39 protein-coding genes and 3 tRNA genes (1 of these 42 cut by a window edge) are annotated in these 46,161 nt (G+C 41.5%); 19 read left to right on the top strand and 23 right to left on the bottom strand.

Annotated elements, in window-relative coordinates; genetic code table 11:
* The 3 genes from BJN41_RS14785 to BJN41_RS08110 all read right to left on the bottom strand — a co-directional run.
* On the bottom strand, nt 1-213 hold a 213-nt coding region (locus BJN41_RS14785), incomplete at its 3' end, for a transposase (protein WP_141730387.1).
* A gap of 458 nt (nt 214-671) precedes the next feature.
* A complete protein-coding gene (locus tag BJN41_RS08115) occupies nt 672-1,340 on the bottom strand; it encodes an HAD-IA family hydrolase (protein WP_019836016.1) in 669 nt (222 codons plus the stop codon).
* A 367-nt stretch (nt 1,341-1,707) separates the two neighbouring features.
* A complete protein-coding gene (locus tag BJN41_RS08110; RefSeq protein ID WP_070154454.1) occupies nt 1,708-2,670 on the bottom strand; it encodes an RluA family pseudouridine synthase in 963 nt (320 codons plus the stop codon).
* A gap of 760 nt (nt 2,671-3,430) precedes the next feature.
* Between BJN41_RS08110 and BJN41_RS08105 the strand changes: the two genes are divergently transcribed.
* The 5 genes from BJN41_RS08105 (at nt 3,431) to BJN41_RS08085 (ending at nt 9,483) form a co-directional block, all read left to right on the top strand.
* On the top strand, nt 3,431-6,865 hold the full coding sequence (locus BJN41_RS08105; RefSeq protein WP_070154452.1) for an Rne/Rng family ribonuclease: 3,435 nt from the start codon (nt 3,431-3,433) through the stop codon (nt 6,863-6,865).
* Nucleotides 6,866-7,123: 258 nt separating this feature from the next.
* A complete protein-coding gene (locus tag BJN41_RS08100) occupies nt 7,124-8,965 on the top strand; it encodes a long-chain-acyl-CoA synthetase (RefSeq protein ID WP_070154451.1) in 1,842 nt (613 codons plus the stop codon).
* 195 nt (nt 8,966-9,160) lie between these two features.
* A tRNA-Lys gene (locus tag BJN41_RS08095) sits at nt 9,161-9,236 on the top strand.
* Between the two features lie 20 nt (nt 9,237-9,256).
* Nucleotides 9,257-9,332 (top strand) — tRNA-Lys (locus tag BJN41_RS08090).
* Between the two features lie 75 nt (nt 9,333-9,407).
* Nucleotides 9,408-9,483, top strand: a tRNA-Lys gene (locus BJN41_RS08085).
* Between the two features lie 258 nt (nt 9,484-9,741).
* On the opposite strand, the gene BJN41_RS08080 is transcribed toward BJN41_RS08085, so the two are convergent.
* Complete coding sequence (locus BJN41_RS08080; protein WP_227515226.1) at nt 9,742-10,269, bottom strand: hypothetical protein; 528 nt, start codon at nt 10,267-10,269, stop codon at nt 9,742-9,744.
* A 363-nt stretch (nt 10,270-10,632) separates the two neighbouring features.
* On the opposite strand from BJN41_RS08080, the gene BJN41_RS08075 reads away from it, so the two are divergent.
* Nucleotides 10,633-10,896 carry a PspC domain-containing protein gene (locus tag BJN41_RS08075; RefSeq protein ID WP_070154447.1) on the top strand — a complete coding sequence of 88 codons (264 nt, stop codon included), beginning with the start codon at nt 10,633-10,635 and terminating at the stop codon, nt 10,894-10,896.
* A gap of 238 nt (nt 10,897-11,134) precedes the next feature.
* Here the strand turns inward: BJN41_RS08075 and BJN41_RS08070 are convergent, their stop codons facing one another.
* The 4 genes from BJN41_RS08070 to BJN41_RS08055 all read right to left on the bottom strand — a co-directional run bounded on the left by BJN41_RS08070 (nt 11,135) and on the right by BJN41_RS08055 (nt 14,880).
* Entirely contained in the window at nt 11,135-12,238 is a 1,104-nt protein-coding gene (locus BJN41_RS08070) for an HPP family protein (RefSeq protein WP_070154445.1), read from the bottom strand.
* Nucleotides 12,239-12,349: 111 nt separating this feature from the next.
* Nucleotides 12,350-12,730: a hypothetical protein gene (locus BJN41_RS08065; protein WP_070154443.1), complete on the bottom strand. Its 381-nt coding sequence runs from the start codon at nt 12,728-12,730 to the stop codon at nt 12,350-12,352.
* 90 nt (nt 12,731-12,820) lie between these two features.
* Complete coding sequence (locus tag BJN41_RS08060; RefSeq protein WP_070154441.1) at nt 12,821-13,615, bottom strand: TIGR03915 family putative DNA repair protein; 795 nt, start codon at nt 13,613-13,615, stop codon at nt 12,821-12,823.
* Nucleotides 13,616-13,617: 2 nt separating this feature from the next.
* Entirely contained in the window at nt 13,618-14,880 is a 1,263-nt protein-coding gene (locus BJN41_RS08055; RefSeq protein ID WP_070154440.1) for a putative DNA modification/repair radical SAM protein, read from the bottom strand.
* A 301-nt stretch (nt 14,881-15,181) separates the two neighbouring features.
* Between BJN41_RS08055 and glyQ the strand changes: the two genes are divergently transcribed.
* Nucleotides 15,182-16,168: a glycine--tRNA ligase subunit alpha gene (glyQ, locus tag BJN41_RS08050; RefSeq protein WP_070154438.1), complete on the top strand. Its 987-nt coding sequence runs from the start codon at nt 15,182-15,184 to the stop codon at nt 16,166-16,168.
* Entirely contained in the window at nt 16,168-18,237 is a 2,070-nt protein-coding gene (gene glyS / locus BJN41_RS08045) for a glycine--tRNA ligase subunit beta (RefSeq protein WP_070154437.1), read from the top strand. Before glyQ ends, glyS begins: the two co-directional genes overlap by 1 nt.
* 45 nt (nt 18,238-18,282) lie before the next feature.
* Here glyS and BJN41_RS08040 read toward each other — a convergent pair whose 3' ends face one another.
* The 3 genes from BJN41_RS08040 to BJN41_RS08030 are packed head-to-tail and all read right to left on the bottom strand — an operon-like array spanning nt 18,283 to nt 21,516.
* On the bottom strand, nt 18,283-19,002 hold the full coding sequence (locus BJN41_RS08040) for a retron system putative HNH endonuclease (protein WP_070154435.1): 720 nt from the start codon (nt 19,000-19,002) through the stop codon (nt 18,283-18,285).
* The gene (locus tag BJN41_RS08035) at nt 18,999-20,567 is read right to left on the bottom strand and encodes an AAA family ATPase (RefSeq protein WP_070154433.1); all 1,569 of its coding nucleotides are present in this window, start codon (nt 20,565-20,567) and stop codon (nt 18,999-19,001) included. The genes BJN41_RS08040 and BJN41_RS08035 overlap by 4 nt, the downstream gene beginning before the upstream one ends.
* A gap of 1 nt (nt 20,568) precedes the next feature.
* Nucleotides 20,569-21,516: a retron St85 family RNA-directed DNA polymerase gene (locus BJN41_RS08030; RefSeq protein ID WP_070154431.1), complete on the bottom strand. Its 948-nt coding sequence runs from the start codon at nt 21,514-21,516 to the stop codon at nt 20,569-20,571.
* Nucleotides 21,517-21,847: 331 nt separating this feature from the next.
* On the opposite strand from BJN41_RS08030, the gene BJN41_RS08025 reads away from it, so the two are divergent.
* Together BJN41_RS08025 and BJN41_RS08020 are read left to right on the top strand one after the other, a co-directional pair.
* Nucleotides 21,848-22,237, top strand: a complete 390-nt coding sequence (locus tag BJN41_RS08025; RefSeq protein WP_004976007.1) for a hypothetical protein — start codon at nt 21,848-21,850, stop codon at nt 22,235-22,237.
* A gap of 359 nt (nt 22,238-22,596) precedes the next feature.
* The gene (locus BJN41_RS08020; RefSeq protein WP_070154429.1) at nt 22,597-23,112 is read left to right on the top strand and encodes a hypothetical protein; all 516 of its coding nucleotides are present in this window, start codon (nt 22,597-22,599) and stop codon (nt 23,110-23,112) included.
* A gap of 66 nt (nt 23,113-23,178) precedes the next feature.
* Here the strand turns inward: BJN41_RS08020 and BJN41_RS08015 are convergent, their stop codons facing one another.
* Together BJN41_RS08015 and BJN41_RS08010 are read right to left on the bottom strand one after the other, a co-directional pair.
* On the bottom strand, nt 23,179-23,379 hold the full coding sequence (locus BJN41_RS08015) for a hypothetical protein (protein ID WP_070154427.1): 201 nt from the start codon (nt 23,377-23,379) through the stop codon (nt 23,179-23,181).
* Nucleotides 23,380-23,497: 118 nt separating this feature from the next.
* On the bottom strand, nt 23,498-24,766 hold the full coding sequence (locus BJN41_RS08010) for a hypothetical protein (protein ID WP_070154424.1): 1,269 nt from the start codon (nt 24,764-24,766) through the stop codon (nt 23,498-23,500).
* 120 nt (nt 24,767-24,886) lie between these two features.
* On the opposite strand from BJN41_RS08010, the gene BJN41_RS08005 reads away from it, so the two are divergent.
* Nucleotides 24,887-25,663 carry a class I SAM-dependent methyltransferase gene (locus BJN41_RS08005; RefSeq protein ID WP_019836034.1) on the top strand — a complete coding sequence of 259 codons (777 nt, stop codon included), beginning with the start codon at nt 24,887-24,889 and terminating at the stop codon, nt 25,661-25,663.
* A gap of 14 nt (nt 25,664-25,677) precedes the next feature.
* Nucleotides 25,678-26,232, top strand: coding sequence for a hypothetical protein (locus BJN41_RS08000; protein WP_019836035.1), 555 nt, complete (start codon nt 25,678-25,680; stop codon nt 26,230-26,232).
* A gap of 7 nt (nt 26,233-26,239) precedes the next feature.
* Here the strand turns inward: BJN41_RS08000 and BJN41_RS07995 are convergent, their stop codons facing one another.
* Nucleotides 26,240-27,442, bottom strand: coding sequence for a TIGR03862 family flavoprotein (locus BJN41_RS07995; RefSeq protein WP_070154422.1), 1,203 nt, complete (start codon nt 27,440-27,442; stop codon nt 26,240-26,242).
* Between the two features lie 6 nt (nt 27,443-27,448).
* Entirely contained in the window at nt 27,449-28,135 is a 687-nt protein-coding gene (locus BJN41_RS07990; RefSeq protein WP_070154420.1) for an rRNA adenine N-6-methyltransferase family protein, read from the bottom strand.
* Nucleotides 28,136-28,226: 91 nt separating this feature from the next.
* Between BJN41_RS07990 and BJN41_RS07985 the strand changes: the two genes are divergently transcribed.
* Nucleotides 28,227-28,400, top strand: a complete 174-nt coding sequence (locus BJN41_RS07985) for a DNA gyrase inhibitor YacG (protein WP_070154419.1) — start codon at nt 28,227-28,229, stop codon at nt 28,398-28,400.
* Between the two features lie 406 nt (nt 28,401-28,806).
* On the opposite strand, the gene BJN41_RS07980 is transcribed toward BJN41_RS07985, so the two are convergent.
* The 5 genes from BJN41_RS07980 to BJN41_RS07960 form a co-directional block, all read right to left on the bottom strand.
* Nucleotides 28,807-29,451, bottom strand: coding sequence for an MBL fold metallo-hydrolase (locus BJN41_RS07980; protein ID WP_070154418.1), 645 nt, complete (start codon nt 29,449-29,451; stop codon nt 28,807-28,809).
* 18 nt (nt 29,452-29,469) lie between these two features.
* Nucleotides 29,470-30,483, bottom strand: coding sequence for a ferrochelatase (gene hemH / locus BJN41_RS07975; protein ID WP_070154416.1), 1,014 nt, complete (start codon nt 30,481-30,483; stop codon nt 29,470-29,472).
* Nucleotides 30,484-30,547: 64 nt separating this feature from the next.
* Nucleotides 30,548-31,576, bottom strand: coding sequence for a DUF4062 domain-containing protein (locus BJN41_RS07970; protein WP_070154414.1), 1,029 nt, complete (start codon nt 31,574-31,576; stop codon nt 30,548-30,550).
* Between the two features lie 85 nt (nt 31,577-31,661).
* Nucleotides 31,662-32,537: a glutamate racemase gene (gene murI / locus BJN41_RS07965; RefSeq protein ID WP_019836042.1), complete on the bottom strand. Its 876-nt coding sequence runs from the start codon at nt 32,535-32,537 to the stop codon at nt 31,662-31,664.
* A gap of 46 nt (nt 32,538-32,583) precedes the next feature.
* Nucleotides 32,584-33,195: a DUF1285 domain-containing protein gene (locus BJN41_RS07960; RefSeq protein ID WP_070154412.1), complete on the bottom strand. Its 612-nt coding sequence runs from the start codon at nt 33,193-33,195 to the stop codon at nt 32,584-32,586.
* 195 nt (nt 33,196-33,390) lie between these two features.
* Between BJN41_RS07960 and BJN41_RS07955 the strand changes: the two genes are divergently transcribed.
* Nucleotides 33,391-35,103 (top strand): electron transfer flavoprotein-ubiquinone oxidoreductase, encoded by a 1,713-nt coding sequence (locus tag BJN41_RS07955; protein ID WP_070154410.1) that lies wholly within the window; start codon nt 33,391-33,393, stop codon nt 35,101-35,103.
* 408 nt (nt 35,104-35,511) lie between these two features.
* A complete protein-coding gene (locus BJN41_RS07950) occupies nt 35,512-36,645 on the top strand; it encodes a hypothetical protein (protein ID WP_070154408.1) in 1,134 nt (377 codons plus the stop codon).
* Between the two features lie 572 nt (nt 36,646-37,217).
* Here the strand turns inward: BJN41_RS07950 and tusA are convergent.
* On the bottom strand, nt 37,218-37,478 hold the full coding sequence (tusA, locus tag BJN41_RS07945) for a sulfurtransferase TusA (protein WP_070154406.1): 261 nt from the start codon (nt 37,476-37,478) through the stop codon (nt 37,218-37,220).
* 198 nt (nt 37,479-37,676) lie between these two features.
* Here tusA and BJN41_RS07940 point away from each other — a divergent pair, with 198 nt between their 5' ends.
* Complete coding sequence (locus BJN41_RS07940; protein WP_019836047.1) at nt 37,677-38,516, top strand: CBS domain-containing protein; 840 nt, start codon at nt 37,677-37,679, stop codon at nt 38,514-38,516.
* A complete protein-coding gene (gene lnt, locus BJN41_RS07935) occupies nt 38,513-40,069 on the top strand; it encodes an apolipoprotein N-acyltransferase (RefSeq protein WP_070154404.1) in 1,557 nt (518 codons plus the stop codon). The genes BJN41_RS07940 and lnt overlap by 4 nt, the downstream gene beginning before the upstream one ends.
* Nucleotides 40,070-40,191: 122 nt before the next feature.
* On the opposite strand, the gene gspG is transcribed toward lnt, so the two are convergent.
* Complete coding sequence (gspG, locus tag BJN41_RS07930) at nt 40,192-40,626, bottom strand: type II secretion system major pseudopilin GspG (RefSeq protein ID WP_019836048.1); 435 nt, start codon at nt 40,624-40,626, stop codon at nt 40,192-40,194.
* Nucleotides 40,627-40,702: 76 nt separating this feature from the next.
* Nucleotides 40,703-41,908, bottom strand: coding sequence for a type II secretion system inner membrane protein GspF (gspF, locus tag BJN41_RS07925; protein WP_019836049.1), 1,206 nt, complete (start codon nt 41,906-41,908; stop codon nt 40,703-40,705).
* 151 nt (nt 41,909-42,059) lie between these two features.
* Here gspF and BJN41_RS07920 point away from each other — a divergent pair, with 151 nt between their 5' ends.
* Nucleotides 42,060-44,282, top strand: a complete 2,223-nt coding sequence (locus tag BJN41_RS07920) for a primosomal protein N' (protein WP_070154402.1) — start codon at nt 42,060-42,062, stop codon at nt 44,280-44,282.
* 72 nt (nt 44,283-44,354) lie between these two features.
* Nucleotides 44,355-46,161 carry the 5' portion of a monovalent cation:proton antiporter-2 (CPA2) family protein gene (locus BJN41_RS07915; RefSeq protein WP_070154401.1) on the top strand. The gene runs 35 nt beyond the window's last position, so 1,807 of the gene's 1,842 nt are visible here — the first part of the coding sequence; the start codon lies at nt 44,355-44,357; its stop codon lies off the right edge, out of view.

The following is a 46,161-nucleotide window of genomic DNA, read 5'->3' as shown; positions in this document are numbered from 1 at the left end:
ATGAGTAGGATCCTGCACGGCACCCTCATGATGGCTGAAGATCCTGATCCAACGACTGACAAGGTTGGCATTAATACTATGTTGCAGTGCGACCGAAGCGATCGAGGTATTAGGATTTTTACAGGCATTGACAATACTGAGTTTGAATTCTTTGCTGTATGTTCTGCGTTTTTTAGCAACAGGAGGTGTTGCTGAATATATATCCATGTTCATGGATTAAGTCCCCACTTGTTTTTAGGTGGGAACTAAATTAAGGCTTATAGGATCGCTTGGTAAGGCTGTGTTAGCCGGATGCTTACCTTTCAAAAGTGTTTACTGCTTGATGTAGCAAGCACTTTGTGTACATTCTAGATGCGATCAGCTATCCGGCTCAGAGGCATGTAAACTGATTAAGAAGCGAAAAAATAACGAGTTTGTGCCAATACTTATTTTCTTTTTCAATCGCTATTCATCTATTTTTGTATTAAACACGCAAAGTTGTTTGTAGGCCAGGTTCATTATTTTCCGAGTCATAGACTCGGTAATTTGCAGCAATCCTAAAATGTCTTAATCCTATCTTTAGACTAAAAGTATTACCTTTTTATGATGTTTCAAAAGCACATAAAAAAGAGTAATCCGGAATTTTTCAAATTACTCTAATTTAAAATTTTTCTTAATTGTTTTTAGTTGATTTAACCCGCCAAATGTAAATGATATTTCTGCACTAAAAATTCATGCAAACTCGGCACATCATGCGCAATGGTTAAAGGCTGATAACGTTGCAATACTTCTACACTGTGCACACCATAACTCACGCCCACACGCGGCATGGCAATGTTTTGTGCCATTTCTAAGTCGTAAGAAGTGTCGCCGACCATAATCGCTTGCCCGACTGGCACATCGGTACTGTTCAAAATTTCCTGCAACATTAAAGGATCAGGTTTAGATTTGGTTTCACTCGCAGCACGTGTCGCTACAAACAAATCCTGACTTTGGGTTTGTGCCAACACTCGATCTAAACCTTTACGGCTTTTGCCTGTTGCTACCGCCAGTTTCAGCCCCAAACCCGACAACTCATCTAGCATATCTGCCACACCCTCAAACCAAGCATCGCTTTTTGAATGTTCGACATAGTGTTCTGAATAGCACTGCAAAATCGCTTGATGCAGCTCTGGCACTTCAGGAAATAAACGCTGTGCCACTTCAGGCAGTCCTAGACCAATAATATCTTTGGCCGCAGCATCGGTCAGTGGTTGCTGAAATTGTTGTGCTGCGAACTGCAAACTCGCCACAATTTGACCGACGGAATTAAATAAGGTGCCATCCCAATCAAAAATGATGAGTTCTACAGGTTTATTCATATTAAGTTCCTAGATTTGATTCAGCTTTTAAATTCCCTCGTTTTACCTACACCCAAAAGAAAAACGACCAAGAATCAGCACATATATCACAACAAATATTCGATACGCGAAGGGCGATAGGGATGTTGCCTTTTCTGTGTGGCACAAGGATGTTCGATCAGCAAAACAAAAGATTTTTGTCTTACGAAGCAGCGCCTCTCATCATCTTTGAAAAGTAAGGCATAGCCTATACAACCAAAATTTTAATTAAAAATTTTTAACTATGGCTGTCAATTACCCCTGAAAACCTAATCTCCTTTTTGCGAAACAATGTTCCTCATCTTTAAAAAGAAGGGAACTGCTATCACACAATAGAGAATTACAGAAATTAAAGCTCAGGTGCTGCTGTCGGCTTATCCGCTTTTTGCGCTCGAAGCTGCGCCACCAAACTCTGCATATCTTCAGGTAAAGGCGCTTCAATCACAGGATAGCCTGGAATTTCCAAACGCATGGCATGTAAGCACAAACGACGTGGTGCTGGACCCCGATATTCAGTTTGATGGCCGTATTTATCATCGCCTACCAACGGATGCCCAATGCTTAAACCATGCACACGAATTTGATGGGTACGTCCAGACAACGGCGAAGCATACACCAAGCTCGCATGCATAAAACGCTCGACCACATTCCACTGGGTTTTAGACGCTTTGCCTTCTTTTGATACACGTACACGACGTTCACCATTCGCCAATTCATAACGATGTAACGGCGCATCAATCAATTGTTGATCCAAACTCACCTGCCCTTTGACAATCGCAGCATAAGTTTTTTGGATTTTATGTTCGCGCAATAAATCTTGCAGGGTTTTTAAGGTACTGCGTTTTTTAGAAATCATCACCAAGCCTGAAGTATCTCGGTCAATACGGTGAATTAATTCCAAATATTTTTTACCTGTCGCAGCACGCAAACCTTCAATCAACCCGTACGCAACGCCACTACCACCATGCACCGCAAYACCCGAAGGTTTATTCACCACCATCAAGCCTTCATCTTCATAAATCACACGTGCCAGCAGACCTTGCGCGACCTTGTCAGATACTGGTGCAGCAGATTCATCTTTTTGCTCATAACGAATAGGCGCCACACGAATTTGATCACCAATATTCAGTTTAGTTTCTGCTTTAATGCGCTTTTTATTGACCCGCACCTGCCCTTCACGAATCAAACGATAGATGCGACTTTTAGGCACCCCTTTTAAACGACTAAATAAAAAATTATCGATGCGTTGACCCGCTTGATGCTCATCCACTTCAAACCAAGTGACACTTTGCCATTGTTGGGTAGAATTCATACAGTTAAGAGACCTAATAAAATACTAAAATTGATTAAAAACTGATCATTTAGGCTATGCTTTACACAAGAAACATAAGCTTAGCCCATAGGCAGATGATGCAAGGTTTGATATAGTCAGCGCACGGAAACCATCGTCAGTGGGTTCACGTTGAATCTTTTCAGGCTTTTCTGAAATAAAGTAATCAACGAACATCCCACGACATACGAGCAGGTCCCAAAAGAATTATGCCGACGCCGAAGGCTTATTATATCGGCAAAAAAGCAAACTGTTGCGTTTAATTGTACCTCAGGTACATAAATCTGTTTGCCTGAAAAAATATGTCGCCAACTCTAGTTGGTTTTTAAACGTAAACTGATACACATCAGATTAGTCGCACCCTGAAAACCACTTCAGGCTAAAGCGTTTGATGTATTGGATCTGCACAATTTGTAAAGATACGATGATAATTCCGTATCAAGACACTCTATCTATAAAAGAAGGGATGATCTTCGAGCAATGTGACAGTGAAAGTTACACACATCCAATACACCGCTCGTCCGCCAGTGAAGCGATCAGGTGACTTTATCCGTTTAAAGGTTAAAGCCGTATTGCCATCATCAATACGTGAATCATACACCGCAGCCCCACACAAAAAGGCCGGTAAAAAAAGCTCAGACCACAATTGTTTTTTGAGATCTGAGCAGTTGATCCGTGATGCTTGATGTTCGCTACGTGTCTAGCGATTTTTTGCTGTGTATCACTATTAGGTGTTACACCCATGAAACGTATGTTGATTAATGCAACACATGCAGAAGAAATTCGCGTTGCACTTGTCACTGGTCAGCGTCTTTACGATTTTGATTTAGAAAATCGTACCCGTGAACAAAAAAAATCGAATATCTACAAAGGTCATGTGACTCGTGTAGAACCATCTTTAGAAGCTGTATTTGTTGAATACGGCGCAGGTCGCCAAGGCTTCCTGTCTATGCGTGAAATCGCAAACTCTTATTTCAAAGCCGACCCTCGCCAAACTTCCAATATTCGTGAACTGATTACTGAAGGCACTGAGCTTTTAGTACAGGTAGAAAAAGAAGAACGTGGCAACAAAGGTGCTGCACTCTCTACCTTCATTTCATTGGCAGGTCGTTATTTGGTGCTTATGCCAAATAACCCGAAAGGTGGTGGTATCAGCCGTCAAATTTCAGGTTCTGTACGTGAAGAACTCAAAGAAATGCTGGCTTCTTTAAACGTGCCACGCGGCATGAGCGTGATTGTACGTACTGCGGGCATTGGTCGTTCACAAGAAGAATTACAGCTTGATTTACAACACTTGCTTGACCTTTGGGCGCAAATTCAAAATACCGCAAACTCAGGTCCATCTCCAATGTTGGTACACCAAGAAGCAGGTGTAGTCACCCGTGCGATTCGTGATTACTTACGTGATGATGTTGCCGAAATTTTAATTGACTCAGAACAAGCTTATAACGAAGCCTATAACTTTGTTAAAGCCGTGATGCCACGTCAAATCGACAAGTTAAAAACTTACACTTTAAATGAGCCGTTATTTGCGCATTTTGGTATTGAAAGCCAAATTCAAACCGCTTATGAGCGTGAAGTGAAATTGCCTTCTGGCGGTTCAATTGTGATTGACCAAACAGAAGCTTTAGTATCTATTGATATTAACTCTGCGAAATCTACACGTGGACATGATGTTGAAGATACTGCGCTCAATACCAACCTTGAAGCTGCCGAAGAAATTGCACGTCAATTGCGTTTACGCGACATCGGTGGCTTAGTTGTCATCGACTTTATCGACATGTCCAAAGATCGCAACCAACGTATGGTTGAAGCCAAACTTCGTGAAGCGACACAAAGTGACCGCGCACGTATTCAATTTGGTCAATTATCCCGTTTTGGTTTAATGGAAATGAGCCGTCAGCGCTTACGTCCATCACTTGAAGAAGCGACTGGCTACGTTTGCCCACGCTGTCATGGCACAGGCATGGTGCGTGACCTACGCTCTCTTTCACTTTCTATTATGCGAAAAGTAGAAGAGATTGCCTTACGTGAACGTCATGGTGAAGTTCAAGTCGAAGTACCAGTAGAAATTGCAGCATTCATGCTGAATGAAAAACGTCACAGTCTGGTATATCTGGAACAAACTTCAAATACACGCGTAACTGTACTTCCACATCCACACTTGGAAACACCTCACTACGAAATTTCGTATAACCCTGAAGGTTTTGCACCAACCAGCTATGAACGTACTGAAGCAACCCGTTCAAGCGAAAAAGAACTGGGCTATGAGTCTTCTGAGTGGCATTTAGAAGAAACCGATCAATCGCACAGCCACGCTACTGCACCTGCAGCAGAAAAAACCGCTGCAAGAAAACCACAAGCAGCACAGCAAAATAAAGCATCTGCACAGCAGCAATCTGCACCTGCGGCAGCAACAACTGCTGCAAGCCCATGTGCATGGTTAGAAAATCTGTTTGTTCAAAAGCAAGCTAGCACTATTGATCAAGCACGTAGTGCCAACAATGCGGCAGCAGCCATTGAGCAAATGGTGAATAGCGGTGCCGTGAGTCGCGGTCAGTTTGGTCAAATTACAACTGCATCTGCTGCCCCTGCTGCAAGCAGTCAAAATGTGTACCTTTCACCATCGACAGTGGCACAAAAAACTGAACGTGATTCTGCAGACAAATCTGCTGAACGTGAAGACAAACCAGCTCCGCGTCACAATAACAAAAAGCCGCGTCACAGCAACAACAATAACAAGCACAAAGAGCAACGTGAGCCRCAAACTCAGCATGACAATCAACAACATCAAGTGCATGAAGAAGTGGTTCAAATGTCGCGTCAGGAGCAACGTCAGGAAGCGCGTGAAAACAAACGCAACTCTCGTCGTCAGCACAACAATGACCAAGCACCGCAGCAGCAAGAAGCTCAAAATAACAATGAGCAGCAGCAAAATGCCGTGCCACGTCGTGACCGTCGTAACCAACCTCGTCCAGAACGCCCAAATCGTCACCGCGACCCAAGCGTATTGAATGAGCAAGCAACGACTACGGCAGTGGCTTCTAATCAGCCGAAAGTGGAGTTAATTGAGGCACCGCGTCCAGAGTTCAATACAACGGCTTTGGTGGTGAATGTCGATCAAGCTCAAACTGAAATTGTGGCATTGAATGCTGCGCCAGTAGCGGCTGAACCAGTGACAGCAGTAGAAACAACTGTGCTTGAAACGGTTGCTGAACCAACTCAAGCTGTTGCTGTGGTAGAAGCTGCTCCTGTTGTTGTAGAAAAAACAGCTGCACCTGCGGAAGTACAAGCACAGCCGACTGAACCTGCAAGACGTGCCAGCAATGACCCGCGTCAGCGTCGTCGTCAGCAACGTGAAGCTCAAGCACAGCAAGCAGCTGCACCAAAGTTAACACCTTCACAGGTGCCAACTTTAGCGCAATACAGCATTGGTAGCCTGATTCGCCACGTCTATGGGGAAGATTGTTCAGTCCTGATTGAACAGTTTGGTTTAATTCCAACGTTCAATCGTGCTTTGCAAAAGTTCACCGATGAATATGCGGCAACGCTTGCAACAGCTACGCCTGTAGCAGAGAAAAAACCTGTCACACGTGATGTGGAAGTTTCGAAAGCCGCACCAGAAGCAGAACCTGCGCCTGTGTTAGATCTGACACCACCAAAACCTGTGTCAGATAAGCGTGTTGCCAACGATCCGCGTGAGCGTCGTCGTTTAGCCAAACAAGCTGCTGAGCAAGCCTTGGAACAAGCCAAGCAAGCACAGACAGTAGAAAAGGCTGAAGCGGAAAGCACAGCTGCAGCAGAGCCAACGACTGAAGTTGTGGCAACTACCGACGCATCTGTAGAAGCAAACTCTACTGTAGAAACGTCTGTAGCGCTAAGCACAGAAGTCGAAGCAACTACAGAAGTAAACCCTGAAGCAGAGGCTACAACTGAAGCTACTCAGCCAGAGTTGAATGCGCAAGACGACCTTGCACAAACTGTCACTGAAACTGCAGCAGCGCAAGAAGAAACTACCGCTGAAGTGGTCGTACCTGTACAAGCGGAATTAGCAGTAGATGACCCAGTCGAAACTGCCGAATCTGAACAGGACAAAGCAGAAAAAGAAAAAACTGCGCGTCCGCGTCGTCCACGTGGCCGTCCACCTAAAAAAGTAACTCCGCCAACTGAGTCGTAATTCGCACTTTTACAGCGGAATAAAAAAATCCAGTCATTTTAATGGCTGGATTTTTTTTGCTACTTTAGAACCAATGCGGTGCTGACTTAAATTTAAGCGAGCTAATTTTGAGTTATGTGTTTTTGATTTTTAACATCTTTTCTAAAAACATCTGACAAAGCTAAAAATTAGGTTGATTGCACTAGGACTAAGGGATTACAAAACAATAAGACGCGATGCTGTGCAGATGCAACGGATGATGACAAAAACAGGATTCTTATGAACCAGATGACAAAAAGCGATTTAATTGGATTAACGGATGTTGCGGCAAAAATTCCGCAGTTTATGACTAAAGTACCCCACCTGATCACAGGGTTAAAGCAAGCCTATTTACGCACACCCAATACGCCTGCAGGCTTAGGTCTCGCGTTTGAAAAAGCCGTGCATCGTAACCCGAATGGTTGTGCCTTGATGTTTGAAGATCAGCAGTACAGCTATTTGCAGCTCAACGCATGGGCTAACCAAATTGCACATTATTATTTAAGCATTGGCGCACGCAAAGGTGATGTCATTGCGGTAATGTTGGAAAATCGCCCTGAACTAATTGCCAGTGTCATTGGCTTGGCAAAAATTGGCGTTATCGCGGCTTTGGTCAATACCGCACAAGTCGCCAAAGTTTTGGCGCACAGCATTAATTTAGTTAAACCAATTGCCGTCATCGTAGGGGAAGAGTGTCGCCAAGCCGTTGCCGATATTCGCCAAGAACTTGAGCTTGCAGAAAACCGCCTGCACTGGTTTGCAGATCAAAATACCCGTATAGATGCTGGCATAGCTCCCGAAGGTTTTCAAAATTTAGCGCAATGTATAGCATCATTCCCAAGCTTTAACCCTGYCACCACACAGTCAGTACAGGGCAAAGATGGGTTGTTTTATATCTATACCTCAGGTACAACAGGCTTACCTAAAGCGGTGATTTTCACCAATAGCCGCTGGACGCTGGCTTATGGCACCTATGGTCATGTCTTAGGTTTAACGCAGGATGATGTGATGTACTGTACCCTGCCGCTGTACCATGCCACTGGTATTGTAGTGTGCTGGTGCGGCGTAATTGCAGGCAGTGCCACATTTGCCATCCGCAGAAAATATTCCACTTCATGCTTTTGGCAAGATGTACACAAATTTAATGCCTCAGCGATTGGCTATGTAGGCGAATTGTGCCGATATTTAATAGATGCACCTGCTTCTGATTTAGAGCAGGGACATCGCGTCACTAAAATGATTGGCAATGGCATGCGCCCTAATATTTGGAGCAAATTCAAAACACGCTTTGGCATTCAAGAAATTCTAGAGCTGTATGCGTCTAGCGAAGGCAATGTCGGTTTTAGCAACGTGTTTAACTTTGACAATACCGTTGGTTTTTCGCCGACACCCTATGCCATCATTCAATTTGATAAAGAAAAAAATGAGCCTGTACGAGACGCTAAAGGCAACTGCATTAAAGTCAAAAAAGGCGAAGTCGGCTTATTGATTGGAAAAATCACCCGTCGCTCTCCATTTGATGGCTACACTGACTCCGAAAAAAACAAAGCGGTGATGATGCAAAATGTGTTTAAACCAGGTGATGCATATTATAACACTGGTGATTTAGTTCGCGACATTGGCTTTCGTCACGCCCAGTTTGTAGATCGTTTAGGTGATACCTTCCGCTGGAAAGGTGAAAACGTATCCACCACAGAAGTAGAAAACATTGTMAGTGACTATGAAAAAATTGCTGAAGCTGTCGTGTATGGCGTTGAAATCCCACATACCAATGGTCGTGCAGGTATGGCTGCGATAACCCTAAACGAAGGCTGCCAGTTAGACGAACACGACTTGCGTCAAATGCTCGTGCAGTTTAAAAAAGCAATGCCTGCTTATGCAGTACCCGTTTTTTTACGCATTCAAAAGCAAATGCAAACCACAGGCACATTTAAATACCAAAAGAACACCCTGAAAACTCAAGGTTTTGATTTAAAACAGTGTGATGAAAAAATTCTAGTGTTATTGCCAAACCAATCTGCTTATTGCGAACTGACCCAAGAAATTTACGACAATATTCAACAGTACCAATATCGCTTCTAAGCCACACCGTTGCCTATTTTTTGATTATATACAATAAATTTGTTGCATTTATAATCAAACATAGGCAACTTTTTTATTTTTTACTTGCGCTCGCTTCATATCTTGCTACAATACGCTCCATCAAACGAAGTGGTGCTTTAAGCTATTTAGCTTGACTTGCACTGCACATTCAAACCAAGTTTGAATGATGGTTCAGGGTCGTTAGCTCAGCTGGTAGAGCAGCGGACTTTTAATCCGTTGGTCCCGCGTTCGAATCGCGGACGACCCACCACTTATTTGATATTCCTTGATGGGTCGTTAGCTCAGCTGGTAGAGCAGCGGACTTTTAATCCGTTGGTCCCGCGTTCGAATCGCGGACGACCCACCATCTTCCGAAAGGATTACGTAAAAGTACACTACACTCTTGCGTCATAAAAATGGTCATCATCATTTTTACTCATTTGGGTCGTTAGCTCAGTCGGTAGAGCAGCGGACTTTTAATCCGTTGGTCCCGCGTTCGAATCGCGGACGACCCACCATTCCTTCTAAGACATCTTTAAATTATCAGTCATCACAGTACTGTTGTATGGATCATACTGTTTCTCATTTTATTATAAAATTCCCGCATTTCGCGCTATTTGACTAACACTCTTATCCACCATACTTTGCTCAATTCAGTTGTAGAAGATGTGCCATCATTGATAAATCATGCTTTACACATCCCACATAAAAACTTGATGCAAAAACAAAAGCCCAAAAGTTTTCACTCATGGGCTAAGAATTGAATGAGCAAATAATTAACTTGCTCTGATTAAATGATAGTTTTGCGAAGGTAAGGGATTGCTTTTAAAGTATTCACGATTATTTTCTGTTGCAATCGCAATTTTGTGTTTATCCATAATTAAATTATGGTCTTGATCAACATTATAGTAAAAGTTCACCCCAGAGGCGCGTGCCACCACAATTTGATGCGCGTCTTCATCATAGAACCATAAATCTTTGCCGTATTGTTTTTTATTGTCGTAACTGATTTGCCCCGCATTGACAAAAATACGATGCGCTGTCCCATCAGGCAATAAGGTCAGAATATAATCGACTGTTCCGCGTTCACACATAACAAACTTATCTTCACAGCTGATCTGAGTGGTATAGCGTCCCACATAAGACAGATGATTCTCGGGAATATGATGTTCTGGTGCAACCGTTTGCATGGGTGCAGTGGCCTGCCCTGCCACTTCCGTTAGTCTTTTAGTTTCTGCCTGTTCTGTATATTTTTGCCCTGCAGCTTGCTCAAGTTGTGAATCATCGCATCCAAGCAATGCCACTGCACTCCATATAAAAACTGCGCAAATATTTGATTTAGCTGACACACTATCCCTCATATAGAGTGACCAGACTGATTATTCAGTCCTATTCAAACCACCAAATAGGCAGCTCAATGTAAGCCCTGCTTTTCCTCAATCCTTTGTGGTCAAGCGCTTACTCTGCCCATCGCTTCTTTACGATATTTTAGGTGGATGCTGGTTTAAGCAACACCAAAAGTTACATAACTTTACTAATTGCTTTGCCACCGCCCTTTAAAAAACCCAAGCGCATCACCATTTTTATCCTATATACAGATGATGTGCTGCGAAGCTAAACATCAGCGGGTATTTATTTTGAATTTTAGGTCTCTCAAGGAGAATTAGATGGCCAATGTTGGTTTATATCGCTCAAACCGCTCAAATATGATTGCTGGGGTAATGGGTGGTATTGCTGAACGTTTTGGTTGGAACGCAAATTTACTGCGCTTAATTTTTGTGATTGTTTCTGTGATGAGTGCTGCTTTTCCAGGCATTTTGGTGTATTTGGTATTGTGGTTGGTGATCCCTAAACAAAACCAGTCGAATACAGCAAACTATACTCAGGGCTACACAAGACCTGTGCGCACGGTCAATTCTGATCAAGACTGATAAACGGTATTGAAATTTTAAAGACTGACCACATCTAAGATTTATAGGTTTTAATCGTTCGCTGATTCACTCTTAGATACCCCTTATTTACACCGTTTTTTCTTTTTCGCTACGATTGCTCCCCCAAGCATCGTAGCTTTTTTTTGCCTTTCAACCTGCAATGTATTTTAAAATGTCACAGCAGTTTGGTAGCTTCAGAATTGACACTTTTTGGATACGCATCGACAATACAAATCAATCAATTCGTCTTTACAGCAAGCTGTTGATTTAAGATGGCAATCATATCGGCGCGGCTAATAATCCCCACCAAACGCTGCTGCTCTACCACCGGAATATAGTTAAACGAGCGTTCCACAAAATACGGGACCAGATCGGCAATACTCTGATGTGGTTTTACCGTCACCACCTTGCGGTTCATAATGTGTTTGACCTGATGCTGCCATGACATCCGCACATCGGTGGCATGTTTAAACCATTCCACCACTTCATATAGCGCCAATGTGCCGACCAGTTGCTGCTCGGCATTTACCACCGGCAAGCTCATTAAATTGACCTGCTTGAACTTGTCCAGCGCGAGCTGGATATCATCATCCTGCTGCAAGGTAATCACATCTTTACTCATAATATCAGCACAAGTCAGTGCTTGAGTTTGTCGTTCACTGGCTTTGTGCTGTGCTTCTAAGATGATTTTTTGTAAGTCGTATTCACTAATATCTAGCAACTGGGTTTGTGCATCTAAAACATCTTGAATATCTTGCGGCTGAATAGTGGCTTTTTGAGTAGGCGTTGGGTCTTGGGTACGTTGATTCAACTGTGGCGTTTGAGGATAAGGCTTGCCAATCATGCGGTTAAATACGATTGCAATCACCAGCAGCAAAACTGAATTGAGCAGCACAGGATAAAAAATAAAGTGATAACCCAGTTCACGTACGGCATCTCCKCCAAGCACTGCGGTAATGGCCACTGCCCCACTCGGTGGATGCAGCGAATCGGTGGTCATCATCAAGAAAATAGATAAAGCCACCGCCACACTAAAGGCTTCTGTTAAATTTGGAATATATAAAGCACAGCTCACGCCCATAATTGCTGCAATACTGTTCCCAACTACAATATTCCACGGCTGCGCCAAAGGACTGGCAGGCACAGCAAACAACAATACCGAAGATGCACCCATTGGCGCGATATACCATGCGTTAATATCGCCCAACACCCACCAACTGATCAGGGAAGATAATGCCAAACCCAATAATGCGCCCAAACCACAAAGTAGGCGTTCTTTGAAAGGTAATACTTTGTAATTCGGTTTTAAGACATTTAGCCAGTCTGATTGGGTTAAGCTCACAATGCACCTTGCTGGAATAGTGTTGTTTCATTGGTTGCAGCAGTATACGCCGACTCAGACTGAAGATGTATTTAAATTACAGTTTTAAATAATAACGAAAACTGATCAAGATTAATTTAAATACTCCTCCAATTGCTCCAATCGCTCTACATATTTTTGCATGGGGCAAAACTCATACATCGGCGAACCGATATAAGCACCAGCATTACGGCACTTTTGATCGACAAAATTTTTCAAGAGTTGTTGTGATTTCATGATGTCCTGATAGCGTTCAAGCTGCTTGTATTCCTGACTCTGTTTTTTTATTTGATCCCATACCTGCACAATCTGCTTTGCATATAAAGTTTTGGTTCTGGTACTACAGATCTCCACCACAGCATTATTGATATTGCCCAGTTTTAGCTGTGGAATTATGTCATCGACACATTGGCTATAAGGATCTATCGCTTTATCTTGCGTTTTGGCAAATACCAAAGTACTCAAACAAGCCATAATCAGTACTGCTGTTTTTTAAACTAATTTAGTCATGAATGTGCTCTTTTGTTATGTTGGTATTTTTAAAATAATAATCAAAAAAATGCCTTAAACATATTTTTCATTCAAATATCGCCAATAACGTTTTGGCAAATATTGCACATGCAATTTCACATTCTGACGTTCTTTAATATTGATACTATTGAAATAATCTTTCCAAAGCTGATCATATAATTCTTCTTGTTCATCTAATTCTAATTGAAAATTTTGACTAGCCCCATTTTCAATATTACGGTCAATCTGATGAGCATCTAGAGACACCTCATGAATCTCGTGTAAGTCATAATACAGTCCATATTTACGTTGTTCGTCATAAATGAGCCAACGTTGATCTTGATAACGACGCTTAAAATGCGGCTGTATCAAAGGTAATACATTAAAATCAGGTCGAACTAAACTTAAAAACAATCCATCTGTGGTTTTCTTAAACCGCACAAAAGCCTCCATACGATGCTTTTCGCGCCCGACCTTTTTCGTCCATTGCGAAATCGCTAAAACACTGGGATGAGAGTAATTTTTTTCGACTGAATGTTGATGCCGAAAAACATAGATACAGTAATTAAATAAATGTTGATAGGCATCCAACGATTCTGACAAATAAGCAAGATAAAATTGTCTCAGAGATGAATGCGAAAGTTTCTGCTGTAAAGCTGACCAAACACGACTTGCATGTTGCTCATGATTTGGAATTTCAACCACCGTAGCAAATAAGCCATGCTGCGCACCTTGGTTTAAACACAGTTGCACGTGAAACTCTTTAAATTGAAAAGCACGAAATACGCAGTTGAGTAAACCGACCATAGAGCCATCAAAGTAGTAATAAACCACCGCATCACTGAGCATGTTTAAAATCCTAAACTCAATTGCGGTGACAGTTGTTTAACGTATTTAGATGAACCCTGCGTTAATATTTGCTGACGAATATCAGTCGTAGAAAGTTCCTTTTGAAATCGTGGACTGTCTTCACAACGAATAAAAAACTGGGCACGTGAATACGCCACACCGAGTTGCTTCAATAAATCAGTATGTATCTTGCCAAAACGACGCGCTTGCACGATTTTCTTGGCTGACTTTACGCCGATGCCTGGTACACGAAGGATCATGCGATAGTCAGCACGATTTAAATCCACTGGAAACTGCTCGGGATGACGCAACGCCCAACTCAGTTTGGGGTCTACATCCAAATCTAAATGTGGGTGTTTTTCATTGACGATTTCATTGACTTCAAAACCATAAAAACGCATCAACCAATCACTTTGATAAAGCCGATTTTCCCTTAATAAAGGCGGCGCCGAACCGACCGCTGGTAAATAGTTATTTTCTGTGTTGATTGGAATATAACCTGAGAAATATACCCGTTTCAGTTTAAATTCCTTGTAATGTCGATCTGCCATCATAAGTACGTCTTGATCAGTTTCCTGATGTGCGCCGACTACCATTTGCGTGGTCTGCCCTGCGGGTACATATTTTGGCACATGCTTGATAATCTGGCGTTCATCTTTGAGTTGAATCAGTCGATCTCGCACTAGCCCCAAGTCTTTTTGTACTTCTTGATGTGATTTTTCAGGCGCAAACGCTTTTAATCCGACCTCAGTTGGCATTTCTAAATTGATGCTCATACGGTCAGCATAAAATCCTGCTTCATGAATCAGCTCAGGCGATGCTCCAGGAATAGTTTTGAGATGAATATAGCCATTAAAATTTTCTTCGAGACGTAGCTTTTTCACCACTTGAAGCATCCGCTCCATCGTATAGTCGGCGGATTTAAAAATACCTGAGCTAAGGAATAATCCCTCTATATAATTACGACGATAAAAATTAATGGTCAGATCAACCACCTCTTGTACCGTAAATGCAGCACGTTTCACATCATTAGAACGGCGCGACACACAATAAGCACAATCAAAAATACAGACATTACTGAACAAGATTTTCAGCAATGAAACACAGCGCCCATCTTCGGTATAGCTATGGCAAATCCCTGCCCGACTGGCATCGCCTAAACCTTTGTCTTTATTCTTACGGTCACTACCACTAGAGGAACAGGACACATCATATTTAGCTGCATCAGCAAGAATTTGTAATTTTTCACGAATGCGATCAGACATAGCAAACACCTCAGTGACAACATCATTTCAAAGCTAACATTTCATGATTTGAAAATTAAGATTGAGAAAGATGTTATGCGTCATGAGGTGACGTTTATGTGAATGGTCTGCGATTCAGGACTTTGCCAACTGGGAAAATATGTCTGGTATGGGGTACGTTTTGAATTAACTCGAAAATTAAACAAAAGCGTTTAAATAATTTATTATCAGAACTTGTCGCTGAAACGCTCGAATCCTTTGCACTGCACCTCAAAATCCTTATAATTGAGCACAATTTTTCTCTAATTTTAAGTGGATGACCATGAGTCGCGCCATATCGCATATTGATACCTTTCAAGGCTTAATTCTTGCCTTACAAAACTACTGGGCGGAGCAGGGCTGCGTCGTTTTACAACCTTACGATATGGAAATGGGTGCAGGGACATTCCACACTGCCACTTTCCTACGTGCTTTAGGTCCAGAAACATGGAACGCGGCGTATGTACAACCATCTCGTCGTCCTAAAGATGGTCGTTATGGCGAAAACCCGAACCGCTTACAACACTACTATCAATTTCAGGTGGTGCTGAAACCAAACCCAGACAACATCCAGCAGTTGTATTTAGATTCTTTAAAAGCGATTGGAATTGACCCATTGGTGCATGACATTCGCTTTGTAGAAGATAACTGGGAATCTCCAACACTTGGCGCGTGGGGCCTAGGTTGGGAAGTATGGTTAAACGGTATGGAAGTGACGCAATTCACTTACTTCCAGCAAGTGGGTGGAGTTGAATGCTACCCTGTAACAGGCGAAATCACCTATGGTCTTGAACGTCTGGCAATGTACCTGCAAGGTGTAGACTCAGTTTACGACTTGGTTTGGACTAAAGGACAGTTTGGTATAGTCACTTATGGTGATGTGTTCCATCAAAATGAAGTTGAACAATCGACCTATAACTTTGAATATGCGCCTGTTGATAAAATGTTTGAACTGTTTGACTTCTATGAAGTAGAAGCAAGCCGTTTAATTGCAGCAGAATTACCATTACCTGCGTATGAACAAGTGATTAAAGCATCTCACTGCTTTAACTTGCTCGATGCGCGTGGTGCAATTTCTGTGACTGAGCGTCAGCGTTATATTTTACGTGTACGTACCTTAGCACGTTCTATTGCTCAAAGTTATGTGGCTGCACGTGCAAAATTAGGCTTCCCAATGGCAGAACCGCATTTACGTGATGAAGTCTTGGCGCAGTTAAAAGCACAGGTTGAAGCGGAAGCCAAAGCGCAAAATACTGAGGAAAGCAAATAATGTCTAAACATACAGTTTTATTTGAACTCGGTTGCGAAGAACTCCCACCGAAAAGCTTAAAAACCTTACGCGATGCCTTACTTGCAGAAACTGAAAAAGGTTTAAAAGATGCAGGCTTAGCTTTTGATGCAATTGAAGCCTATGCAGCGCCACGTCGCTTGGCACTTAAAATTGTCAATGTAGATGGTGCGCAAGCAGACACCCAAAAACGTTTTGATGGTCCTGCTGTTCAAGCCGCCTATGATGCCGAAGGCAAACCGACCAAAGCGCTTGAAGGCTTTATGCGCGGTCAAGGCATTACGGTAGATCAAGTCTCTACATTCCAAGCAGGTAAAGTTGAAAAAGTGTGCTACTTAAAAGACGTGAAAGGTCAAAGCCTTGATGCGTTATTGCCACACATTTTACAAACAGCATTGGACAACCTGCCAATTGCAAAACGTATGCGTTCTGCTGCAAGCCGTACTGAATTTGTGCGCCCAGTAAAATGGGTCGTTTTACTTAAAGATCATCAAGTAATTGAAGCAACGATTCAAGACCATCAGGCAGGTAATGTCACTTATGGACATCGTTTCCATGCACCTGAAGCTATCACTTTAACGCATGCCGATGAATATCTAGCGAAGTTAAAAGCTGCTTACGTTGTGGCGTCGTTTGAAGAGCGTCAAGCGATCATTGATCAGCAAGTAAAAGCATTAGCGGATGAAGTGAATGCGATTGCAATTGTTCCTGCGGATCTACGTGACGAAGTCACTGCACTGGTTGAATGGCCGGTAGCTTTACGTGCCAGCTTTGAAGAACGCTTCCTTGCCGTTCCTCAAGAAGCCCTGATCACTACCATGCAGGATAACCAGAAGTATTTCTGTCTGGTGAATGCTGAAAACAAATTACAGCCTTACTTCATTACCGTTTCAAACATTGAGTCTAAAGATCCGACTCAAATTATTGAAGGTAATGAGAAAGTGGTTCGTCCACGTCTGTCAGATGCTGAGTTCTTCTTCCTGCAAGACCAGAAACAGCCATTAGCTTCTCGTAAAGAGAAACTGGCCAACATGGTATTCCAGGCACAACTGGGTACTTTGTGGAACAAGTCTGAACGTATTGCTAAACTGGCTGTCGCACTTGCTCCGATTACGGGTGCAAAAGCTGAAGATGCTGAAAAAGCTGCCCTGCTTGCAAAATGCGACTTAACTTCTGAGTTAGTAGGTGAATTCCCAGAACTTCAAGGCATCGCGGGTACTTACTACGCACGTCTTGAAGGTGAAAATGATGAAGTGGCTGAATCTTTAGGTGAGCAATATTTACCTAAATTCGCGGGTGACGTTCTGCCTAAAACCAAAACGGGTACAACGATTGCCCTTGCGGATCGTCTAGATACTTTAACTGGTATTTTCGGTATTGGTCAGGCACCTACAGGTTCTAAAGACCCATTTGCGCTACGTCGTTCTGCCATTGGTATCCTGCGTCTAGTGACTGAAAATGAACTTGATGTATCTATCGAAGACCTGATCAAGCTGGCATTGGCTGCTTATGGCGATGTATTAAAAGATCACGACAAGACTTTGGCAGATGCTGTTGCATTCCTTGAAGGTCGTTACCGTGCGAAATACGAAGACCAAGGCGTTGCAGTAGATGTGATTCAAGCCGTTCAAGCTTTATCACCAAAATCTCCACTAGATTTTGATAAACGTGTGAATGCGGTAAATCACTTCCGTGCCTTGCCTGAAGCGGCTGCATTGGCTGCTGCAAACAAGCGTGTTGCCAACATTTTAGCCAAAGAAACCGCACCTGAAGGAAGCGTCATTGAAGCTAACTTGGTGGAAGATGCAGAAAAAGCATTATTCGCGGAACTTGCGAAAATCACACCTGTGGTGGAGCCATTATTGGCAGCAAAAGACTACACCACCGCACTCTCTCAATTGGCTGCATTGCGTGCGCCTATTGATGCTTTCTTTGAGGGTGTAATGGTTATGGCAGATGATGCTGAATTGAAAGCTAACCGCTTACGTTTATTGGCTCAGTTGCGTGGCTTGTTTACAAGTGTTGCGGATATTTCGGTGTTGCAGCACTAAGATTTAGCTAATAAAAAACCCGCTTGAGAGCGGGTTTTTTATATTTTAGTAAGAAACATAATCAAGTTTACAAGTATAAAACTTCATATTAGTTGCCGTATTTGAAAATAAGGCTTCTTTCAAAAAATCTAGTGCTTCCTCAACAGTCTTCCCACTCTGAATTAAAATAGCTGATTGATTTTCCATTTCCTTTCTGACAGCCTCTCGAGCCTTCTTCAAATAAGTTTTCTCATTCAAATTAAGTTTTTCTATTGACTGCTTTGCTAAAACCTTAAGCTCAACTGGACATTGATCTGAAATAATAATTTCACCATCCATTTCAAAAGAAAATATTTTCGCATCTGCTGGAATATGCAAAGGGTTAAGTATTTCATTAGTCCAGTCATTATCCCCCTTAATAGCATCACAATGTAAATTAGGATTTGTATAACGATTATCATCGATATGGTTCATTGAACCACCATGACAACAACCAAATAAATTACTCCATGTTAGATGAGCATTTTCTTGAGTATTAGGTAAATAAGTTTCTGATTTTGGATAAAAATGTTCTACTCGAAAATCTTTAATTAAACTCGTATTAGATATTTCAAAATCAGTTTCACAATAGCAGCATATACCTAATTGATCTTCTTTGATTAGAGTACATACAGCCTTATAAGCTACTTGATCTTCATTCTTAAAATTTTCCCATTTAGCAGTTGAATTTTCATTTAGATATTTGGTTAAGCCTAAAGGTGCTTCAGATTTAGATATATGCCTCATTTTTTTGATCTTTTAAATTTTCTTAATGAAATTTCAACATCAATTCTATCTAACTCTGTTTCTTTATTTTTCCCCCACTCATCTAATTTTTTACGGAGCTCAGTACCACGCTCAGAGTCCCACTTATCTTGGTTCACTAAACTAATATACTCTTCAAGTAATTTAACTTCTTCTACTTCTTGTGGTCTTGGATCTACATAAAAGACATCCTCCAGAACTACATTCGACTGCGCACCTTTTGTAAATTTAGGTATCTCATATTTAAATGTATTTGTTTCATGATCTATGTATATAGAACGAATGCATTCAGCTTCTACCGTTGTTAAAATGTGAGGGCTATGAGTAGTCACAATAAATTGAATATTTGGAAATGACTCACGTAGAATCAAAATAATTTTCTGTTGCCAACTAGGATGTAAGTGCAGTTCAATTTCGTCTATAAGAACAATTCCTCTACCATCAAAAGGCGTATCAGATACGTCATTGAGTAAAAGCAAACGTCTTGCAATATCTCCTATTAGCCCAAACAAAACTCTTTGCCCATCAGAAAATTGATGTAAAAAGATAATTTCTCGTTCTAAATTTAAAGCTACTTTATCTTCACCATCATCTGCATTAACAAGTTCAATATGATTTAAATCAGGATATATTTTCCTAAATAATTCTTCCAAGAACTTAATTGCTTTTTTTGATTGATTGTTTGTTCGATCGTTAGGATACAATTCCAGAACTGATACCAAATCTTCATATAGTTCATATAAAGGATGATCTTTATTATTAGCACCTGCTTGCAATAAACTATCAACTTGGTTTCTAATTTTTAAACTATCAACATTATCAACAACAGTATTTGCTATCTTCAATAACCGAATCAACCATTCACTAAAGACATTAAATGACGCTTTTGAACTTAAAGAACCATCATATCCACTAAGTTTATCAAAATCTGATGCTCTTGCTTTTCTAGCATCTTTTGATAGTCTATCAATTCCGTATAGGGCAAAAAGTGGTAAATCAATACTTTTATAATTATTTAAAAGGCGAAATTTCTTACCAATTTCACGATATGAGACTAGATCACTTTTTAAATCGCTAAGGATGCCTTCGGGTAGGCGTGCTACCCTACCTTTGAATTTATAAGCATTTCCTATTTGAAACTCACAATCTATATATGCCCCTTTATCTTTATTAAGATTATTTACATCATCTACATCAATAGTCCCACCATTGGTATTTTCTTTACGAGCCGTAGCAGCAATCCACATCAAATTTTTACGAATCGACTCTAATAAACTCGTTTTACCAACTCCATTTTCACCTATTAATACTGTTAGATTTTTATGGAGATTTAGTTCTAGTTCTAAAATTTTTCTGAAGTTCGAAATAGTTAGTGTAGATAAAAAAAAGTCCGTATTTAGAATTTTTATTATATTTTCAAAAGCTATCTGTGCCTGCCCTTCATTTTTCTCAAAGCCTAATATACCATCTCTATAATTTATAAATACTTGAACTGCAGCCTCAAAATTTCCATTCTGTGCATTACTTAATAAATGACGTGTATTCATATCAATTTCCTACCCGAATTCTTTGAATTACATTCTGAGTATATTTTTTCTCAAGGGTTATTAAAAAATTTGGTTCAACATATTTTATAAAACCAAGATAACCTCTTAAATAACTTAAATCTTCAAGAGAAATTTTTTCTTCAATAAACTTGTGAACTAAATGCTTTATATAACGCTTTTTAGCTCTCCCTATTGAAAGCTCATCATGGTTATTAATAGTAATACCTGTGACATGACGATTATGCTTTTTAGATGAAAAAACTGTTTTCAGATGATTAATTTTTATAGTGTTACCATAAAGTTTAATCAATACATTTCTTACTGTATCAGGCATACTAAATAATAAATTAGGCGTATTTGTGGAGAACGTCATATCGTCTGCATAACGTGTATAAGTAATACCTTGTTCCTCGCAATATTGAGCAATTTCACAATCAAACGAAAACATGATGAAATTAGAGATAAAAGGTGAACTTGGTGCTCCTATACTTAGAACTAACTTATTTGAATATTTACTAGGCTTCCAAAAAAAAGTTTTTTCTATTATCTCTTTTTCTAACCAATCAAATTCTATGCCTGCTCTTTCACAAGCCTTCCAAAAAATTTTTGGGGTAATCGAATTAAAAAAGTCAGTAAAATCCATTCTCAAAAAATAAATATTTTGAGAATGTACTTCAGCATTTTTCTTTATGTCTTTCCCTTTGACATATGCCATACTTGAAGCATGAATAGGAAAATTTTCCTGAAAAAGATCAATCAAAGCTCTTTGATAATCTTTTAATTCACGAATAGGTTGAGCAATAGTACGTGTACCTGAAGTCCTTTTAGGAATTTCATATCTTTTATATTTCTTTGGAGCTTCATCGAAAAATTTGAAAAAATCCATTTTAGAATCAAAATTATGAATTTGCTGAGACATTAAATATTCAATAACATCAACTTTTGACATAATTTTTCCCTAATTAAAAAGCTCAGGAAGTATCCTTCACTGAGCTTGACGCTCTTTACTTTAGAGCAAAAGTTTCAATTGTTTGCGAATCACATGAGCGAAGAATTGAAACTTTTGTTCTCCAATGTGTTTCATCAATAAGTTAGAGTCTGGCTAAACACCCGACTAGACTGTTAAGTCCTAAAACTAAAGAGCATCTTTATATTAATCGAGAGAATCATATCCTACAAATTTTTTTGTCTATTCTTTAATTCAAAATTTACTTTTTATAGTCAATTGTTTCCCAATTCCCTATACTCAACCTAACAACACTCAACAAGAAAACGAGCTTATGAAACTTAAAACACTCATTTTATCGGGTTTAACTTGCCTTTCTCTTAGTGCGTGTACTTCTGCACCTGTCATTCCACAGCTCACAGCAGGTGTTTTACAAGAAGTGAAAAACATTGAAGTTTACCCAGACACTGTCAATAACAGCGCCAAACTCACAAAATTTATTGATAAATGCGTGATCGAATTTACAGGCACACTGCAAGCAGGTCGTTCTATTGAACAATGGGCATTTAAAGGCAATGCATTAATTTCAGCTGGTTCTGCAACATTTGCACAAGATGGGACTAGCATAGCAACTCACTTTGACTTGCATGATGCAACTGTGCAAAAGAACTTCATCACCTTACGCAACCATTTTCATAAAGATGCGCTTGCACAATGCAACTAAGCTAAAAACAGCTTTGAATGTATCTTGATGTAGCAAGATTGTTGGACTTTCAATATAAATACAGCATCGCTTGATATTTCAAACTAAGATGATAAAAGCAGTGTAGCCATTGCTGCCCTGCTTTAACAACTCTCCAGAGTAACAAGACCCACAATTTTATGTGGGTCTTCTTCTTTAAGTCTGAAACTCTGCCATAGTTTCAAGCACTTTAAAGTCTCAAACACTGTAAATTTCACCTAAAAACACATCTTACTTGCGAAAAATAAACACTGCAGATCATCTAGGCTTTATACAATGCAGTACATTCTATTCAAAACCTTTCAACGACCAGTATTCGGCATCCTAAGAGGCGCAGCACAATGAAAAAGATCAATGTCAGCATTTGTATTGGACTATTACTCAGTAGTGCTTCGGTGTGGGCACAAAATAGTGATGCGCAAATTCAAAGCAATAAACCAATTCAGCCTTATGCAGACAATCCAAACCTTTTGCATGTTTGGGCATATAAAACTCAGGAAGGCGTGATTCAAGCTGCACAAAAAGTCGGTGAAGTAACCGAAAAAGGTATTGAAAAAATTCGCCCATCGGCACATCAAGCTTTAGACAACGCCAAACAATTGAGCAGCCAGGGTGCGGCTCAAGCCAAACATACTGGGCAGCAACTTGCCAATAATGTAAATACTAAAATTCAGGAAACCAAAGAAGTGATTACAGGACAAAGTGACCATGCCGTGCCTATCTATCAAGCACTATTAAGCGCGCCTTCGCAGAATATCGCCCCTGCAGCCACCACTACCGCACCTAATCAGGAAGCACAAACTCAGGCTGCACCAAGTGCAGAGGCTGAAGAAGAAATTAAAGTGATTAAACTATAATTTTTTTGATTTATTGGTTGCTTGAAAAGCACAAAAATAACTCAGCGCAAATAAATAAGCCTGCATTTAATCTGCAGACTTATTCATGTGATAGCGTATCGTTTTTTGAATTTGTCGGAATACATAAGTGCCTAATCCCAACAAAACCAACAAACCTAAAGCAAAAAATAGATAAGCCTTCGGCTCAGGCGCATCTGCAAATAAAGTCGCAGATAAAATTAAACTAGACAGCAAAACAAGCACAGCAGGCATTAACAACTTGGTCATACATACTACCCTTGGAATGATCAACAAAAGCATGTTTTAAGATCATCTTAGCCCAATGGCAAAACAATACAAGTGTCTAAAATTTAAACCATCTAAATAATGGATCAAACTTTGCAGCTTACTGTTCCAGTTCTAGGGTAAATTTGGCAGTATCTGGCAAATCTTCTACAAAATCATTGCCACCGAACTCATCACTGCTCAAGTTCAAATTTTTATAGCTCAACACAAAATAGTCGCTATATTTTTTTAATATCAAGGGGTGCATGCCTGCAGCCAGTGCATCTTGTTCCTTGCATAGTTTCATCACATGACGATCATTCATACTAATTAAGTAGCGTTCATCGTTCAGATAAATTTGCACCAAACCACTGCCCTTTGCATAAATCGGAATCAGGAATTTATGATTTAAGGCAATTGCATGTGCGGCATAGCTCTCAATTTTTTGGCTGATGATGTTAAACACCAAACCATGACCAAAATGGTCGAGCAAGACATTACGATTTTCATACGGCAACTGAATTTGTAAGCCGAGTTTGTTTAAATCGTGCTGATCGACCTGTTTATTACTCAGTAAGGAGCGAATCAGGTTTTGTTTCAACTTGGCATCAAAGAAGTTACTGTCAAGCTGTAAGTTATTGTATTTTAAAATACGACCTAAAGACCAACGATGATTCGGCAAGACATTTTCAATCACTTTACGATAGTAAAACTTGCTGTTCTTTTTCACCTTGCGAATTTTTTGATAAAAGAACGGCGCATCAAAAGGATGGGTTAAAAAGTCATTCAGTAATTCAGAATTGGCTAAAATCGCAATCGCATCATGCCCTGTAAATGGTAAATGCAAAGTATGTAAATGCGGAATTAAAGGCTGAATTTTTAAATAATGCCCACGATCTTCAGGATAATATTGGTCATAAACCACAATATATTCACGGTGTGCCGATACATCTTGCGCTTGAATGCGCATATTGGCATTTAAATCTGCCTGATAAAACATATTATAACGTGGGTCGTGAATATCTTCAGGATCAATTGAATACTGCGGTACCAAAGCCACAATACGATTTAAATCCAACAAATTGGAGTATTTAATTGCCGCGTATCCACCCATTGAGCCGCCATAGCCCACGCGAATTTTAAATGAAGCAATCAGGTCTTGAATGGCGGCCAACATGGCGCGCATAGATGCTTCAGGAAACCATGATTTTTCCTTAGGCATGACCCCAATCACATTGAAATGAAACTTTTCCAGTGATTTTTCTGCATTAATAGACGTGCCTTTGGCTCGTGTAATTAAATCACCAAAAGAAAAAATCAGCTCCTGAGATGAGCCTTTCATGAAAATAGCGCGGATATGTCCGTCTTCAAAAATTATGTGTTTATCCATTCCCACACCGACGCCAAGGCGCTGAATTAAACCGTTACTTTAAACCTGATTACACTGTACACAAGTTCAAAAGTGAATATGTTATTTTATAGATGCACAGCAGATTAAAAATCGCAAAATATGACACAATCTCTACACCCTGCCGCACAACAAGGCTTTGCTTTAGGAGCAAACCTGTATCAACAAGTTCGCCCCAGTTACCCGCAAGAAGTTGCTATTTTCCTGCAAGATCAGCTCCAAGTTCCATTGAATAGTAATATTGTAGACCTAGGTTCTGGTACAGGAAAGTTCCTGCCACATTTGCTCAAACTGACAACTCAGCTTATAGCGGTAGATCCGATTGCCAGCATGTTAGCCGAATTAAAGCAACTTTACCCGCAAGTTGAGACAATTCAGGCACGAAGTGAGCAATTACCACTCCCCGACCAGTGTGCAGATTTGGTGAGCTGTGCGCAATCTTTTCATTGGTTTGCCAATCTGCAAAGTTTAAAGGAAATTCACCGAATCATAAAACCTCAAGGTTATTTGCTGTTAATTTGGAATCAACGTGATATTTCGGTCAATTGGGTGAATGCACTGGCACAGATGATTTTACCTTTTGAGGGCGATACCCCGCGTTTTCACAATCAGGACTGGCGTCAGGTATTTGCCGATACAGATTTATTTCAACTCACCCACGAGCAGCAATTTCATCACCCGCATGTCGGTACAGTCGAACAAGTAGTATCTAAGCGTTTACTTTCGACTAGTTTCATTGCTGCGATGCCGATTGAACAGCAACAACAACTCAAAACACAATTTGAACAATTAGTATTAGAATATACGAATAAGCATGCGCAAGATGAAATTGAATTTCCTTATTGCACACATATGTATGTCTATCAAAAAGTTGAATGAGAGGGAGCAAATAAATGCAAATAACCTTTAAACACGCGATTGCTCCCTTAACAATTTGTTTGGCTTTTGCCCTCAGTGCCTGTGAGCGTAGTAAGGTAGAACATACAGACAAACTCAGTCCTGAAGATCAAATCATGCAAAGTCAGGTCGAGCAAGCCGCGATTCAGCCCTTTGAAATGACTGCGGATGACCCGCATGACATTCAATTGCTGATGGATTATGAACAACGCCATGACAAAATAAGTAATGATTTAGAAGATGAGTTAGAACGCTTGCATGAAAGCAAACAACTTGATGCTGCATTTGCAAAAGATCGCCTGAAGGACAACATTCAATCTGCCTTAACCATGCTTAAAGCACTGGATTTAAAAACGCCACAAGGGCGCTATATTCAAGGCTTAATGAGTGAATATTGGGAAAAACAAGCGCAATATCTGGCAACTCAAGACACAACTTCTGCTCCTTATCCTGTCAGTAAAGCACAACGTCAACAAGGTTTAGCAGACTTGTTACAGGCGCAGCAACAACTAGAACATTGGCGTGGGCAGTATCCTCAACTAGATGAGTAATGTATTTTTACACACGCTGCTGTAAATATTGATGCACGCCTTCCGCGGCAGCGCGTCCTGTCGCAAAACAGGCTGTTAGCAAATAGCCGCCCGTTGGTGCATCCCAATCCAGCATCTCACCACAAAGAAAAACGTGAGGATTAGAGTTTAACTGCAATTGTGCAGATAAAACCTCGCGTTTAACCCCGCCCGCGCAGCTAATTGCTTCTTCAATAGGACGAAAACCTTTTAAAGGCACCGTTAAATTTTTAATCTGCTGCGCTAGTTGCATAGGCTGCTGCCAAAGGGCTTTATCCACCAACTCACGCACGACTGCAGACTTCACGGCATCCAAACCCGCCTTGCGCCAAATATTGCTTACAGACTGTTTTTTGGAAGGTTGTAACTTTTGAGAAAGCTGCTCAATACTTAAATCGGGCAACAAATCCAGTTGTAACTGCAGCGGTTGATGTTCCTGCTGCAATTGTCGCAACGCGCGCCCTTGTTTATAAATTAAGCTACTTTCTAAACCATAATGGCTAATCACGATATCACCCATGCTTGGTACAGCACCTTTCACCCATGCTTGTACACGTTTTAACGGTTGCCCAAATACTGGCTGCATATAATTAGACCAGTGACATTCCACTCCTGCATTGCTGGCTTGAAAAGGCTGAATTTCATTGGCAGATAACCAACGCTGCCATGCACCATCGCTACCTAATTTCGACCACGACACTGCCCCACATGCCATCACAATGGCGGCAAATTGCTGTTGTTCAATCTGCCCTGTGCTTAAATTTTGAATACTAAGTTGATTTTGATTTAAATCACAGACCTGATGCCGATAATGAAACTGTACGCCTGCATCAACTAAGCGTTTTAACCATGCGCGCAGCAAAGGCGCGGCTTTCATTTCTTGTGGAAAAATCCGCCCCGATGAACCTACATAAGACTGAATACCTAAACCCTGCATCCAGTTTTGAATCCAAGCGGCATCCCATTGTTGAATCCACGGCGCCAACCATTCCGCCTGATCATAACGCTGAATAAATTGTGCAATCGGTTCTGCATGTGAAATATTCAGACCCGTTTTACCTGCCATCAAAAACTTACGTGCCGCTGAAGGTTTCTGCTCATAAACATGCACATCATAGTCAAACTGACTCAGCACTTCGGCAGCCATTAGCCCTGCTGGTCCTGCTCCTATAATTGCAATGCGCTGTTTCATGCCTGTTTACTCAGTTGTTACACTTGAGTCTGCGGACGCTTTCGCCTCAACTGAAGTCGGTGTTAAAGTTGGCTGCTGTCCTTGCAAAGGCTGAAAATCATCAAAACGGGTTGTATAAGCGGCAGGTTTGCTGATCTGCAGTTCCTGACAACGCTCGCCACGTGCTAAATATTTGATTTCAAAGTGAGTGCGTGCTGAATCTACTGGAACATCCTGCTGAATAAATGGCAATTTCCACACTTCGATCAGCTGCTGCCGTGCTTCTGCAATATATTCAGGAATATTACTCACCAAAGTAATGCTGCCACCTGCTTTTAAGCGTGACAACAAAAAGTCAAAAAACGGCATATTCAACCAACGCTGGGTGGCATTATGCGGTTCAGGGTTTGGATATAAAATAAAGAATTGCTCTACTTGAGCAGGAAATAAAGCATGCACAATCCATGGAATTGCATCGGCATGTACTATTTGTAAGTTGCGCTGACCTTCAAGTTGATGCTGTTTTTGCATCGCCACAAATTTTTCGCGGGTACGCTCAATCGCAATTAATTTTTTATCAGGATGTTGTCCACTAAATAATAAAGCATGCTTGCCTTTACCCGCACCAATTTCAACACAAACCGATTCATTGGCAACGGCTTGAAAATCACGAGGGGCATGCATACGCTGGGSTTGAAATTGACGAATTGGCATAATCAGATCAAACTTACAAAATTCGGCACAAGTCTACCAAGTCAGGTGCTATTTGCCTAATCCAATCCTGTATTTTTCATAGGAGTTCAGCATGCCTCGTACTTTTCCTTGCCCACGTTGTGGCGAATCTACACAATGGGAAGACAATCCTTTTCGTCCATTTTGTTCCGAGCGTTGCAAGCTCATTGATTTAGGCGCATGGGCAAGTGATGAATATCGTTTACTCACCCAAGATGCTCCACAAGCAGAAAACTCTGAGGAATAGAATTAAACAATCACTAAGCTTAAAGGGTAAAAAGTACACCTAAATTTCAGCTCAAAATCCCGTTGAGAAGTATAAAACTTGCAGGGAACCTTGCCCATTTATTCATAAATTGTTCAAAATTTGTTGCTTAATCATGGCTTAATAAAGACGAATCGCACTCTTTAATCGTGCCGCGTGTTAAACACATACCATTGAATAAAAAAAGCAACAACAAGAATTTTAGGAACACAACCCCATGGAAGCTTGTCTTAAAGGAAGTTTAATGCTGAGGATTTTACTCACATTCTTTGCCATGCTATTTGCTCTCGAAAGCAGACAAGTCTTAGGCAATCCTTTCCGCAAATAAAAAAAGTCAGTACACACTGACTTTTAGCTGATCTTTTACTGTTAAATCACAGCACAAGACTTAACCTGCTTGCCCCGCCACAAAAGGATTGTGCTGTTTTTCAAATCCTATGGTACTGATGGGACCATGCCCCGAAATAAACTGAGTGTCATCGGGCAAACTAAAACATTCGCGCTGAATTGAATCGAGCAATTGTTGATGATTGCCACGTGGAAAATCAGTGCGTCCAATTGAGCCTTTAAATAGCACATCACCTGTCCACAAGATGCCATATTTTGCATTATAAAACATCACATGCCCTGGGGTATGCCCAGGTGCATAACGCACTTCAAAGCTTTCTTGCCCCAATTGCAGCACTTCACCCCCCTCTAACCACTGTGTAACCGTGACTTGTTCAGGGATAGGAAAACCATAACGCGCAGACACTTCTTGCAGTTGATCTAACCAAAAGGCATCTTCTTTCTGTGGACCAATCACAGGAACATTCCAGTGATGTTGCAATTCACCCACAGCACCCGCATGGTCTAGATGCCCATGAGTTAACCACAAAGCTTTCACCGTTAAACCCAACGCTTCAACTTCAGCTTTCAGTTTTTCAGGCTCGCCGCCTGCATCAATCAAAATCGCTTCTTTGCTTTCAGCATCCCACACAATCGAGCAGTTTTGCTGAAAAGCGGTGACGGGAACAATTTTGACTTGCAACATGGTGGCGAACCTCAAAAATTAATGGCTTAGGGTATGCTTTACAGCATCAAGATTAGCTTGAACTAAATGTTTGAGCAAATCCAAATGATCGGCACGGGTATTCAGTGCAGGAATATAGGCATATTCTTTGCCACCTGCTTGTAAAAACAATTCTGCATTTTGAATCGCCAATTCTTCTAGCGTTTCTAAACAATCTGCAGAAAAAGCAGGGCTCATAATTTGCACTGACTTCACGCCCTGCTGTCCCCATTCTTCAAGTAACACATCGGTATAGGGTTTGACCCATTCCTGTTTGCCAAAACGTGACTGGAAGCTAATTGCCCATTGCTCATCATTTAAATTTAAAGCATCGGCAAGCAATTTGGCCGTGATCCGACAACGCTCTGCATACGGATCACCCTTATCGGCATACGGCTGTGGAATGCCATGAAACGACATCAACAGCTTTTCTGCCGCACCATGCTCGGCTTGAAATTCACGCACACTTTGCGCCAAAGCCTTAATGTATAATGGATGCTGATAATAGTCACGAATGATGGATAAGCCCGGCAAATTACGCTGCTGTGGCACCCATTTGGCAACGGCATCATATAAAGGCGCTGTCGAGGTTGCCGAATATTGTGGAAATAAAGGGAACAAAATCACATGATCTTGCGGATTTTGACTCAAAGCTGCCAAAGCCTGTTGAATACCCGGATTGCCATAGGTCATTACCGGGACAATATTCAACTCAAATTCAGGATATAGCGGCAATAACTGCTGTTTTAAGGCATCAACCTGTTGCAACAAAATTTCACGCATGGGTGAGTCGTTTTGCCAGACCATGGCATAGGCATGTGCAACACGCTTAGGACGAAATGGCAAAATGAATAAATTTAAAATGATTTGCCAAATCGGTTTGGGAATTTCAATCACCCGTTGATCAGATAAGAACTGCYTTAAAAAACGGCGAACCCCTGCTGCAGTCGGTTCATCAGGCGTACCTAAATTGGSTAAAAGAACGGTTACTTTGGGTTTTGCTGTAGACAACATCCAGCCCTCGTGTCTGATGATTGAACACGACTACTCTAACAGTTTTTTTACTCTGTATTGAGAGTCAATACGGTGTTTTAAATGAATTAACCCGGTCGGTATCGAGCACATTGCTCTCTAAAAGTTTTTGCGCTTTTGCCGTGATTTGCCACAGCATCCGCTGACGATCATCACGCCCCGCTTGCACAATCCAGTCATTTTGACGCATTTGCATTTTAATCTCATGCAACGCTCGAATATTGATTTGAGCACGTGCAACCGCATGCGCACGCGGCATGATCTGACGTGCATCATCCAAACCTGTTTCATTCAAATATTCATTCATACGTTTAGAAAAATATTCTTCAGGGGTCGGATGAATAAAAGTATTACCTAAAATTGCTAACAACTGCGCCCAACTTAAACTTCGTTCAACTTTGAGCTCTCTAAAGTTACCATCCTGATACGCATGCATACGATATTCAAAACGATATGATTCATTCATCGAGACTTTAGAGAGGCTTAAAAACGGATCTGATTCACGCTGTCCCACATCAGTTTCTAGCTGACTTAACTTACTTTTTAAACGCTCAATTTCATCATGTAAGGCTTGCGTATTTTGCGGACGGACCCAACCAGACGTCGGATAACGCTCCAGCATTTGTGACATATTAAAGCGGACAGCAAGCTCTAAATCACGTAAAGTGCGATAACAAAATACCTGATCGACTTCTTGTTGCAATAATGTACGAAACTCTTTGAATTTTTCACGCAATTCAGGTTTTTCATCATGTAAAGCTGGATCTCGTGAAGCAGGGTCTTCGTGCATAAATACAATGATTGGCTTTTGCTTGGTGAATGCATAAATATACTCTAAATGCATATAACCCACGCCCGACACCGATTGCTCACCGTACTGGCTGCCCAATAGAATCACCACATAGTCACAATCATCGATTTGACGGCGTGCAAATGCAGTGCTAAGTGGGGTGCGTTTTTCTAACCCCCACGAAAAAAAACCCATTCCTACCAATGTTTGTGCCAAGACCACTCTTTCTGGCTGCATATCTGCCCCAGAAGTCGAGATAAAGACCTGATAACGCTTATCCAGCATTGGTTTCCCCTCTCCTATTGCCATTACAAGTCAGTCACCGTCTACTTGCAATGCCTTTCCCCAATTGTAAAAAATTATCTTAAACTCAGTCCACAGTACTCACATTTGCGATACTCCAAGAAATATTGCCTGGAATAAGATGCTGCAACACGGGTTTTAATTGTTCTGCATTGTTCCCGCTGACATAACACGCGATTTGTAATGTATCTGCCACACTTTGGTCAAATAATAACTCATTTTTAATTAAAATGCGGGAAGTTTGACGTGCAACGGCAATTCCTGAGTCAATTAATGTCAGTTTGTGACCAAAAATGGACTCAATCGCAGGTTTTAAGAAAGGATAATGGGTGCAACCGAGTACCAAATAGTCCGCTCCCTGATCGACCACAGGTTGCAAACTATGCTGTAAGGAACTTAAACACGCCTCGCTCATTTGCGCACCTTGCTCAACAAAAGGCACTAAATCTAGATTGGTGACATTCAAGACACGGACTTGAGCAGGAATCGCAAAACGCTGCATCACATCTTTAATGAGTTGCCCACGAAAAGTGGCAGGTGTCGCAAGTACAGCCACTGTTTTGGTTTGGCTATTTAATACAGCAGGCTTTAAAGCAGGCACTAAACCAATAATAGGAAAATCTTCGCCGTAATGGTCGCGCAGATAATCTAGACTAAAAGCTGAAGCTGTATTACACGCCACGACTGCAACTTTACACCCTTGTCGATATAACCATTCGATTGCAGCTGCAGTGAGTTCCCGAATATTTTGATCATCGCGTGGGCCGTACGGCACGTGTGCTGTATCGGCATAATACACAATGCTTTCATTAGGCAAATATTCTGCAATTTCAATAGCAACCGACAAGCCTCCTATGCCCGAATCAAAAATACCAATTGGCGCACTGGCTTGTGCTTTTGGCATAGCTTGATTTAAGGGAGAAACAGGATGAATGGCTGTCATAGCAAGAGATTCAGCAATACAAAATAGAATGAATAAAGCTTAAACCTCAGCTGCTTAAATGCAAGTGCAAATCACCACTTTTCAACGATAAAATCGTTTCGCCCTGCGCATTTTCACTCAGCTCACCCAATTCCACCAAATGTAAAAAAGCCGCACGCTGAATCAGGGCATTAATACTAAAACGCACATGCACATAAGGACGCAGCTCACCTGCATATTCACGCATAAAAATAGGATGCTCGGCATCAACAATCACAATATCCTGATGTGTAGTGATAAGTTGAATATAATTTTGCTGTCCGATTTCGACCACATCAACCTGATTGATGAACAAAGGCTCATCTTCTACCTGGATTTCAATTTGTTCCACGGGGGTTTTTAAATAAAACTTGCCCTGCTCTTTCCATAACACACTAGAAAACAGATCAACCAATGCCTGACGTTTGATCAATTGACCTTCGTGCCACCATTCTCCATTGGCTTTGACCAGCAAATCCATTGCTCCACAATGCTTTGGATGCCATTGCTCCAAAGGAGGGATTGATCTTTTGTGACCTGACTGTCCAGTTTTTATATATTGTGCAATGTGCATTAAATTTTTATTATCAGCCGTAGCTACATTTTCTGTCGGTTTGATTGAATTATCGTCATGCTTCATGCTGCAGTACCTTACTGACGGAAAAATAATACGATTCAGCCAATTGGCTAAGACTCGGTTTAAAACTATACTAGCTCACAATACTTACCCATACTGTAAAAGACACGATTAAATTTGTGTCTGGCAACTAAAAATACTCATGGCAGCACCGTTGCTTGATGCGGTTGCCACCTTCAATTATATGAGGAGTCCTACATGGAACACATCGAACGTGAATCGATGGAGTTTGACGTAGTCATCGTAGGCGCAGGCCCTGCGGGTCTTTCTGCTGCGATCAAAATTCGTCAACTTGCAATTGAAAACAATTTAAATGATCTGTCCGTTTGTGTGGTCGAAAAAGGCTCTGAAGTTGGTGCGCATATCCTTTCTGGTGCTGTGCTCGAACCGCGTGCGATCAATGAGTTATTCCCTAACTGGAAAGAAGAAGGTGCGCCTTTAAATGTGCCTGTGACTGAAGATAAAACTTTCTTCTTGATGTCACCTGAAAAAGCCCAGCAAGCACCGCATTGGATGGTACCTAAAACCATGCATAACGATGGTAACTACGTGATCTCGCTAGGCAACGTGGTGCGTTGGTTAGGTCAAAAAGCCGAAGAATTAGAAGTTTCTATTTTCCCTGGCTTTGCGGCATCTGAAATTCTGTACCATGCCGATGGTACGGTTAAAGGTATCCAAACCGGTGACATGGGCATTGGTAAAGATGGCGAGCCAACACATAACTTCACACCAGGTTATGAGTTACATGCCAAATACACCATTTTTGCAGAGGGCTGCCGTGGTCATTTAGGTAAGCGTTTAATCCAACAATTCAATTTGGATAAAGATGCCGATCCACAACACTACGGGATTGGTATTAAAGAACTTTGGGAAATTGACCCTGCAAAACACAAACCAGGTTTGGTGATGCATGGTGCAGGCTGGCCATTAAGTGAAACAGGTTCTTCAGGCGGTTGGTGGTTATACCACGCTGAAAACAACCAAGTTACTTTAGGTATGATTGTGGACTTGTCTTATACCAACCCACACATGTATCCATTTATGGAAATGCAGCGTTGGAAAACCCACCCTCTAATTAAACAGTATCTAGAAGGCGGCAAACGTATTTCTTATGGTGCGCGTGCTGTGACCAAAGGTGGCTTTAATTCATTACCAAAACTCACTTTCCCAGGTGGCTCTTTAATTGGTGATGATGCAGGCTTCTTAAACTTTGCCAAAATCAAAGGCTCACATACAGCTATGAAGTCGGGCATGCTTTGCGGTGAAGCGGTATTTGAAGCGATTGCTGCAGGTGTCGCAAAAGGCGGTGACTTGGCGATTGCTCGTGTAACTGAAGGCGAAGATTTCTTTGTGAAAGAGCTAACAGCATACACTGAAAAATTCAACAACAGCTGGCTTAAAGAAGAACTTTATAGCGCACGTAACTTTGGCCCTGCAATGCATAAGTTTGGTCAATGGATGGGCGGTGCGTTTAACTTTATCGACCAGAACGTGTTTAAAGTACCATTTACCTTGCATGATTTGGTACCTGATTTCAGCGCACTCAAAACTGTAGATACAACCAGCTTTAAACCGAACTATCCAAAACCAGATGGCAAGCTGACTTTTGATCGTTTATCTTCAGTGTTCGTATCGAATACCGTACATGAAGAAAATCAGCCAGCGCACTTAAAGCTAACTGATGCCTCTATTCCAGTGAACGTAAACTTGCCGAAATGGGATGAGCCTGCTCAGCGCTACTGCCCTGCGGGTGTTTATGAAATCATGGAAAATGATGATGGTTCAAAACGCTTCCAGATTAACGCAGCCAACTGTGTTCACTGTAAGACCTGTGACATCAAAGACCCATCACAAAACATCACTTGGGTAACTCCTGAGGGGGGTGGTGGTCCGAACTACCCGAATATGTAATTGCGAATCGCAATTGAGAAATCCAAAAGCAGTGCCTCGGCACTGCTTTTTTTATACACAGTTTACAAAATTACCAAGATCTCATAATCCCTTACATTTTTCAGGTATTTCTCTATTCAAAAGCAGGCGATTGAATAACTTTCCTTGTTATGCTGTTTTTGCTTATTTTTTATCTTTTCTATTTTTAGTTTTTTATTTCGTTTTTTCAGACTTGAACAACCGAAAATGTTGTTATGTCAGCTTTTATACAATGCTATTCGGCATTTTATGCAGCACTTAGCACGGTAGCAAAATGTTGTAGATGCTGACTAAAACTGACTTGAGTGGAGTATAAAGCAGTACTTTGAGTTTTATCTTGCTCAAGCATTTGGTTGTTCTTCTTATTTTCATTAGAAGAGGAATTCCAACATGCTTAATTTAACAGACACCCTCAACCAACTTAAAAATGTGCAGGCACAACCTGCAGTCAGCTTATTTCTACCCACACATCGTACCTTTCCAGACAATCAGCAAGATGTGATTGCTCTTAAAAACCAACTTAAACAACTCGAAGAACGCCTGTTGGCAGACTATGACAAACGTCTGGTGGCACAAATTTTAGAACAGATTCATCATCAAACCAAAGATTTGAATCCCAACTACCATTTAGACAGTCTGGCTATTTTTGCCACAGCCGACAGTGCACAAGTACTGCGTCTGCCATTCCCTACCCAAGAACGTATTGTGATTGATCAACAATTTTCAGTGCGTGATTTTATTCGTGAGCTATCTTATGCAGTGCAATACTATGTGGTAGTGATCAGTCGTGAAATTGGACGTCTGATTAAGGCCTCCAATGATCGTGTAATCCATGAGTTTTCTGTAGATGACAGCGACTTGAATGAACGACTGCCACATGGTGCATTTCCTGTTCAAAATGATAACTTATATAGCACCAGCGGTGCAGAACGTGCCACAGCCGCCAATGAAGACCGTTTACTCAAAGAGTTTTTAAACCGTATCGATAAAAATGTGCAAACTGTACGTGCCAGTGAGCCATTGGGCTTGGTCATTGTGGGTGATCGACGCAATATCRGTTTTTATGAATCTATTTGCGACCAACCCAATGCCATTATTTTCAGTGTAGATAACGTCACTCAGCTAGAACAAGGCAGCGCACAACRCATTATTGACAGTATTCAGACCGAGCTAAAAAGCCATCAACAACAATTGCATCAGCAACATGCGCAGCAACTGGATGAACTCTATGCCAGTGACCGTGTTGTGACCGATCTGCAGCAAATTTATCAGGCAGTGTTGCAAAATAATGTCGATACTTTATATGTTCAACAAGGCTACATGCAGACGGGTTGGGTCGATACCGACCAGCAACGAATTTATCTAGATCAAGCGCACGCACCTGACAGCGCACAAGCCACAGACGATGTGATCAACCATATTATTGATGCAGCACAGCAACACGCTGCCAATATCGTATTTATTCCTGCCGATTATTTACAGTCCAAAGCACCACTGACTTTAATGAGTCGCTATGCGGTCTAAAACTCAGTCCATTTGACTGTGATCTAAAAAACAGCTATGCAGATTTATCTACATGGCTGTTTCAATCAAGATTCAAACTTCTCATTCATACGCAAATCTACGCTTTTTCATGACTTTCTCATGAATAAAACGATCAATTAGAATCGAGTCGTTACCGCCAACTGTACCCGATGACTGTCGCTATGTGATCGCCCGCTATATTCATAATTCAAATTGAGAAACTCACACTCTAAAAATTATTTCTTATACAACACACAGAGCTTTGTTAGATTTTGCACAAGCACACAACTTGCCCTATAAATGCAGAAAAGTTGAAAAGTCCCTTAAAAAATGTGTAGCAGATAACGCAACTCGTGGATCGTTTCGCCATTTTTTAACTCAAACTGTGAAGCAGGTGGGATTGATGCAAAATTGATGAAAAATTAAAAATAAAGTTGAACGTCATGGCTAAAAACACAAAAGGCATATTTCAACTTGCATGAATTGCAAATGAAATATGCCTATATGGATCACATGACTATTTTATCGTGTTTAAATTATAGTGTTCTAAAAGTGCTGAGGCTAATTTTTGCCTATTCGCCTTTTTTCACCAAATAATGAAATTCTTTATTGCCTTGCTCATCTAAGCGTTCTTCTTGCAATAACAACTCATGCCCCAAATGCATACAAAATTTTGGAATATCCCAAGACGTCGAATTGTCAGTTGCAAATACTTCAACCACATCGCCAGACTTAGATTTGCGAATGGCTTGATGCAACATCATCACAGGTTCAGGGCAACGCAAACCGCGAGTATTCAGTTGAATGCTAGGTGTGACAGGAAGTTCAGACATGCACAGACTCGGTATTAAAACATCGGGCTAGTTTAGCATAAAGCGCAGCCTTGTTTTATGTGTTCCCAATACGCAAAGCAGCACACCTGCGTGACGTAATTGCCGTCATTTTCTACCAAGATTAGCAATAGACAACTGTATTTTCTAAGGTATGATTAAGCTAAGTTTTTTAGATATAAAGAGTCTTTAGGAAAGATCATGCACGAGGAATCAGGCCCATCGTGGGGTATGCGTGGCCTAAGAAAATGGTTAGGCACAGCACCAGAAACCCGCGATGAATTGCTAAAATTAGTACAAGATTCACGTCGTTTTTTAGAACCCGATACGGTGGCAATGCTCGAGGGTGTTCTAGATTTACCTGCCACCAAAATCCGTGAAGTCATGACCCCACGTACCACAATGATTAGCTTACAGGAAGATGATGAGCTACTCGATATTTTGCATGTACTGGTCGAATCAGCACATTCACGTTTTCCTGTGTTCTCATCTGATCAACCCGACAACGTGGTGGGGATTTTATTAGCCAAAGACTTATTGCCTTTACTGACCGAACAAAGCACTAAAGTTGATATACGTGCCTTAATGCGTCAGCCGTTATTTGTGCCTGAAAGTGCTCGTTCAGACCAAGTATTGCGTATGCTCAAAAATACCCAAACCCATATTGCGGTAGTAATTGATGAGTATGGCACCACTTCGGGCTTGGTTACTTTAGAAGATATTTTGGAAGAAATTGTCGGTGAAATTGAAGATGAACACGACAATATTGACGAAGAAGCAGAATACATTATCCCCGATAACGACCCAAAAACTGCAAATACTTGGTTAGTACAAGCACTTACACCAATCGAACATTTTAATAATGTTTTAGATGCAGATTTTTCTGACGATGAAGTAGAAACTGTGGGTGGTTTATTGCTTCAGAAAATTGGTTTGGTGAGTGATTTGCAAGGGCAAGTGATTGTGATTGGCAATTGGGAATTCACCATTCTTGAAGCAGATGCCCGCACTATTCATCTGATTCGAGCCGTACGTCAATGAGGACTTTTTTTTCCAAGCTGTCTAATCCTGCAGAACATCAACAACTACCCTTAATTTATCCATTAATCATTGCTCTATTGGCGGGTTCAGTGTTTAGTTTTGCACTTGCTCCCTATCATTATTGGTGGATTGCCTTACTTTCTCCCGCTTTACTGTATGCGACCTTAAGCAAACGCACCCCGAAACAGGCCTTTTTGATTGGTTGGTCTTATGGGATTGGACTGTGGTTTGTCGGGGTTTTTTGGCTCTACACCTCTATTCATGTCTATGGCGACACCAATGCCTTTCTAAGCGTACTGATGATTGTCATTATGGCGCTGTTAATGGGGTTATTTACTGCCATACAAACTTGGTTGTATCGTCGATTTTTCCCTGAAACACCCCTGACTTTTGCACCGCTCTGGGTGTTGTTTGAATGGGCAAAAACTTGGGTCTTTACAGGTTTTCCGTGGCTGTTTGCAGGTTATGCTTTCACTGAACGCTTTTTGGATAGCTATGCACCACTGTTTGGTATTTTCGGCGTGTCTTTTGCGGTCATTCTACTGGCCTGTGCGTYGGTTGAAGTCCTTAAAAAGCGTATCTTCTGGCTGATTCCATCGGCAATTTTACTCTTGGGTGCATGGGGGGCAGCGCAGATCAGTTTTGTAACTGCAAAATCTGAAAAGCCGCTCTCGGTTTCTCTGATTCAAGGTAACATCCCTCAAGACTTAAAATGGCTCACCGAATACCAAATCAAGACCTTGGAAATTTATACCCGCTTAACCCGAACTGAATGGGGACGCGATATTATTGTCTGGCCTGAATCGTCCATTCCAATGTTCCAGACCGATATTGAACCGTTTTTGGATGCCATGAAAACACAGGCTGAAAAAACAGGCAGTTCGTGGGTGACGGGTATTCCGTATTGGGACTTGCCTGAATCACAAGTGCAGCAACATCCCATGTATTACAACAGCATTATGGCAACGGGAGATGCGGCAGAAGGATTATATAAAAAGCAACGTCTGGTGCCTTTTGGCGAATATATTCCGCTTTCAGGTTTACTCAGCTGGGTATTGCCTGCGATGCAAAATGACCCATCCATGAGTGGCTTCTCACGTGGTGCATCTGAGCAAAAACCACTGGCAATTAAACAGCATCATTTAGGGGCAGCCATTTGTTATGAAGTGGCTTATCCAAACCTAACCCGTCGCAATGCCAGCAAAAGTGACTTTTTAGTAACAGTATCCAATGATGCTTGGTTTACGGGTACTGCAGGGCCGTTGCAACATTTACAAATGGTACAAATGCGTGCCAAAGAAAATGGACGTTGGTTTATTCGTGCCACCAATACAGGGGTGACTGCATTTATTGACCATCATGGACATATTGTCAAACAAGCGCCAATGGATCAGGAGTTTGTACTGCGTGGAGATCTGCCTGCCATGCAAGGTCAAACGCTGTACACTCAACTCAGCGATTGGCCTGTGCTGATTTTCTCATTGCTGTTGTTAATTCTAGGGTGGATTTATCGACCACGTCAGGTAGATGTATCGTTTAAATCACGTCGTTAATAGTACTGTTCAATAGTGCTTAGAAACGACCATTCAAAAAAAAACCGAGCGCTTAATGCTCGGTTTTTTTATGGAAACTCACTAAATCAGGATATACAGATTCAGCCCATCTTCCATTTCCATTAAGGCTGATAATAAATATCGGCATCGGTGCCTTCACCACCTTGCTGACCATCTGCACCAAAAGAATACAAGTCAAACGGACGACCTTCTGAACCTGGAATCACATATTGAATGTCATTGTCCCAGCTGTCTTTCGGATAGCCTCCTTTCACATAACCGCCTGGCAACCAGTTTTTAGCCGAAGCAGGCTGATTCACCAAGGCATCTAAACCACCATCTTGCATAGAGGGATATTTTTGATTATCAAGTTTGTATTGATCGAGTGCGCCAGCCACACCTTTTAAGGTAATTACCGTGGTATCGACTTTGGCTTTTTCACCACGTCCCATTACATTCGGTACGATTAAAGCCGCCAACACACCTAAAATTACAATCACCACCATGACTTCAATCAGGGTAAAACCTGACTGTTTGCTCGATTGCTTCTGTTTCATTCCATCTCTCTCATTTATTGATATCAATTCGACATTTATTTTCGGTTCAGTTTGAAGAACCATGCTTTAAATTGATTTAAATCATATTGTTCATATTCACAATTGGCAGCATGACCGCAATCACAATCACCAGTACAATACTCGCCATCAGTACCAACATCAACGGTTCTAATAGTGCCAAAAGGGTGGAAATAAGCGTAGTCACTTCACGGTCTTGCATATCTGAAGCACGTGACAGCATACGGTCTAACTCGCCCGAAGCTTCACCACTTTTGATCATTTGTACCATCATCGGTGGGAAATAACCACTACGCTCCAATTGCGTCGCCAAGTTGCCACCTTCAGTGACTTTTTCTGCTGCCAAATTGACCGCATCTCGAATGACCCAGTTGTTACTGACCGCAGCACCAATTTTTAGCGCATCCACCAAAGGCACACCCGACTGAGTCAAAATAGACAAGGTACTGGCAAAACGGGCAGCATTAATCCCACGTGATAATTTTGCAAATAACGGCAACTTTAAGGTTAAACGGTCAAAGGCATAATGTCCTGCGGTGGTGCGTAAAAAACGCGCCAAAAACAATACTCCGACCACACAAACCACCAGTAAAAACGGCCATGCAACACGAATAAAGTCACTGGCTTTCATTAATGCCACAGTGATCCACGGCAAGGCGTCTTTACTTTGATCAAAGGTTTTAACAATATCGGGTACGACATAGGTCATTAGACCCATCACAATCGCAAAAGACATCAGCATTAAAATGATGGGATAAATCATCGCCCCTTGAATTTTTTTCTGCATGGCAAAGCGGTTTTCGGTGTAATCTGCCAATTGTTCCAAAATTAAATCCAAATGCCCCGAACGCTCGCCTGCTGCAATAGTGGCAATATATAAATCTGGAAAACGCCCCGATTGTTGTAAAGCATTGGCCAATGAATAACCTTCCAATACTTTGGAACGCACCGACATCAGCAAATTTTGCACATGGGCTTTTTCACTTTGTTTACCCACAGCACGAACGGCTTCTTCTAAAGGAATCGCAGCAGCCACCAAAACCGATAACTGACGGGTCAGCAAAGCCAAATCATAGGCTGTGATTTTTTTCTTAAACCACTGTTTGCCACTGTGTTTATCTTTTTGTTCAACGGCATCGACACTGACAGGAATCCATTCTTTGTCGCGTAATTGCTGACGGATTTGTCGTGCAGAATCACCCTCTAAAACACCTTTTTGCTGCTTCCCTGAAGCGTCAATGGCCGTAAATTGATATGCTGGCATTGTAATGCTCTAATTTTCCAAAATTTCTTGCAACGCGGTTGCGTCTGACCACTAAAATCATTCATATTCTTAGATACAAATTCTGTGCTCACTCTAACACATGCCAAAGTCGAGCACGAAGCCATTTTCACAGGACGATACGACTTTTTCTATGCCAGATTCCACTTTAGCCCCACAGCCTGTTTATCGTATTCGAGTGGCTGTGCCTGTGTATCTTTACGACTGCTTCGATTATATGCTCAGTGCAGCTCAATATCAGCAAGCAGAAGTAGGCGCGCGGGTCTTGGTTTCTTTTGGTCGGCAAAACTTGGTCGGGATTATTGTCGAAAAACTAGCACTCGATACTCCAATTGATCCACGTTTTAAACTCAAAGCCATTAGCGAACTGTTAGATGAGCAAGCGATTTTAGACCCTAAAGTTTTAACTTTGTTGACATGGTCGGCACAATATTATCAATTCCCGATTGGTGAGGTGATGCAAAGCGCCTTGCCAAGTTTATTGCGCCAAGCCAAACCCTATAATTTATTGGCACGCACTTGGAAATTATTGGATGCACATGCCGAAGTCAAAATTACACGTTCGGAAAAACAACAACAAGCCTATAAAATTTTAAAGCTGCATCCTTCAGGCACTTCTGAAAATATTTTAAATTTGGCAGGTATTGAAACTGCAACTCTAAAAGCCTTGGCAAATAAAGAAATTTGCGCATGTGTTTTGGAAGCCCAAGATTTTAGCCCGATGCCCGTGACTTTGGCGCAAATGCCTTTAACCCCTAATCCAGATCAGAAAAAAGCAATTGACACTGTACTTAAAGTACGACAGCAATATAAGGCATTTTTGCTAGATGGTTTAACGGGCAGCGGCAAAACTGAAGTGTATTTGCACATCATGTATGAGGTGCTGAAACAGGGCAAACAGGTGTTGGTGTTAGTGCCTGAAATTGGTCTAACGCCACAAACCATTAGCCGTTTCCAGTCACGTTTTCATTGCCACATTGCCCTCTTACATTCAGGTTTAAATGATTCCAAGCGTTTGCAGGCATGGCAAGCCGCTCAAACGGGTAAAGCCTCAATTATTTTAGGTACACGCTCAGCCATTTATACCCCATTGCCAAATTTAGGCTTGATTATTTTGGATGAAGAACACGACCTGTCTTTTAAACAGCAGGAAGGTTTTCGCTACCATGCTCGTGATGTTGCGCTCTATCGTGCCCATCTGGAAAATTGCCCCGTTATTTTAGGTTCGGCGACTCCAAGCGTTGACAGCTATGCCTTAGTCGATCAAGGTAAAATGCAATGTCTGGAGTTAAATCAACGTGCTGGCACGGCACTCATGCCCAAAATCCACTTGATTGATTTAAAAATTGCCAAAAAACAGCACGGTATTAGCCAACAATTGATTGATGAAATCAAAAAACGTCTGGCCAAAAAAGAACAAGTCTTGGTGTTTTTAAACCGACGCGGCTATGCACCTGTGCTGATTTGTGAAAGCTGCGCATGGCAAGCCAAATGCCCGAATTGTGATGCCAACTTTACCTTGCATCATCAACCTTATACGCATTTACATTGCCACCACTGCGGTACAATTCATCGTAAACCTGAGCAATGCCCTGCCTGCAACCATACAGAACTCAAACCAATTGGCATGGGCACTGCAAAAGTCGAAGACAGTTTAAATGAGCTGTTTCCAACTGTAGACGTCATTCGGGTAGATCGGGACTCGACCAGCCGAGTAGGAAGTTGGCAAAAAATTTATGACCGCATCCAACGCAGTGAACCGCTAATTTTATTGGGCACGCAAATGCTGGCCAAAGGGCATCATTTTCCGTATGTGACCTTGGTGGCAATTTTAGATATTGATTCAGGCTTACTTAGTGTGGATATTCGCGCACCTGAACGCACAGCTCAACTGATTGTGCAAGTGGCGGGACGTGCAGGGCGTGGTGAGCATAAAGGTGATGTTTATTTGCAAAGTGTGCGTCCCGATCATCCACTTCTCACGACATTAGTCGAGGGAGATTACCGCAAGTTTGCCAAACAAAGTTTAAAAGAACGCAAAGCTGCACAATTACCGCCTTATCGTTACAGTGCTTTGATTCGTTGTGAATCTAAAAGTCAGGAATTAAACCAGCAATTTTTACAACAACATGCACAATGGCTTAGAGAACATTCAGAACAATTAATTGAAATTTGGGGACCGATTCCTGCGCCAATGGAGCGTAAAGCAGGACGTTTCCATGCACATATGGTGTTGTTGTCTAAAGATCGGGCACGCTTACATTTTTATATCAGGAACTGGTGGCAAAATATGTTGCATGAAAAGCCATCCAGCATGAAACTAAGTTTAGATATAGATCCGCAAGAATTTAGCTAATACTGTAAATTGAAACTTAGCTGTATCAGCACTTATTTCAATAATCCACCGCTTTAAACTTTGGATGACCACATGTCCTTATTGTTACAAATAACCATTTTTCTAGGCGCTTCATTGGTTTTGGTTCCCTTACTAAAACGCTTTGGTATTGCGACCGTATTGGGCTATTTGTTTACAGGCATTTTGCTAGGGCCTAGCGTCTTCAATATTGCCAGCGACCCCGATGATATTCAGGAACTGGCAGAATATGGTGTGGTGTTCCTGATGTTTATTATTGGCTTAGAACTGCGTCCACAACGGCTGTGGGAAATGCGCAAGCCCATTTTTGTTTTGGGTAGTTTACAGGTCGGCATCACGGGTATTCTACTTGCAATCTTGGCTTTTTTTGCCTTACAGCAAGGCATTGCCTCAAGTGTGGTGATCGGTTTTGCACTGGCACTTTCGTCTACGGCCTTTGTGCTACAGATGTTGCAAGAAAAGCAGGAACTCAGCAGTAGTTATGGACAACAATCCTTTTCCATTCTGCTATTTCAAGATATTGCTGCCATTCCATTAATTGCCATTATTCCCATGTTGGCAGGTGCAGAATCGACCCATCATGGCATTGCCTATTTTGCTGCGATCATCGCGACCTTTAGTGGTCTATTCTTATTTAGTCGTTATCTCATGCGTCCATTTTTTCGCTTTGTGGCCAAAAGTGGCGCACATGAACTGATCACGGCTGTCGGGTTGTTCATTGTGCTTGGCGTGGTCAGCATTATGGATGTACTGGGCATTAGCACCACCTTAGGCGCATTTTTAACAGGCGTCTTGTTGGCAGATTCCGAGTTTAGACATGAGTTAGAAGCCAGTATTGCCCCATTCAAAGGCCTATTACTGGGCTTATTTTTTATGACAGTCGGGATGAGTACGGAACTAGCAATCTTAATGAATACCCCTTGGCTGATTGTGGGCGGTGCATTGCTGCTCATGCTCATCAAACTGATTAGCCTCACGGCCATTGCCCGCTATTTCCAATATTCTTGGCGCAATAGTTTATTGTTGGCGACTTGCTTGGCACAAGGCGGTGAGTTTGCCTTTGTGGTCCTCAGTGTCGCACAAAGTGAAAGTGTGCTCAGCCAAGCCATGCTGCAACCCCTGACCTTAATTGTGACTTTATCGATGGTGCTGACCCCAATTTTATATTGGTTGATGAGCAGTCAAATTATCCCCCGCCTAGAACGTGAAAAAACGCCTGAATATGACGAAATTCCCGATACACATCACCCTATGATTATTGCGGGTTTTGGTCGTTTTGGACAAATTATTGCCCGTGTGGCGTACTTGCAGCATCTGCACTTTACTGCCATCGACAGCAATATGGATAAAATTGATTTCGTGCGAAATTACGGCGGTAAAGTCTATTATGGCGACGCGACTCAACCTGAAATTTTACGTGCCGCAGGCATCGAGCATGCCAAAATCTTTATTCTCGCGATTGATGATATTGAAGATTCAATGAATGTGGCACGACATATTCGCCTGAATTATCCAGCTCTAAAATTATTGGTACGCGCCCGTGATCGGCATCATGTGCATTTATTGCGGGATTTGGGCGTCAACTATATTTGGCGTGAAACGTATTTATCCTCTTTAGGCATGGCTTATCAGGCTTTACGTGATTTGGGTATTAATGAAGAAGATGCATATAAAAGTATTGAGCTGTTCCGTGATTATGATGAACAACTCTTGGCACAACAGCAGCATATATATACCGATGAACAAAAAGTGTATGAAACCCATCGTAACGCTTTGGCCGAACTAGAACACCTGTTTGAAAGTGATGCACAAAACCGTGAAATGCCCTTGGGTGTCGATTTAAAACGTGGATTGCATAACG

It is taken from the genome of Acinetobacter towneri (genome assembly GCF_001758345.1).
In the GTDB taxonomy this organism is placed as follows: domain Bacteria; phylum Pseudomonadota; class Gammaproteobacteria; order Pseudomonadales; family Moraxellaceae; genus Acinetobacter; species Acinetobacter towneri_A.
The sequence above is the reverse complement of the archived record's forward strand: the minus strand, read 5'-3'. Positions and strand labels throughout refer to the sequence as shown.

Coding starts and splice junctions, on each gene's coding strand:
- BJN41_RS08115 (WP_019836016.1), bottom strand. CDS start 1,340: ATGAATAAACCTGTAGAACTCATCATTTTTGATTGGGATGGCACCTTA.
- BJN41_RS08075 (WP_070154447.1), top strand. CDS start 10,633: ATGGCCAATGTTGGTTTATATCGCTCAAACCGCTCAAATATGATTGCT.
- BJN41_RS08065 (WP_070154443.1), bottom strand. CDS start 12,730: ATGGCTTGTTTGAGTACTTTGGTATTTGCCAAAACGCAAGATAAAGCG.
- BJN41_RS08060 (WP_070154441.1), bottom strand. CDS start 13,615: ATGCTCAGTGATGCGGTGGTTTATTACTACTTTGATGGCTCTATGGTC.
- BJN41_RS08055 (WP_070154440.1), bottom strand. CDS start 14,880: ATGTCTGATCGCATTCGTGAAAAATTACAAATTCTTGCTGATGCAGCT.
- glyQ (WP_070154438.1), top strand. CDS start 15,182: ATGAGTCGCGCCATATCGCATATTGATACCTTTCAAGGCTTAATTCTT.
- glyS (WP_070154437.1), top strand. CDS start 16,168: ATGTCTAAACATACAGTTTTATTTGAACTCGGTTGCGAAGAACTCCCA.
- BJN41_RS08040 (WP_070154435.1), bottom strand. CDS start 19,002: ATGAGGCATATATCTAAATCTGAAGCACCTTTAGGCTTAACCAAATAT.
- BJN41_RS08035 (WP_070154433.1), bottom strand. CDS start 20,567: ATGAATACACGTCATTTATTAAGTAATGCACAGAATGGAAATTTTGAG.
- BJN41_RS08030 (WP_070154431.1), bottom strand. CDS start 21,516: ATGTCAAAAGTTGATGTTATTGAATATTTAATGTCTCAGCAAATTCAT.
- BJN41_RS08025 (WP_004976007.1), top strand. CDS start 21,848: ATGAAACTTAAAACACTCATTTTATCGGGTTTAACTTGCCTTTCTCTT.
- BJN41_RS08020 (WP_070154429.1), top strand. CDS start 22,597: ATGAAAAAGATCAATGTCAGCATTTGTATTGGACTATTACTCAGTAGT.
- BJN41_RS08015 (WP_070154427.1), bottom strand. CDS start 23,379: ATGACCAAGTTGTTAATGCCTGCTGTGCTTGTTTTGCTGTCTAGTTTA.
- BJN41_RS08010 (WP_070154424.1), bottom strand. CDS start 24,766: ATGGATAAACACATAATTTTTGAAGACGGACATATCCGCGCTATTTTC.
- BJN41_RS08005 (WP_019836034.1), top strand. CDS start 24,887: ATGACACAATCTCTACACCCTGCCGCACAACAAGGCTTTGCTTTAGGA.
- BJN41_RS08000 (WP_019836035.1), top strand. CDS start 25,678: ATGCAAATAACCTTTAAACACGCGATTGCTCCCTTAACAATTTGTTTG.
- BJN41_RS07995 (WP_070154422.1), bottom strand. CDS start 27,442: ATGAAACAGCGCATTGCAATTATAGGAGCAGGACCAGCAGGGCTAATG.
- BJN41_RS07985 (WP_070154419.1), top strand. CDS start 28,227: ATGCCTCGTACTTTTCCTTGCCCACGTTGTGGCGAATCTACACAATGG.
- BJN41_RS07980 (WP_070154418.1), bottom strand. CDS start 29,451: ATGTTGCAAGTCAAAATTGTTCCCGTCACCGCTTTTCAGCAAAACTGC.
- BJN41_RS07970 (WP_070154414.1), bottom strand. CDS start 31,576: ATGCTGGATAAGCGTTATCAGGTCTTTATCTCGACTTCTGGGGCAGAT.
- murI (WP_019836042.1), bottom strand. CDS start 32,537: ATGACAGCCATTCATCCTGTTTCTCCCTTAAATCAAGCTATGCCAAAA.
- BJN41_RS07960 (WP_070154412.1), bottom strand. CDS start 33,195: ATGAAGCATGACGATAATTCAATCAAACCGACAGAAAATGTAGCTACG.
- BJN41_RS07955 (WP_070154410.1), top strand. CDS start 33,391: ATGGAACACATCGAACGTGAATCGATGGAGTTTGACGTAGTCATCGTA.
- tusA (WP_070154406.1), bottom strand. CDS start 37,478: ATGTCTGAACTTCCTGTCACACCTAGCATTCAACTGAATACTCGCGGT.
- BJN41_RS07940 (WP_019836047.1), top strand. CDS start 37,677: ATGCACGAGGAATCAGGCCCATCGTGGGGTATGCGTGGCCTAAGAAAA.
- gspG (WP_019836048.1), bottom strand. CDS start 40,626: ATGAAACAGAAGCAATCGAGCAAACAGTCAGGTTTTACCCTGATTGAA.
- gspF (WP_019836049.1), bottom strand. CDS start 41,908: ATGCCAGCATATCAATTTACGGCCATTGACGCTTCAGGGAAGCAGCAA.
- BJN41_RS07920 (WP_070154402.1), top strand. CDS start 42,060: ATGCCAGATTCCACTTTAGCCCCACAGCCTGTTTATCGTATTCGAGTG.